51 protein-coding genes and 1 tRNA gene (1 of these 52 running past the window's edge) are annotated in these 56,173 nt (G+C 59.0%); 21 read left to right on the top strand and 31 right to left on the bottom strand.

Annotated elements, in window-relative coordinates; genetic code table 11:
• Together GEI7407_RS05710 and GEI7407_RS05705 are read left to right on the top strand one after the other, a co-directional pair.
• Nucleotides 1–1,937, top strand: the 3' portion of a protein-coding gene (locus GEI7407_RS05710; RefSeq protein WP_015171188.1) for a HEAT repeat domain-containing protein. It extends 1,093 nt beyond the left edge of the window; the window shows 1,937 of its 3,030 coding nt (coding positions 1,094–3,030); its start codon lies beyond the left edge, outside the window; it ends in the stop codon at nucleotides 1,935–1,937.
• Between the two features lie 169 nt (nucleotides 1,938–2,106).
• Nucleotides 2,107–2,604: a Crp/Fnr family transcriptional regulator gene (locus GEI7407_RS05705; protein WP_015171187.1), complete on the top strand. Its 498-nt coding sequence runs from the start codon at nucleotides 2,107–2,109 to the stop codon at nucleotides 2,602–2,604.
• A gap of 203 nt (nucleotides 2,605–2,807) precedes the next feature.
• Here GEI7407_RS05705 and metK read toward each other — a convergent pair whose 3' ends face one another.
• The 6 genes from metK to psbB all read right to left on the bottom strand — a co-directional run bounded on the left by metK (nucleotide 2,808) and on the right by psbB (nucleotide 8,993).
• Nucleotides 2,808–4,082, bottom strand: a complete 1,275-nt coding sequence (metK, locus tag GEI7407_RS05700; protein WP_015171186.1) for a methionine adenosyltransferase — start codon at nucleotides 4,080–4,082, stop codon at nucleotides 2,808–2,810.
• Nucleotides 4,083–4,352: 270 nt separating this feature from the next.
• Nucleotides 4,353–5,099 carry an HAD family hydrolase gene (locus GEI7407_RS05695; RefSeq protein WP_015171185.1) on the bottom strand — a complete coding sequence of 249 codons (747 nt, stop codon included), beginning with the start codon at nucleotides 5,097–5,099 and terminating at the stop codon, nucleotides 4,353–4,355.
• Nucleotides 5,100–5,207: 108 nt separating this feature from the next.
• Complete coding sequence (locus tag GEI7407_RS05690) at nucleotides 5,208–6,179, bottom strand: 30S ribosomal protein S1 (RefSeq protein ID WP_015171184.1); 972 nt, start codon at nucleotides 6,177–6,179, stop codon at nucleotides 5,208–5,210.
• Between the two features lie 271 nt (nucleotides 6,180–6,450).
• Nucleotides 6,451–6,981 (bottom strand): transcriptional regulator NrdR, encoded by a 531-nt coding sequence (gene nrdR / locus GEI7407_RS05685; protein ID WP_015171183.1) that lies wholly within the window; start codon nucleotides 6,979–6,981, stop codon nucleotides 6,451–6,453.
• Between the two features lie 233 nt (nucleotides 6,982–7,214).
• Complete coding sequence (locus tag GEI7407_RS19910) at nucleotides 7,215–7,313, bottom strand: photosystem II reaction center protein T (protein ID WP_015171182.1); 99 nt, start codon at nucleotides 7,311–7,313, stop codon at nucleotides 7,215–7,217.
• Between the two features lie 144 nt (nucleotides 7,314–7,457).
• Nucleotides 7,458–8,993 carry a photosystem II chlorophyll-binding protein CP47 gene (gene psbB / locus GEI7407_RS05680; RefSeq protein WP_015171181.1) on the bottom strand — a complete coding sequence of 512 codons (1,536 nt, stop codon included), beginning with the start codon at nucleotides 8,991–8,993 and terminating at the stop codon, nucleotides 7,458–7,460.
• 364 nt (nucleotides 8,994–9,357) lie between these two features.
• Here psbB and GEI7407_RS05675 point away from each other — a divergent pair, with 364 nt between their 5' ends.
• Both GEI7407_RS05675 and psbM read left to right on the top strand, forming a co-directional pair.
• Entirely contained in the window at nucleotides 9,358–9,663 is a 306-nt protein-coding gene (locus GEI7407_RS05675) for a 2Fe-2S iron-sulfur cluster-binding protein (protein ID WP_041268285.1), read from the top strand.
• A gap of 114 nt (nucleotides 9,664–9,777) precedes the next feature.
• The gene (psbM, locus tag GEI7407_RS19905) at nucleotides 9,778–9,891 is read left to right on the top strand and encodes a photosystem II reaction center protein PsbM (protein WP_015171179.1); all 114 of its coding nucleotides are present in this window, start codon (nucleotides 9,778–9,780) and stop codon (nucleotides 9,889–9,891) included.
• Between the two features lie 155 nt (nucleotides 9,892–10,046).
• Here psbM and GEI7407_RS05670 read toward each other — a convergent pair whose 3' ends face one another.
• Entirely contained in the window at nucleotides 10,047–10,880 is an 834-nt protein-coding gene (locus GEI7407_RS05670) for a universal stress protein (RefSeq protein WP_015171178.1), read from the bottom strand.
• Between the two features lie 576 nt (nucleotides 10,881–11,456).
• Between GEI7407_RS05670 and GEI7407_RS05665 the strand changes: the two genes are divergently transcribed.
• The 5 genes from GEI7407_RS05665 (at nucleotide 11,457) to GEI7407_RS05645 (ending at nucleotide 16,656) form a co-directional block, all read left to right on the top strand.
• Nucleotides 11,457–12,713: an RNA-guided endonuclease TnpB family protein gene (locus GEI7407_RS05665; RefSeq protein ID WP_015171177.1), complete on the top strand. Its 1,257-nt coding sequence runs from the start codon at nucleotides 11,457–11,459 to the stop codon at nucleotides 12,711–12,713.
• Between the two features lie 165 nt (nucleotides 12,714–12,878).
• On the top strand, nucleotides 12,879–13,769 hold the full coding sequence (locus GEI7407_RS05660) for an alpha/beta fold hydrolase (RefSeq protein WP_015171176.1): 891 nt from the start codon (nucleotides 12,879–12,881) through the stop codon (nucleotides 13,767–13,769).
• Nucleotides 13,770–13,811: 42 nt separating this feature from the next.
• Nucleotides 13,812–14,513 (top strand): two-component system response regulator RppA, encoded by a 702-nt coding sequence (gene rppA, locus GEI7407_RS05655; RefSeq protein ID WP_015171175.1) that lies wholly within the window; start codon nucleotides 13,812–13,814, stop codon nucleotides 14,511–14,513.
• Entirely contained in the window at nucleotides 14,503–15,837 is a 1,335-nt protein-coding gene (gene rppB, locus GEI7407_RS05650; protein WP_015171174.1) for a two-component system sensor histidine kinase RppB, read from the top strand. The genes rppA and rppB overlap by 11 nt, the downstream gene beginning before the upstream one ends.
• Before the next feature lie 87 nt (nucleotides 15,838–15,924).
• Nucleotides 15,925–16,656, top strand: coding sequence for a DUF305 domain-containing protein (locus tag GEI7407_RS05645; protein ID WP_015171173.1), 732 nt, complete (start codon nucleotides 15,925–15,927; stop codon nucleotides 16,654–16,656).
• 47 nt (nucleotides 16,657–16,703) lie between these two features.
• Here the strand turns inward: GEI7407_RS05645 and GEI7407_RS05640 are convergent, their stop codons facing one another.
• Together GEI7407_RS05640 and GEI7407_RS05635 are read right to left on the bottom strand one after the other, a co-directional pair.
• A complete protein-coding gene (locus GEI7407_RS05640; protein WP_041268732.1) occupies nucleotides 16,704–17,531 on the bottom strand; it encodes a transglutaminase family protein in 828 nt (275 codons plus the stop codon).
• A gap of 735 nt (nucleotides 17,532–18,266) precedes the next feature.
• The gene (locus GEI7407_RS05635) at nucleotides 18,267–19,034 is read right to left on the bottom strand and encodes a ChaB family protein (protein ID WP_015171171.1); all 768 of its coding nucleotides are present in this window, start codon (nucleotides 19,032–19,034) and stop codon (nucleotides 18,267–18,269) included.
• A gap of 409 nt (nucleotides 19,035–19,443) precedes the next feature.
• Here GEI7407_RS05635 and GEI7407_RS05630 point away from each other — a divergent pair, with 409 nt between their 5' ends.
• Both GEI7407_RS05630 and GEI7407_RS05625 read left to right on the top strand, forming a co-directional pair.
• Entirely contained in the window at nucleotides 19,444–20,589 is a 1,146-nt protein-coding gene (locus GEI7407_RS05630; RefSeq protein ID WP_015171170.1) for an NF038122 family metalloprotease, read from the top strand.
• Nucleotides 20,590–20,917: 328 nt separating this feature from the next.
• A complete protein-coding gene (locus GEI7407_RS05625) occupies nucleotides 20,918–22,168 on the top strand; it encodes an NF038122 family metalloprotease (protein ID WP_015171169.1) in 1,251 nt (416 codons plus the stop codon).
• A gap of 8 nt (nucleotides 22,169–22,176) precedes the next feature.
• Here GEI7407_RS05625 and GEI7407_RS05620 read toward each other — a convergent pair whose 3' ends face one another.
• The 4 genes from GEI7407_RS05620 to GEI7407_RS05605 all read right to left on the bottom strand — a co-directional run bounded on the left by GEI7407_RS05620 (nucleotide 22,177) and on the right by GEI7407_RS05605 (nucleotide 26,938).
• Nucleotides 22,177–23,079 carry an LD-carboxypeptidase gene (locus GEI7407_RS05620; RefSeq protein WP_015171168.1) on the bottom strand — a complete coding sequence of 301 codons (903 nt, stop codon included), beginning with the start codon at nucleotides 23,077–23,079 and terminating at the stop codon, nucleotides 22,177–22,179.
• Nucleotides 23,069–24,154, bottom strand: a complete 1,086-nt coding sequence (locus GEI7407_RS05615) for a glycosyltransferase family 4 protein (protein WP_015171167.1) — start codon at nucleotides 24,152–24,154, stop codon at nucleotides 23,069–23,071. The genes GEI7407_RS05620 and GEI7407_RS05615 overlap by 11 nt, the downstream gene beginning before the upstream one ends.
• A 102-nt stretch (nucleotides 24,155–24,256) precedes the next feature.
• Nucleotides 24,257–25,612 (bottom strand): peptidoglycan-binding protein, encoded by a 1,356-nt coding sequence (locus GEI7407_RS20665; RefSeq protein ID WP_015171166.1) that lies wholly within the window; start codon nucleotides 25,610–25,612, stop codon nucleotides 24,257–24,259.
• 249 nt (nucleotides 25,613–25,861) lie between these two features.
• Complete coding sequence (locus GEI7407_RS05605) at nucleotides 25,862–26,938, bottom strand: DMT family transporter (RefSeq protein WP_015171165.1); 1,077 nt, start codon at nucleotides 26,936–26,938, stop codon at nucleotides 25,862–25,864.
• A 226-nt stretch (nucleotides 26,939–27,164) separates the two neighbouring features.
• Here GEI7407_RS05605 and GEI7407_RS21780 point away from each other — a divergent pair, with 226 nt between their 5' ends.
• From GEI7407_RS21780 to aroH, 3 genes are all read left to right on the top strand, one after another.
• The gene (locus GEI7407_RS21780) at nucleotides 27,165–27,296 is read left to right on the top strand and encodes a hypothetical protein (protein WP_255347607.1); all 132 of its coding nucleotides are present in this window, start codon (nucleotides 27,165–27,167) and stop codon (nucleotides 27,294–27,296) included.
• A 30-nt stretch (nucleotides 27,297–27,326) separates the two neighbouring features.
• Nucleotides 27,327–28,163 (top strand): signal peptide peptidase SppA, encoded by an 837-nt coding sequence (sppA, locus tag GEI7407_RS05600; protein ID WP_015171164.1) that lies wholly within the window; start codon nucleotides 27,327–27,329, stop codon nucleotides 28,161–28,163.
• A gap of 178 nt (nucleotides 28,164–28,341) precedes the next feature.
• Nucleotides 28,342–28,734, top strand: a complete 393-nt coding sequence (gene aroH, locus GEI7407_RS05595) for a chorismate mutase (protein WP_015171163.1) — start codon at nucleotides 28,342–28,344, stop codon at nucleotides 28,732–28,734.
• A gap of 121 nt (nucleotides 28,735–28,855) precedes the next feature.
• On the opposite strand, the gene GEI7407_RS05590 is transcribed toward aroH, so the two are convergent.
• Nucleotides 28,856–29,536, bottom strand: a complete 681-nt coding sequence (locus GEI7407_RS05590) for a HEAT repeat domain-containing protein (RefSeq protein WP_015171162.1) — start codon at nucleotides 29,534–29,536, stop codon at nucleotides 28,856–28,858.
• A 253-nt stretch (nucleotides 29,537–29,789) separates the two neighbouring features.
• Here GEI7407_RS05590 and cobU point away from each other — a divergent pair, with 253 nt between their 5' ends.
• Both cobU and GEI7407_RS05580 read left to right on the top strand, forming a co-directional pair.
• The gene (gene cobU, locus GEI7407_RS05585) at nucleotides 29,790–30,374 is read left to right on the top strand and encodes a bifunctional adenosylcobinamide kinase/adenosylcobinamide-phosphate guanylyltransferase (RefSeq protein WP_015171161.1); all 585 of its coding nucleotides are present in this window, start codon (nucleotides 29,790–29,792) and stop codon (nucleotides 30,372–30,374) included.
• A gap of 310 nt (nucleotides 30,375–30,684) precedes the next feature.
• Nucleotides 30,685–31,185 carry a hypothetical protein gene (locus GEI7407_RS05580; protein ID WP_015171160.1) on the top strand — a complete coding sequence of 167 codons (501 nt, stop codon included), beginning with the start codon at nucleotides 30,685–30,687 and terminating at the stop codon, nucleotides 31,183–31,185.
• A gap of 9 nt (nucleotides 31,186–31,194) precedes the next feature.
• Here GEI7407_RS05580 and GEI7407_RS05575 read toward each other — a convergent pair whose 3' ends face one another.
• Nucleotides 31,195–32,010 carry a Dam family site-specific DNA-(adenine-N6)-methyltransferase gene (locus GEI7407_RS05575; RefSeq protein ID WP_015171159.1) on the bottom strand — a complete coding sequence of 272 codons (816 nt, stop codon included), beginning with the start codon at nucleotides 32,008–32,010 and terminating at the stop codon, nucleotides 31,195–31,197.
• A gap of 225 nt (nucleotides 32,011–32,235) precedes the next feature.
• On the opposite strand from GEI7407_RS05575, the gene GEI7407_RS05570 reads away from it, so the two are divergent.
• From GEI7407_RS05570 to GEI7407_RS05560, 3 genes are all read left to right on the top strand, one after another.
• Nucleotides 32,236–32,439 (top strand): DUF751 family protein, encoded by a 204-nt coding sequence (locus GEI7407_RS05570; protein ID WP_015171158.1) that lies wholly within the window; start codon nucleotides 32,236–32,238, stop codon nucleotides 32,437–32,439.
• 242 nt (nucleotides 32,440–32,681) lie between these two features.
• On the top strand, nucleotides 32,682–33,122 hold the full coding sequence (gene rbfA, locus GEI7407_RS05565; protein ID WP_015171157.1) for a 30S ribosome-binding factor RbfA: 441 nt from the start codon (nucleotides 32,682–32,684) through the stop codon (nucleotides 33,120–33,122).
• Nucleotides 33,119–34,792 carry a glycoside hydrolase family 3 N-terminal domain-containing protein gene (locus GEI7407_RS05560; RefSeq protein ID WP_015171156.1) on the top strand — a complete coding sequence of 558 codons (1,674 nt, stop codon included), beginning with the start codon at nucleotides 33,119–33,121 and terminating at the stop codon, nucleotides 34,790–34,792. Before rbfA ends, GEI7407_RS05560 begins: the two co-directional genes overlap by 4 nt.
• 9 nt (nucleotides 34,793–34,801) lie before the next feature.
• Here GEI7407_RS05560 and GEI7407_RS05555 read toward each other — a convergent pair whose 3' ends face one another.
• From GEI7407_RS05555 to GEI7407_RS05500, 12 genes are all read right to left on the bottom strand, one after another.
• Nucleotides 34,802–35,749 (bottom strand): FTR1 family protein, encoded by a 948-nt coding sequence (locus GEI7407_RS05555; protein ID WP_015171155.1) that lies wholly within the window; start codon nucleotides 35,747–35,749, stop codon nucleotides 34,802–34,804.
• Nucleotides 35,750–35,806: 57 nt separating this feature from the next.
• Nucleotides 35,807–36,247, bottom strand: coding sequence for a bacterioferritin (locus GEI7407_RS05550; RefSeq protein ID WP_015171154.1), 441 nt, complete (start codon nucleotides 36,245–36,247; stop codon nucleotides 35,807–35,809).
• A 153-nt stretch (nucleotides 36,248–36,400) separates the two neighbouring features.
• Nucleotides 36,401–37,216, bottom strand: a complete 816-nt coding sequence (locus GEI7407_RS05545) for an RMD1 family protein (protein WP_015171153.1) — start codon at nucleotides 37,214–37,216, stop codon at nucleotides 36,401–36,403.
• Nucleotides 37,217–37,474: 258 nt separating this feature from the next.
• The gene (moeB, locus tag GEI7407_RS05540) at nucleotides 37,475–38,647 is read right to left on the bottom strand and encodes a molybdopterin-synthase adenylyltransferase MoeB (protein WP_015171152.1); all 1,173 of its coding nucleotides are present in this window, start codon (nucleotides 38,645–38,647) and stop codon (nucleotides 37,475–37,477) included.
• A 99-nt stretch (nucleotides 38,648–38,746) separates the two neighbouring features.
• Nucleotides 38,747–39,241: a Mov34/MPN/PAD-1 family protein gene (locus tag GEI7407_RS05535; RefSeq protein ID WP_015171151.1), complete on the bottom strand. Its 495-nt coding sequence runs from the start codon at nucleotides 39,239–39,241 to the stop codon at nucleotides 38,747–38,749.
• Between the two features lie 72 nt (nucleotides 39,242–39,313).
• Complete coding sequence (locus tag GEI7407_RS05530) at nucleotides 39,314–40,045, bottom strand: ABC transporter ATP-binding protein (protein ID WP_015171150.1); 732 nt, start codon at nucleotides 40,043–40,045, stop codon at nucleotides 39,314–39,316.
• 102 nt (nucleotides 40,046–40,147) lie between these two features.
• A complete protein-coding gene (locus tag GEI7407_RS05525; protein ID WP_015171149.1) occupies nucleotides 40,148–40,372 on the bottom strand; it encodes a ferredoxin family protein in 225 nt (74 codons plus the stop codon).
• 135 nt (nucleotides 40,373–40,507) lie between these two features.
• Nucleotides 40,508–41,746 carry an ATP phosphoribosyltransferase regulatory subunit gene (locus tag GEI7407_RS05520; RefSeq protein ID WP_015171148.1) on the bottom strand — a complete coding sequence of 413 codons (1,239 nt, stop codon included), beginning with the start codon at nucleotides 41,744–41,746 and terminating at the stop codon, nucleotides 40,508–40,510.
• Nucleotides 41,746–42,687, bottom strand: a complete 942-nt coding sequence (locus GEI7407_RS05515) for a J domain-containing protein (protein WP_015171147.1) — start codon at nucleotides 42,685–42,687, stop codon at nucleotides 41,746–41,748. Before GEI7407_RS05515 ends, GEI7407_RS05520 begins: the two co-directional genes overlap by 1 nt.
• Nucleotides 42,688–42,820: 133 nt before the next feature.
• Nucleotides 42,821–43,642 carry an inositol monophosphatase family protein gene (locus GEI7407_RS05510; protein WP_015171146.1) on the bottom strand — a complete coding sequence of 274 codons (822 nt, stop codon included), beginning with the start codon at nucleotides 43,640–43,642 and terminating at the stop codon, nucleotides 42,821–42,823.
• A 98-nt stretch (nucleotides 43,643–43,740) separates the two neighbouring features.
• Nucleotides 43,741–44,313: a thermonuclease family protein gene (locus tag GEI7407_RS05505; protein WP_223294485.1), complete on the bottom strand. Its 573-nt coding sequence runs from the start codon at nucleotides 44,311–44,313 to the stop codon at nucleotides 43,741–43,743.
• Nucleotides 44,303–44,671, bottom strand: a complete 369-nt coding sequence (locus GEI7407_RS05500; protein ID WP_015171144.1) for a 2Fe-2S iron-sulfur cluster-binding protein — start codon at nucleotides 44,669–44,671, stop codon at nucleotides 44,303–44,305. The genes GEI7407_RS05505 and GEI7407_RS05500 overlap by 11 nt, the downstream gene beginning before the upstream one ends.
• 130 nt (nucleotides 44,672–44,801) lie before the next feature.
• On the opposite strand from GEI7407_RS05500, the gene GEI7407_RS05495 reads away from it, so the two are divergent.
• A tRNA-Ser gene (locus GEI7407_RS05495) sits at nucleotides 44,802–44,888 on the top strand.
• 233 nt (nucleotides 44,889–45,121) lie between these two features.
• Here GEI7407_RS05495 and GEI7407_RS05490 read toward each other — a convergent pair.
• From GEI7407_RS05490 to alaS, 3 genes are all read right to left on the bottom strand, one after another.
• On the bottom strand, nucleotides 45,122–46,930 hold the full coding sequence (locus GEI7407_RS05490) for an EamA family transporter (protein ID WP_015171143.1): 1,809 nt from the start codon (nucleotides 46,928–46,930) through the stop codon (nucleotides 45,122–45,124).
• A gap of 485 nt (nucleotides 46,931–47,415) precedes the next feature.
• Nucleotides 47,416–48,657, bottom strand: coding sequence for an inorganic phosphate transporter (locus tag GEI7407_RS05485; RefSeq protein WP_015171142.1), 1,242 nt, complete (start codon nucleotides 48,655–48,657; stop codon nucleotides 47,416–47,418).
• Between the two features lie 83 nt (nucleotides 48,658–48,740).
• Entirely contained in the window at nucleotides 48,741–51,362 is a 2,622-nt protein-coding gene (gene alaS, locus GEI7407_RS05480; protein WP_015171141.1) for an alanine--tRNA ligase, read from the bottom strand.
• A gap of 632 nt (nucleotides 51,363–51,994) precedes the next feature.
• Here alaS and GEI7407_RS05475 point away from each other — a divergent pair.
• Nucleotides 51,995–53,011: a diguanylate cyclase gene (locus GEI7407_RS05475; protein ID WP_015171140.1), complete on the top strand. Its 1,017-nt coding sequence runs from the start codon at nucleotides 51,995–51,997 to the stop codon at nucleotides 53,009–53,011.
• On the opposite strand, the gene gcvP is transcribed toward GEI7407_RS05475, so the two are convergent.
• Nucleotides 53,008–55,929 carry an aminomethyl-transferring glycine dehydrogenase gene (gene gcvP / locus GEI7407_RS05470; protein ID WP_015171139.1) on the bottom strand — a complete coding sequence of 974 codons (2,922 nt, stop codon included), beginning with the start codon at nucleotides 55,927–55,929 and terminating at the stop codon, nucleotides 53,008–53,010. The genes GEI7407_RS05475 and gcvP overlap by 4 nt on opposite strands.
• Between the last annotated feature and the right edge of the window lie 244 nt (nucleotides 55,930–56,173).

The following is a 56,173-nucleotide window of genomic DNA, read 5'->3' as shown; positions in this document are numbered from 1 at the left end:
AGCCGCTGCCAGATTCGATCAGCAGCCGGGTGCAGTCGGTGGTGCGCGGCATCGCCGAGCCGATTTCCACGGGCTTCACGGGCTTAGGCATTTTGTGTGTGATTTGGGTGTGCCGCCACGTTTTCCCCAATCTGTCTGCGCGCGATTTGCAGGCGTTCCAGGGCTGGATTTTCATTGGGGTGACGCTGATTGCGGCCATGATGTGGTTTGGCATTGTTTACTGGCTGCGATCGGGCTATGTGGATCTGCTGGTGCTGAGCGCTGAGCGTGGCGAACTGGGCACGTCGGACATCAACCCGCGATCGCTCAAGCGCGCGGTTTCAGAAACCCTCGAGAAGCCGGGCACCGACGAGCACAAACGCTCTTGCCTGGAAATGCTCAGCCAGCTCTATCCCCAGGATGTGGGCGAAGTCGTCGCCCACATCCTGCCCAAGCTCTCGCCAACGCTTCAGCGCCAGGGTCTTGAGGCAATGCTGGTTCATCCAAGCCCGCTCTACATCGAGCCGGTGCGATCGCTGCTGACCATGGGCCCGCCGCCGGACGTCTTGGCCCTGGTGCTGCGCTACATCTGGCTGACCGAGGCTGAACCGGATATTCAGCAACTGCGATCCTATCTGCACCCCGAGATGGACCCCATCGTGCGGGGAACGGCGGCGGCCATGATGCTGCGGCGGGGCAACCCGATCCAGAAGGCAGAAGCAACCAATGTGCTGCGGCGGATGCTGACCCACAGGCGCGAGCGGGAACGGATGACTGGCTGTCTGGCCCTGGGAGAAGCGCTGTATCTGCAAGCCCTGCGGATTCACATTCCCAAGCTGCTCCAGGATGAATCGCTGCGGGTGCGCTGCGCTTTGCTGGAGGCGATCGCCGCCACTCAGCTGCGAGAATATTACCCATCCCTCATCCAGGGTCTGCACTATCCGTCCACGCGCGACGCAGCCATGCGGGCCTTGGTCCGCTTGGGCAATGAGGTGCTGCCGCTGCTGATCGAGCAGGCCCAGGACATGCACAAGCCCGAGCTGATTCGGATGCAGGCCTGGAGCGCCATCGGTCAGATCGGCACCCTCGAGGCCATCGAGGCGCTGGTGCAGTACGTGATTTTGTCCTGGGGCAACGAGCGACGCAATGTGCTGCGGGTGCTGCTCAAGCTGCCCAAGCACCAAACGGCGATCGCCGAAGATCTCCTCGGTCGCAAGCAGGTCGAAGATCTCATTGACCAAGAACTGCGGTTCTTGGGCGAAATCTACGCGGTGCTGCTCGATTTGGCGCCGGAGCATATTCAGGGGCGCGAGGCTGAGCTATTGCAGCGATCGCTCCAAGACATGCAGAGCGACACCCTCGAGCGCCTGTTTTTGCTCTTGCGCTTTCTCTATCCGTCCGGGGCCGTGCAGGCAGGAGCGTTTAACCTGCAGTCCCACTCTCGGGCCAACGTCGCGCGGGGTCTGGAAATTTTGGACAACACCCTCGACCTCGGCCGCAAGCGATCGCTGCTCATCGTGCTCGACCGACGCTCCACCCTCGAAAAACTCCAGAGCCTTAGTGATCTCGTGACCTACGAGCCCATGACTCCCAGCGATCGCCTGCGCTATCTGATGGATCGCCAGCATTTCCTCTCGGACTGGGGGCTCGCCTGCTGCTTTCATCTGGCCTATCGCGCCCGCTGGAGCATTCCCGCCGAGCAGACCCTTGCCTGCCTGAGCCATCCCATCGGCTTTGTCCGTGAAGCCGTTCTCAGCTATCTCTCCATGGCTTCTCCCCGTACCCTGCGGGAGATCTTACCCATGATGGCCAACGATCCCAATCGACTGGTCGCTCACCAAGTCGCCCGACTCATGCAAGAGATGGGGATTTCGGCTCCGGGCGCAAATGCCGCTTCCTCGCCGCGAAGCCCTGCTCCTGAGCGGTCTACCAGCACCATGCAATTTCGGCCCACCTAGGTCCCAGGCCCACGCGCGGGCCTGCGAGCTGCGACCATGGAGAAAATTGATTTGATTTATGATGGTGCTGAATTGCTAAAACCTCCGCTCCAGTGGGCATTCTAGGGTTGGAAGTATCGCCTAAGCGAGAAATTGGGTTGTTGGGGTTTCTGTCCCGTCTTATTTCCTTATGCTGACTAGTGTCGATCGCTTGCTTTTCGTTCGCAAAGTACCGCTGTTTCAGGAGCTACGGGACGATTTTTTGATTCGCCTGGCATCGGTCATGGACGAAATTTCCTTTGACACTGGCCACACCATTTTCACCGAAGGCGAAGAAGGGCGATCGCTCTACATCGTCGTTTCCGGGCGCGTCCGGGTCCACATCGCCGATCGCGAACTGGCTCAGCTCAGCGAAGGCACCCCTTTTGGGGAAATGGCGCTTTTCGATGCCGAACCCCGCTCCGCTTCCATCACCACTCTTGAACCCTGCGAATGCCTCGTCCTGACCCAACAGCAGCTCTACGACGCCATCTACGAAACCCCAGGCATCGCCATCAACATCATCAAGATCCTGTCGCGGCGGGTCCGAGAGCTCAACCGCCGCCTCGACGGCCAGAAGAACAACAGCTTGCCCACTATGCACACCCAGCCCCTGGTGCTTAATCACGGTCGTGGGCCTGTGTACTAAGTTCGTTTGGCCCCATCGCCAATCTTTACGCAGCAATCAAACCAGAAAAAAAGCGATCGCTTTGTTAGTTCAAGGGCGATCGCATGGCAGTTTTTTGAGGCTCGCGCAAGTCTTTAGGAGCAGGCTATTCGCAAAAGGCGATCGCCTGCTCCTAGAGACTTGCGAAACTTAGCGCCGAAGCGTGAACCGGGGAATCAGTAACCCTAGCTCACCGACACAGACATCACTCCTTCTAGGGCATTGCGCAGAGTTTCAGCCTTGTCCAGGCGTTCCCAGGGCAGGTCGAGATCCGTCCGGCCAAAGTGACCATAAGCTGCCACGTCTTGATAGAAGCGGCCTCCGCGATCGCTCGGCAGATGACGCAGGTTAAACTCCTGGATGATGCCCGCTGGGCGCAGCTCGAAGTGAGCCTTCACGGCTTCCAGCAGTTGCTCATCGGGGACCTTGCCCGTCCCAAAGGTGTCGATCATCACGCTCACCGGGCGCGCCACGCCGATCGCATAGCTCAGCTGCACTTCGCACTTCTCAGCCAGACCAGCCGCAACGATGTTCTTCGCGACATAGCGGCAAGCGTAGGCAGCGCTGCGGTCCACCTTCGTGGGATCCTTACCAGAGAAGGCACCACCGCCATGGCGGGAATATCCACCGTAGGTATCCACGATGATCTTGCGGCCCGTCAGACCAGAGTCGCCCTGGGGTCCACCAATCACAAATTTACCGGTGGGGTTCACCAAGAAGCGGGTGTTGGTGTCCGGCTTGACGCTGATGTCAGAGAAAATCGGCTCTACCACCAGCGCCCACAGATCTTCTTTGATCTTGGCCTGCACCGCTGCTTCGTCGATCACGTCGCCGATCGCCGCCGTGTGCTGAGTCGAAATCAAAATGGTGTCGATGCCGATGGGTCGGCCATCTTCATAGAGGACCGTCACCTGGGTCTTGCCGTCGGGACGCAGATAGGACAGCTGTCCCGTCTTGCGCACAGCGGCTAGGCGTCGAGCCATCCGGTGGGCCAGGCTGATCGGGAGCGGCATGAACTCGGGGGTTTCGTCGCAAGCAAACCCAAACATGATGCCTTGGTCGCCTGCACCAATGGTGTCCAGCTCCTCGTCGCTCATCTGCTCGCGCTGCTCGTGAGCAGAGTCCACGCCCTGGGCAATGTCAGCAGACTGTCTATCCAGAGCAATTAGCACAGAGCAGCTATTGGCAGCAAAGCCGCTCACTTCAGCGCTATCAGTTCCGGTGTAGCCGATCTCAGCGATTTTTTTGCGGGCCAGATCAATATAGTTGATCTGAGCTTGAGACGTAATCTCGCCCGTGATCAAAACCAGTCCTGTATTGACGACCACTTCTGCCGCTACACGGCTATGGGGATCTGCGGACAGGTGAGCATCTAAAATAGCGTCTGAAATCTGGTCACAAATCTTGTCGGGGTGACCTTCCGTTACAGATTCCGAGGTAAATAGGTAGCGACGAGACAAGGATAGACCCTCTCTTTGGCTAAACAAACCGTTTGAGTTCTGATGGCTTATAGGTCAAAGAGGCCTCAAAGCGCACAGGTTACAAGTCCAGAGATTATATCATTCTAAAGTTCTACAAATATTGCAGCGAAAATCAGGAACGTTACCTATGCACGACAGAGAAAAGGGCGAGCGTTTTTGGCTCAGTTGTTAACTTGGAGAGCCGGAAAAAGCAACACAGCCCTTTGCCTCTCAGGCGCAGGGAGACTCTTCAAGCCCTAGGGTCAAGGGTTAAGCAAGCTGCAACACTTTGAATTCTTTGGGGCCGACCAAGATTTCCTGGGCATGGTTCAGGGTCACGGGCTGCTCCCAGCCCCACTGGACACCCAGAGCCCCCAAAGAACCGGCGGATTGGGCCATCGTCATGTCGGCATCGGAGTCTCCGACCATGAGTGTTTGCTGTGGCAATACTCCCAAAACTGCGCAGGCGTGCAGGAAGCCGGCGGGGTGGGGCTTGTTGGGCCTGATCTCGGCGCCAACGATGACGCTAATGTGCGATCGCAGTCCATAGGCGTCGACAAAAGCCTCAATATTGGCCTGGGAATCGGAGGAAACGATGCCGAGCTTGAGCCCAGTTTGAGCCAGCTGACTCAACAAAGCATCCAGGCCTGGTATCAGTGGTGTCTGATCTGCTTTATTGCCTGCCCTGGAGTCTGCTTGCACAAAGGCTGTCTGGGCAATGGTTACCGCTTCGATCCAGGGGATACCGGTTTCAGCAATGTAAGCTGCCGCCGCGATCGCATTTTCCTGTCGCGTCCCCACCGCCAGCAAGCCAGCCGGATGAACGCGATCGCCCGTCATTCCCCAGGCTCGCCTCAGGGCAGCGCCCACTCCCGGCACTTCTTGCTCAATCAGGTGCGATCGCAGCTGACCCACTCGGCTCAAATATCCCTCTACTCGAGCCAGCGTACCGTCTTTATCAAACAGCACCGCCTGCACACTCTCAAATCGCCGCCCACCACACTGAAGCGAAACCAAACCAGCCCCCAAAATTTTGAATAGTCACAACGAAAAAAGAGGGTCAAGCCCTCTTTTTTCAAACTTAGAATTTAAGCTCGATGCTAAATCGAGCAATCTTAACCCTGTCTAGCTGTCAGCAGACAAAGCTTCTTCGCCCACTTCCTCTTCAGAAGCAGCCGCGCCTGCATCACCACCAGACTGGCTGGCCAGCATTTGCTCACGGTACTTCGCCGCCATTTCCTCAGCTTTTTCGTACACCAGCTGGGGATTCTTCACCATGTCGCCCGGCTCGGGCTCAAGCTGCTTGGTCGACAGCGAAATCCGTCCACGCTCAGCATCCAGGTCAATGATCATGACCTTCACCTCGTCATTCACATTGAAGACGCTGTGAGGCGTGTCGATGTGATCATGAGAGATTTCAGAAATGTGCAGCAGACCGCTCACGCCGCCGATGTCGATGAACGCACCGTAAGGCTTGATGCCACGGACCGTACCGATCACCACTTCGCCCACTTCCAGGCGGTTCATCTTGCGCTCAACCAGCGCACGACGATGGCTCAGCACAAGACGGTTGCGATCTTCGTCCACTTCCAGGAACTTGAGGGGAAGCTCTTCGCCCACCAACTCTTCCTTGGGCTTGCGGGTGCTGATGTGAGAGCCAGGAATAAATCCTCGCAGGCCTTCAATTCGCACCAGTGCACCACCACGGTTGGTTGCGAACACGCTGGAGCGCACGGTTGCGTCTTCTTGCTGCAGCTGACGAACCCGCTCCCAAGCACGCATGTACTCGATGCGACGAATGGAGAGGGTCAGCTGACCATCTTCGTTCTCATCGGTGAGGATGAAAAACTCACGCGTTTCGTTGGACTGAAGCACTTCGTCTGGTGCATCAACGCGGTTGATTGACATCTCCTGAATGGGGATGTAAGCCGCCGTCTTTGCACCGATGTCAATCAGAGCACCTCTCGGCTCCAGACTAAAGACGGTACCAGCCACAATATCGCCGGGGCTGAAGTGATAGTCGTATTTGTCGAGTAGGGCTGCAAAATCTTCGTGGGTAAAGCCAATATCTGTAGCCGTTGTATCCTGATTGACCATGCTAATCGAGTCCTGGTTGCTATCTCCGTGAACGTTGTGTCTCCCTGTCGATGCGCACACCAAGAAATGCGTGTCACATCCACATTTCTTCGGAATCTATTGTAGGAGATTCTGGTGAGAATCTATTAAAGTTCATCAGAAGATCCATAGTACCTTGAAACGAAACTCAGCGCTACTTATCAGAGAGCAGCGCGATCGCGCCTCAGGTCCTTGATCTTCTCAAACTCTATGGGCTGTGCGAACCCTGCTGCCACCACGCCAGGGGAGACGCTTAGTGAGGCAGCGAGCTAGAAATGGGACGATCGCTTTCCTCCGAGACAGCATCCTCTCGGGAATGATCAACGTGCCCCTTATGCTCCTGGAGATGATCCAGCGTGTCAATGAAGTCCCGAATTCCTCGAAACTGTCGATATACCGAAGCAAATCGGACGTAGGCCACCTCACTCAAAGACTGCAGCGATCGCAGCACAAGCTCACCAATCTCGTTACTGCTAACCTCACGCACAACCTGCTGCTGAAGCTCCGCCTCAATTTCATCGACCAAAGTCTCAATTTGCTCCGCCAAGACCCCCGTTTTCTCACAAGCTCGCGTAATGCCATGGACAAGCTTTGAGCGATCGAAGGACTCTCGCTGACCATCTCGTTTTAATACCGTGATCGGGACGAACTCTATACGCTCATACGTCGTAAAGCGGCGATTGCACTGCAAACACTCCCGGCGGCGCCGGACACTTTGACCAGCTTCCGCAGAGCGAGACTCTAGGACTCGACTATCCGTGTGTTGACAGAAAGGGCACCGCATACAGAGAGTCCTCAATCTAAAAAATGAGGTGACAACGCGCTCAAGCCTTCAAAATCAGCACTTTTTATCCGTGCTTAACGCAAAAATCTGAGCCAGATCCAAGCAGTTTAGAAAACTGTTGCCTAACGGCAGACTCAGATGGCTCAGACTTGCAGAAAATCGATTGACCCACAGTCTCACGTTCAACCTTTCCAAGAATTCATGAGGTCTGAGAGGTCCTGCGAAATCAAGGTTTAGCTCTTTCCGATACGAGGAGGCTCACGGAAAGCGATCGCGAAAAAGAGAACGCCGATCGCCAAAGTCAAAATCAAAATGTATGCAACAGCTTCCATGGCAAAAGTCCTGGTGTGTCAGCCTAATACTCAGTGTATCAACGAACAGATGAGAATGATCTAACCGCGCTCCATTAACTAGGAGGCACAATCAGATCATTCTCATAACATCAAGCGAAGATCATCGCCGATCCAGAAACAGTCCTAAGCTGCTTCCTTTGCTTTACGAGTGGACTTATCACCCACCTTCGCATAGAAGCCCCACTCGACCTGCTCTTCAGACAGCTCCGGATCCACACCCGCAAACACGTCGCGGAACAGCGTCCGAGAACCGTGCCAAATATGGCCAAAGAAGAACAGCAGAGCGAACACAGCATGGCCGTACGTAAACCAGCCACGGGGGCTAGTACGGAACACACCATCAGACTCAGCAACTTCGCGATCGAACTCGAAGATTTCACCCAATTGAGCCTTACGGGCATACTTCTTCACCGTCGCGGGATCGCTGAAGGATTGACCATCCAGCTCACCGCCGTAGAAGGCAACCGTAACGCCAGTCTGCTCAAAGCTGTACTTCGACTCAGCCCGACGGAAAGGAATGTCAGCGCGAACAATCCCTTCAGAATCCGTCAGCAGCACCGGGAACGTTTCAAAGAAGTTGGGCAGACGACGAACCGTCAGCTCGCGACCCTCACCATCCTTGAAGACCGGGTGGCCTTGCCAAGCCACAGCAACACCATCACCCTTGATCATCGGGCCGGTGCGGAACAAACCACCCTTAGCAGGGTTGTTGCCCACATAGTCGTAGAAAGCAAGCTTCTCAGGAATCGCAGCCCAAGCATCATCAAGGCTCTTGCCATCCGCAATTTCAGCCTGAACGCGGCGATCGATTTCCTGTTGGAAGTAATTGTTATCCCACTGATAGCGCGTCGGACCAAACAGCTCAATGGGCGTAGCTGCGCTGCCGTACCACATGGTGCCAGCAACCACAAACGCCGCAAAGAAAACCGCAGCAATACTGCTAGAAAGCACCGTCTCAATGTTACCCATCCGCAGCGCCCGGTAGAGACGCTCAGGCGGACGAACACTGAGGTGGAACAGACCCGCAATAATGCCAACAACCCCCGCAGCAATGTGGTGAGCCACAATACCGCCCGGATTGAACGGGTTGAAACCTGCCGGTCCCCATTCAGGCGCCACAGGCTGGATACTTCCCGTCAAGCCATAGGGATCAGAGACCCACATCCCCGGACCAAACAGGCCCGAGAGGTGGAACGCACCAAAGCCAAAGCACAGTAGACCAGACAAGAACAGGTGAATGCCGAACATCTTCGGCAAGTCGAGCGCCGGCTCACCCGTACGGGGATCGCGGAACAGCTCTAGGTCCCAATAGACCCAGTGCCAGCAAGCTGCCAAGAACAGCAGACCAGAAAGAATGATGTGCGCTGCGGCAACACCCTCAAAGGACCAGAAACCAGGGTTAACAGCAGTTTCACCCGTAATGCTCCATCCACCCCAGGATTGGGTCACACCCAAGCGGGCCATGAATGGCATCACGAACATGCCCTGCCGCCACATAGGGCTGAGGACGGGATCGCTAGGATCAAAAATTGCCAGCTCATAAAGCGCCATTGAGCCAGCCCAGCCCGCAACCAGAGCGGTGTGCATGAGGTGCACAGCAATCAGTCGGCCTGGATCATTCAGGACGACTGTGTGTACTCGGTACCAAGGTAGTCCCATTGACTACGCTCCTCCTCTGTGTATTCCTACTTCAACGGCTGTTTCAGCGTTTTTTAACGAATCAGATACTGGTAAAGCTACCAGATCTAACCTGGCTAAAGATACAAAACTGCCTGCCTTACCCAGAATCTAGCCACTGAAACCAAGCAACGCAGACAGTTTGACAGTACGCTTGTAAAAATGAAAGTGTATAAAGAAGTGTAACTACTGTTAGGGTTCGTGGCAAGACGTGAGGATTTCAGTAGCAAATCGAGAGTTACATAAGTAAACATATAGAAATAAAAGTTAAAAACAATAAGGTCTAGGAAAGGAGGATAAACTCATGACGCAGTCCGCAAAACCAGCACCGACAGGAAAAACCAGCATGGCCAGCATTCAGTTTGCAAAAGAAGAGAAAGAAATTGTTGTTGCTGAAGGGGCCAACCTGAGAATCAAAGCTCTGGAAAACGGCATAGACATCTATACCCTGATGGGCAAAATGATGAACTGTGGCGGCTATGGCCAATGCGGGACCTGCATTGTTGAGGTTCTAGAAGGCATGGAAAACCTCTCTCCTCGGACCGATGTAGAGGACCGAAAGCTTCGCAAAAAAGCTGACAGCTATCGCCTCGCTTGTCAGGCTCTAGTCAACGGCCCCGTCTGCATCAAAACCAAGCCTCAGAGCCGCTAGCGACAGCAATTCTTGTCGGAATCAAGCCCTAGAAAGGGGACTTCACTGCCAGAGTGCTTAGCTCTGGTGATATTCTGAAAGGGTCAATTGCAGTTGAGATAGGGGCTGGATTGAATGCAAGTTAACGAGCTAGGGTTTGTAGCCAGCATTTTGTTTGTCTTGGTTCCATCAGTTTTCTTACTGATTCTCTACATCCAGACCGCTAGCCGCGAAAGCAGCGGTCAATAGAGCGGGTGCTGCTATCAGCCGTCTTGGAGCTTGCTCTCCAAGATTTAGTCGCAGTCATGCGCTGTCTTAGCATCCTCTGAATGTGTCAAAGCTCCCATTCCTTTTCTGTAAGGGATGGGAGCTTTGATTTGTGAAGCGAGAAAACTGAGAGAACGCTAGGCTAGAGTCCGCGTTAGGAGTACGGGACAGTTAGCATAGACCCGGATGTAGTCAGACAGCGAGGTCCCTAGAAGGCGATCGAGGTCCGGGAGCCCTTTGGCAATGGAGGGACGGCGATCGGGGGATCCCAGCATCAAGAGATCAACGCCCATCTCATCCACCAGGGAGCAGATTTCTTCTCCTGCCTTACCCACCTTGGAAACGCATTTGTAGGAAACCCCTTGTTTTCGGGCTTCTTCGGCTGCGGCTACCAAGACCGGATCTTGATCGGGGCTGTCGGGGCCTTTTTGGCCTTTGGTGACGTGGGTCAGGATGATTTGACCGCCTTTGACATCTCGAATGAGATACAGGGCGAGCTTCAAGCAGTCCTTCGCCGATTCGGAGTTGTCAAGAGCAACCATGATGCGCTGGAGCTTCTTGACGTAGATGTCGTCGCGCACGAGGAGCATGGAGCGGGACGACAGCTGGAAGACGTACTGGCTGACGGAGTTTTCGAGGATGGACTGAAGGCGCTTGAGGCCGCGAGAGCCCATGATGATGAGGTCAGCGCCGATGTCTTCTGCGACCTGGCAGACGACGTCTTTGGGCTCTCCCTGCTTGAGCATGGTGGAGACGTGGCTGGGGTCGAGGTTGAGAGATTGGACGGCGGTCGCAAGGATTTTGCCCCCCTCCTCCCACTTTTCGGTCATTTCATCGGTGGTGACCTGGGAAGGAACAACGTGCAGGACAGTCACGGAAGCCCTTTGGATACAGGGCAGATCCATGAGGGTTTTGATCATGGCTTCGGCCTGACCTGCACCAGAATCAGCAAGTAGAATTTTTTCAATCATAGTGAGTTGACCTACAACTCGTTTTGGAATTCGTCATGAGTTAACAATGTTGAGGATGATTCACGACAGTCTGATGGGTCAGGGTTGAAATGAGGACAAAATATTTCTCGGTAAAATTTTGTCCGCAGCTGCCTTGAACTCCCCATTAGCAGCTAATGATACTGGCAAAGGTGGCTCAGCTGGCGAGTTTTCAGATTTTCTGATGTTTAGATGTAACAGATGATTACTATCATTTAAAAGTCTGAAGAGAGAGCGTCGAAAAGTTTTGATTAATTAACAAACAAGGCTGGATTTAGGAGAGGCGACGGATGGGACAAAAAATTTCTCCTTAATCAAGCGCAAGATGTTTTGTGTTGAAATGTGACAATTAGCTAGTTCAGCCAGAAGCCTCACGTCCATAATCTCTGATTTGGCGTGAGAGGAAGGCGCGTTTATGGCGGGGCGGTCGGTGAACCCTGTTTGACGCGAGAGGCGACCAGCCCCGTCATGAACCCCCTCTTCTGCCCCAAGTCAGAAATTCCTACTCTCCAGCTCAGGGAACGGATGCTGAAAAATCGCACCCAGTAAAATACTCAAATGAGAACCGCCTACCAGTACCGATTGCGTCCAACTTCCAGTCAAGTCGCCTTGATGAGCGAATGGCTGGAACTCTTGCGCAGACAGTACAACTACCGTCTCGGTGAGCGGTTCTCTTGGTATGAACAAAACCGCTGTGACATCAATGTCTGTCCCTTAATTTGTCATCTGCCAGAGCTTCGAGAGAATCCTGACTTCTACTCTCAGAAACGAGACCTGGTGAACTCCAAAGCTCTGTTTCCGGAGTACCAGCAGATTCACTCTCAAGTTCTGCAAGACTGCATTGGCCGGGTGAAGAAGACCTTTGACCGCTGGCTCAAGGGAGACTGCAACGGCAAGCGAAGCGGCAAGCCTCGCTTCAAAGGAGCAGGCCGCTATCGCTCCTTCACCTTCCCGCAAGCAAAGCAAGACTGCATCCAGGGCAAACAAATCAATCTCCCCAAGATTGGCTGGGTGAAACTGATTCAGCATCGACCCTTACCGGAAGGCTTCAAGGTCAAGACCGCCACCGTCAGCTACAAAGTTGATGGCTGGTATGTGACTCTGAGCTTGGAAGACTCCTCTGTCCCAGCTCTCACTCTCGATGCCACCGGCATTGAGAACACGATGGGGATTGATTTGGGCTTGAAGTCGTTTTTGGTAGACGATGCAGGGCAAGAAGAACCCATTCCCCAGCACTACCGAAAAGCTGAAAAGCGTCTGAAGCGGTTGCAGCGTTCACTGTCACGCAAGAAAAAAGGGTCCAATCGCCGGAAGAAGGCGGTTAAACGAGTTGCCAAGGCGCACCTAAAAGTCTCAAATCAGCGCAAGGACTTTCACCACAAAGTCGCAAACAAGCTTTTATTTCAAAGGAAGCATGTCGCTCATGAAAAGCTGAACATTCGAGGTATTGCCAGAAGCAAACTGGCAAAGTCGACCCATGATGCTGGTTGGGGTCAGTTCCTGCAAATTCTGGCAATCAAGGCTGAAAGAGCCGGGTTGTTGACGGTTGCAGTGAATCCCAGCGGTACGTCTCAGAACTGCTCTGGTTGCGGGGTCAAAGTTCCCAAGACACTTCAGGACAGGATTCATACCTGTCCTGAGTGTGGATTGACGCTGGACCGCGACCACAATGCAGCGATCAATATCAAGTCTTTGGCGGTAGGGCATTCCGTCAATAAAGCTCAGGAAACGCCCGATGGGTTACCAGGGGTCACTGAGAAGCCGACACCGGATACGTCAGTATCGGTGAGGAGTATGTCACGCAAGGGTTGCTGAGGAAGGTCGCCTCGGGGGTGCCCGGTTGCTGAGGGTGAGGGGTGGCCTGGGGAAGGGCAGCTACGCTGGGGGATGGTCGCTGGTCGCGCCAGCTCTCGCGACAAAACCACGACCGGATCACGACAGGAAGAGTTGGGTTGTTTTAGGGAATTGGTGTTGGCGGGTATGTTTGCTGATTTTCTGCCTTTGACGGTCCGAGAACTGACGGAGGAGACTTCGATCGCGCTGGCGCAGGGGATGCAGCGCCGGGCGATCGCCACGTCTCTGGCGACGGAGCCGATCTTGACGAACTATGTTCAGCAGGGCAGCGGCGGGCCGGCGATCGTTCTGCTGCATGGGTTTGACAGTTCGGTGCTGGAGTTTCGGCGCTTGATTCCTTTGCTGGCGCCCTATGGGGAGGTCTGGGCGATCGACCTATTGGGGTTTGGATTTACGGATCGGGCAGCGGGGGTCGTCCCTAGCCCTGAGAGCATCAAGGCGCATTTGCATGGGTGCTGGCAGACGCTGATTCGGCGACCAATGATTTTGGTGGGCGCGTCCATGGGCGGCGCGGCGGCGATCGACTTTACGCTGACCTATCCGGAGGCGGTGGAGCAGCTGGTGCTGCTCGACAGTGCGGGGTACACGGCGGGGCCTTCGGCTAGCAAGATGATGTTTCCGCCGATGGGATTTTTGGCGACGGAGTTTTTGCGCAATCTGAAGGTGCGCGATCGCATTAGTCGGTCGGCCTACCACGATGCCCAGTGGGCGTCGGCGGACGCGCTGCGCTGCGGGGCGCTGCACCTAGAGGCGCCGGGCTGGCGGCAGGCCCTGATCGCGTTTACCAAGAGCGGCGGCTATGGATCTTTTGCGGAGCGGCTGGGCCGGCTGGAGCAGCCAACGCTGATTTTGTGGGGAGAGAACGATCGCATTTTGGGGACGGCGGATGCTGAGAAGTTCCAAGGGGCGATCGCCGACAGCAAGCTGATCTGGATTCCCAACTGCGGCCACGTCCCCCACCTGGAGCAGCCCGAGCTAACGGCCCAACACATGCGGGCGTTTCTGTCGCTAGGCTAGGACTCACAGATCACGACGTCGGCAGGAGCACTCAAGTCATCTATGCGGTTGCTGCTGGTAGAAGATGAGCCAGATTTGGGGGCGGCCATCAAGCGGACCCTGACCCAAGAAGGATATTTAGTCGATTGGGTCACCGATGGCAGCCAGGCCTGGGACTATCTAGACAATCAGTGGACCCAGTACACCATTGCCGTGATCGACTGGCTGCTGCCTCAGGTGTCAGGGCTGGAGCTGTGTCAGCGCCTGCGGCAACAGGCCTCGTCGCTGCCGGTCCTCATGCTGACTGCCAAAGATCGGCTCGAAGATAAGGTTGCAGGCCTAGACGCCGGAGCCGATGACTACTTGGTCAAGCCTTTTAGCATGGAAGAGCTCTTGGCGCGGCTGCGGGCTTTGCAGCGTCGCCCGCCCCAATTTCAGCCGCGCCGCCTCCAGGTGGGACCGATCACGCTGGACTACGATCGCCTGCTCGCAGAGGTCGATCAGGGCAGTGGCAGTATTCAAGCGCTCACCCTGACGGTAAAGGAGTTCCATTTGCTGGAGTATCTGATGCAGCATCCCAATCAGATCATGGCGCGCGACCAAATGCTCAGTCAGCTCTGGGAGCTCGATGCGGAGCCGGTCAGCAATGTCGTGGCGGCGCAGATGCGGCGGCTGCGGCGAAAACTGGCTCAGTGCGGCCAGGCATCCCTGATTGAGACGGTCTACGGGCTGGGCTATCGCCTGCGAGTGGAGCATGAACACTAGCCAACTCTTTTTGCGGACTCGCTGGCGGCTGGCCAGCTGGTATGCCGGGGTGATGGGGCTGATTTTGGGGCTGGCGGGGCTGGCGGTGTATGAAGCTAGCGCCCACGCCCACCGCATCACGCTGGATCGAGAACTGGTGTCGGTGGCGAGCATTTTGCGGGAGGGATTGCAGATGCGCCTCGATCGCCGCCACCAGCTGACGCCGGGGGTGTGGAAGGTGGTGCCGGATTTTTGCAAACTGGGCGATCGCTGTGCTGAGTCTCCCCAAGAACGGGCCAATTCACCCTATCGATCTTTGTCGCGGGATGAATACTATCTTTATCTGCTGGATGCGAGCGGCAAGCCAGTGGGCTTTGCAGGAACGCCGCCGCCAAACATGGACTTCGAGCGGGAGCCCAAGCTGCAAACCTTTGAGACCCAAGATCAAGGCCGGTATCGGCAGGTAATGCTGACCCTGCGCACCCATCCTGAGACGGTCTGGGGATATCTGGTGGTGGGGCGATCGCTCCAGGAATTCGACGAGTATCTCAATGAGCTGCGCTGGGTGCTTCTGATCGGCCTTCCTGTGTCTCTGGGCCTGATTGGCAGCGCGGCGTGGTGGCTGGCTGGGCGGGCAATGCAGCCGGTGTATCAGTCCTATCGCCAGATTCAGCAGTTCACGACGGACGCGGCCCACGAACTGCGCACGCCCCTGGCGGCGGCCCGGGCCACGGTGGAGTCCTTTCTGCGATCGCCCCATCTGTCAGAAACTGACGCCCGCGAGGCCCTCAGAACCCTGGAGCGGCAGAATCTCCGGCTCTCTCAGCTCGTGCAGGATTTGCTGTTGCTGGCCCAAATCGAGCAGCAGGGCCATCCCCAACGCCAAGAGTGGTGCGACCTGAGCGAGATTCTCAATGATGTGACTATGGAGCTGATGGATCTGGCCAAAGCGGCCGGAGTCGCGCTCAAGCTGGAGTTAGAGAAGGCCGCTGCGATCAAGATTGTGGGAGACGATGAGCAAATTTATCGATTGGTGTTCAATCTGACGGTGAACGCCATCCAGCACACGCCGCCAGACGGGAGCGTCACGATCCACCTCACAAACAGCAACAATCAGGCGGTGCTGCGGGTGATTGACACCGGCGTGGGCATTGCGCCCGAGCATCAGCAGCATATTTTCGATCGCTTTTATCGCGTGGACAGCGATCGCTCTCGTCACACGGGCGGCTCAGGCTTGGGGCTGGCGATCGCCGCTCGCATCGTCCAAAGCCACCACGGCAGCCTCCAGGTGCACAGCAGTCCCGGCAAAGGCAGCACCTTCACCGTGCGGTTTGCCCTAGGCTAGGGAGCCTCCAAGTCATATCCATTTCATCTTCCCGTGGCATCGTAGAACCACAGCCCTTTTTGTTCGATGTTGAGATACCCAAACGTTATGACTCTCTCTCGTTTCTCCGGGTTGGGCCGTCGGTCAGCCCTCACCGCGATCGCCCTCTTGAGCAGCAGCTTGGTCGCCTGTCAGAGCGCTCCTCCCACCAGCCAAGCCCAAGAAGAACCCAGCGGCACCGCTAGCCCTGCCGCCATGAGTCACGCGGGCCACGGCAGTCAGAGCAAGGGCGCCATGGAGCACAGCATGTCCATGGATCTAGGCCCAGCCGATGCCGAGTACGACCTGCGCTACATCGACGCCATGGTGCTGCACCATCAAGGCGCCATCGACATGGCCCAAGAGGCCAAGGCCAAATCCAAGCGCGCCGAAATTCAGCAGCTGGCTGATGCCATCATCGCGGCCCAAAATCAGGAAATCCAGCAGCTCCAGGAATGGCGCAAGGCCTGGTATCCCGACGCAGCAGCAACCCCCGTCGCCTACAGCGCCGAGATGGGCCACACCATGGCCATGACGCCAGAGCAAGCAGCCGCCATGACCATGAGCAGCGACTTGGGGGGCGCTGGGGAAGAAGTCGACCTGGCCTTCATTGACGGCATGATCCCTCACCACGAAGGCGCGCTCGTCATGGCCGAGGATGCACTCCAAAAGTCTTCGCGCCCCGAGATCAAGGCGCTGTCTGAAGAAATCGTCGCGGCCCAGCGTCAAGAGATCGAGCAAATGCAGGCGTGGCGACAGGACTGGTACCCCAGCGAGCGCTCAGCCGCACAAGCTCAGTAGCCCTAGCAGTTACGCTCGAGCGATCGCCTTTGGAGGCCGTTTGCGCTTCAGAGGGCGATCGCCCGCTTTGGATCATCGTGGAGAGCGGGGTTTGACTCCAAGCAATCCGCCCATATCTGTAAATTGGTCATTTGGCCGGGACCAAAAAGCGTGCAGAAAGCCACGTCGGCTGCGTCGCGGCCCGTGGCAATTCTGATAAAACCCTGGCGAGGCGCCAGACGGGTCGCGTCAAAAACGTACCAGCGATCGCCCAGGTACACCTCAAAGCACGCATGGAAATCCGGCGGATTGAGGTCATGGGCATACACCGACACAAAACGCGCCGGAATCTCCAGTGCCCGACACAGGGCGATCGCCAAATGGGCAAAATCTCGACAAACCCCCCGGCGCTCTAGCAGCGTATCGCAGGCAGAGGTGTGCACATCCGTGCTGCCCCCCTGGTAGGCCACATGGTGATAAATCCATTCGCACAGGGCTTGGACCTGCTCATAGCCCTGGGCGATCGCCCCAAACTCTCGCCGAGCCAAAGTCATCAGCCGATCGGACTGGCAGTAGCGGCTGGGGTAGAGGTAGGGCAGCACATCCATGGGCAAGCTGGCCACCGGCAGAGTCGTCAAGCTCGCTGGGTCGCCCTCAAGCGGCGCAGAAACCGCCGTCGCTTCGTAGGTCACAGTCAGGTGCTCCGCCGCCGAGCTGACGCGCCAATAGCGATTGCCCCTGGCATCGCAATGCTCTTCTAGGGGCTCAGCAGGCGTGAGGCGGATCTGTTCTTCTAGGCAGCGCTGGTGGCGATCGCCCGCGATCGCGATGTTAAACACAAACGTCGTCAGCCCTGCTAGGTTATAGTCCAGCTGACAGCCTACTTTCCACTTCATCAGCAACTCCCTGAGCATCGCATCCAGCATAGAGCCTGGACCTTCGATGTCGCCCTCCTCAGCTTTTAGCGTTACTGCAGCGCTCGATGGGCAACGGGAAGCGCGTCAAATCTATCTCAGGGTAATTACATAAGTGGATTTACGGACAAAAACAAGGCTCTAGGAAGACCGGCAATCGTCTTTTAGGTCAGTTTCTATCCAACAAAAACCTAGTAGGACAACGAGCAATTAGGAAATCTTCCAGCTCGATTGGCGTTCACGATCGCGTTTCGGCACTCCAGCAAGCTGACGCCTGTTTTTCGCGAAATTTCTTGCAAACTAATGATGGGAGACGCTGATTCTGGCGCAGCAAGATAAAGCTCCATCGCAGTCTCCAAAACTGTTTGATTTTCGGAGAGAGGCTGAATTGCTTTTGCCAAAGAACTAAAGCTCAACATAATGCCCTGCCCAAATCTACGCTGGCTACATGCCACAGCTTACGCAACGGCTTCTGGATTTCACGTCTATCCTCAGAATTATTTGTTTCTATTAGACAGATCCACCCATCGACAATTCGAAATTCTTAGATAAAAAATTAGAAACTGAAGTCACTGAATTCACGCATTCAGGCATCTAGCTTAATTCGCTTTTAAGATGATCAAGGCAAACGACAGACAACCTCTTCTTGGTGCCTGTCGCTCACCTCAGAGCGAATTTTTGGGTCCTTGTCACTCAGCAAGGACCCAGAGCCAGAAACTACACCCGGGCTTTTTGTTTCGACCAGATCCCCGATTCATCTTCTTCGTAGCGCTGATGAATAGCGTCCCAAGCCGTTTGCTCAGCGCGAGTTTCATCCTCACCGGCTTCCAGAGCGCCATTGTAGGCGCGGATGAAGTCGTGCTGCGCCTCTTCGGAGAGGTGCGATCGCACCTCTGGCGAGAGATCCGCCGGGCTGTTGCAAGGCCCGGAACAGGGGCGGGGCAAGATGCCGTCGCTCACGTGGATTTCTTCGGCACCGGCGCTTTCCAGCAACAGCTGAAACTCACCAGTTCGGTCCGCCGGAACCTCGACCATCACCAAAAATTCGCCCGCCTGGAGGCGAGTCTCGTAGATAGCGGCCTTTTCTTCGGGCATCCCCAGTGTCATGAGGACCGACGCGAGACCCGCACCGGCGCTACCGGCGATCGCTCCGCTCGCGGCCCCCAGCAGCACCGCACCAATGGGTCCAGCGGCCACCACGGTCCCCACAAAGGGCACCAGCAGGACGCCAACCCCTGTCAGCAGTCCCAACAGAGAGCCAAACAGCGAACCGAAGATGGCGCCAGTTCGCAAGCCGCCTAAAATAACGTCTTTTTTAGTAATAAACCCTGAAATTCGAGTTTGGGATTTGAAATCTTTTCCCATCACCGAAAGATGCTCTCTCGGTACGCCTCGATCCAGCAGTCGGCGAATGACAGTATCAATTTGCTCTTCTTGCTTTAGCACACCACTAACGGTTCGTTCAGCTTGATATGCTGCACTCATTGATAGGCTCCTTAGATCATTGGACAGAGTCAAGCAGTAGGGCTTGTTCAGCGTCTAGTTGCAAAGCGCACTTTTGACTCTATAGAAATCATTTCTCAAGCAAAAAACTATCTAGACAATCTTTCTAGGATTTTGCCTAGCGCTTGTTGAAAATCTTCTTTCTTTTAGTGCAGCCATTTTGCTCGATGTAAACATCTGTCAAGGGATGGATCATCGATTCGGACATTGATTTTGGCTCCCCATGGCATTGCATTTTGATGCCAAAATCAGCAGACTTCATCAAAGCCAGACTCTAGGAGGAAAAATATAAATTTTTCATGAAGTCAACTTACTTTCTGCGAGTTTTTACGGGGCTTGTCGATACCTTAGGAAGGAAATGTCTACCCACGCTTGAGCAGATTGATCGCGCATGGAGACTTTTAGCGCCCTCCTGGTCCGTTATCGCTTCTCTCTCGTGCAGCTTGTCGGCGGCGTGGCATCCCTGTTGAGTGCAGCAAGTCCTGCCGAAGCAGCTACTTTCAATTTCCGGTTTGATGCTCCCGTCCCTCAGCCGGTTGTGGAGGGAGTCGAGGCTGCGGGAGCCGTCTGGTCGTCGTGGCTCGCTGATGATGTGGTGGTCAACCTGGACGTTCAGTTCGGCCCTCTGAGTCGGCCCGTTCCCAGCCTTACGGTGTCCGGCAGTGCTTTGTACAGCTATGAGCAGGTGCGGACGGCGCTTTTTGCCAAAGCAACCACGACAGCGGATTTGACGGCGATCGCCCACCTCCAGGGTGGCCCCTCTGTAGATTTACTGATTAACCGGACAATCAATAATCCCCACGGCATGGGCAGTTCGACCGCGTATCTGGACAGCGACGGCGATGCCAACAATCAGAGCATTCGGCTGACTCACGCCAACGCAAAAGCCCTGGGACTGCGAAATCCTCAGGGGGGCGATCGCGATGGGACTTTGCAGTTGAGCAGCCTTTTTCCGTGGGATTTTGACGCTTCGGATGGGATTAACAGCGGGACTCTCGACTTTGTGGGCATCGTCAGCCATGCGATCGGCAGCACCCTGGGCTTCATGAGCGGTGTTGATGTTCTAGATTTCAACAGCCCCTTGGCCGTGGGCACCCAGAATTACTACTTTCCGGACAGCGCTTTTACCTATGTGACGGCGCTTGATTTATTTCGCTTCTCCGAGGAAAGCGTCCAGCATGGCGTCGGGGTCATCGACTGGACGGCTAGTTCTTCGAGCAAGTATTTCTCCATTGATGGGGGCGAAACGGCGATCGCGGAGTTTTCGACCGGAGTGCGCTACGGCGACGGGCGGCAGGCCAGCCACTGGAAGGAGCGATCGCCCTCGGGCCTGATGCAGCCGTCGGTGCTGCCCGGCCAAGCCCTGCGGGTTGATCGGGCCACGGATGTCATGGCCCTAGACGTGATCGGGTGGACCCCCAAACAACCGCCTGCGCGAGTGCCCGAACCGACGGCGTGGGCTGGACTCCTGGCGATCGCCGTCTGGAGCTTGGGGGCGCGAAGCTGGCTCAGGGGGCGCAGCGATCGCAGCCTGTAGCTTTTTTACCCTTGACCAACATTGGCTTGATGCCGCATGGGCGGGTGGCTTGGCTGTGGGCGATCGCCGTGATGGCAACTTCACAACGACCTGACAAGATTCGACAAGGCTTTATAAAGGTCATTGATTTTTCATAAAGACTCCGTGAATTCTGCTAAAAACCCACGACTTCGCGGAACAAAAGATCAAAACTGAGGCAATTCCCTCTAAGCAAACAGGGAAATTGCTTAAATTTGACTTCTTATAGAAAAAATTTTCTTACAAGCAGGCAGGGTGTTCTAGTTGGTTTTGCGTAGTTTTTGTTGACGCACAGCGCGTTAAAGGCAGTATGAAATTGCACACGCTGTTTCCCAAGCAGTCGAGACGCTCGTTGATCCCGCTGGCTCTAGCAGCGGCAGCCAACCTGGCAGGCCCGATCCCCAGAGCCCAGGCGCTGACTTTCAACTTCAGCGCGGCGGCGGGAACACCCGAAAGCGCGATCGCGGGTTTTCGGGCCGCTGGGGATCTGTGGTCTTCCGTGGTGACCGATGACGTAGTGGTCAACCTAGAAGTGAGCTTTTTGTCCCTGGAATCAGATATTTTGGGGCGGGCCCAGTCCACTGAGCAGCTCTACCGCTACAGCGCCGTTCGCAGCGCCCTGCTCCAAGACGTCAGCTCCCAGGACGACGCGATCGCCACTAGTTTTTTGCCAGGGGGAGACAGCGTTGATCTGTGGATCAACTACACCGAGAACAGCCCCAGCGGCGTCGGCAGCCCAACTCCCTACCGCGACAGCGACGGCGACGCCAATAACGCGAATCTTCGGCTCACCAGCGCCAACGCCAAGGCCCTGGGTCTGCCCACCAGCAGCTTGAGCGACGGCTTGATCCGGTTCAACCGCGACTTTCAGTGGGATTTCGATCGCAGCGATGGCATTGCTGCAGGGACATTTGACTTTATCGGGGCGGCGGCTCACGAGATTGGCCACATTCTCGGCTTCAACAGCGGCGTGGACGTCCTCGACACCAACAGCCCCCTTGAGATGCAGGGCGATCGCTACTTTTTCCGCGACGACCAAATGGCCTTTGTCTCTCCCCTGGACCTGTTTCGCTACTCCGACGCGAGCCGCTCCGTCGGGATACCGGACTGGACCGCTGGCGAGAGCCGCAAGTATTTTTCCATCGACGGGGGAACAACGGCGATCGTCGACTTTGCGACGGGGGCGATCCACGGCGACGGCCAGTCCGCAAGCCACTGGAAGCAGGGACAGACCCTGGGCATGATGGACCCCGACCTCCGCCAAGGCGAGATTTTGCCCATTAGTGAAGAAGACCTGCGGGCATTTGACGTTATCGGCTGGAATTTGCCGAAAATTTCCCCAGGGCCTGGTTTCTTTCCGGAAGACGTCGATCTAGCAATCCCCCTCAGCGGCTGGGATTCCGAGCTGATGGTGGCTGCCGCTTGGGGCGATGGGGCGCCGCTGCGTCGGGCCAAGGCGGTTCCCGAGCCGGGCGCCTTGCTGGCCCTGGTGACGGTCAGCGGCGCTAGCCTGGGCTGGCTCCGCAAAAAGCGCAGCGGCAAGTTCTCTCAGCGACGCTAGAAAAGCCTCTAGGAGGCAATGGCCAAGGTTCCTTGGTCGGCATCCAGCTCCGCCCAAGCGCCCAGGGGCAAAGCGGCATTGGGGCCGTCATGGCCAAAGGGCAGATGCGCCACGACCGGCACGCCCAAATCCAGCAGGCGATCGCGCAGGACCTCTTCGACGGTGAAGCTGGGCACATTGGGCGGCGGATCGCACTGGCTAAAGCGTCCTAGGGCGATGCCGGCCACTGAGGCGAGGGCACCGCTCATCCGCCACTGGGTTAGCAGGCGATCGATGCGATAGGGCGCCTCGGTCACGTCCTCCAGGGCCAAGATAGCGCCCCGGAAATCCGGCTGGTGAGCCGTGTTTAGCAGGTGGGTTGCCACGGTCAAGTTGGCGGGAATCAGGGGGCCAGCGGCTCGGCCCGCCGCCCAGGATTCGCCCTGCAAGGGCGGCAGCGGCTGCCCCTGGACCCAGCCAAAGAGGCGCGATCTCGACCAGTCGGGCTCGGCGGCCAGGGTCGTCAGCACGGGTCCATGAACCCCCGAAATTCCTTGGCAGCCCAGGCTCCAGAGCAGAGCCGTAATGTCGGAAAAACCAATCAGCCACTTGGGCGGTCCCTCGGGCCAGGTCCAGTCTTCTAGAAGGCGCGTTCCGCCGTAGCCGCCCCGGACGCACAAAATGCCTCGGCACGCCGGATCGGCCCAGGCCTGGGCGAGCTGCTGGCGGCGGTGGTCGTCGGTCCCGGCCAGGTATCCCCAGCGCTGGTCAAAGCCCGGGCTGCACTGCACGTCGTAGCCCCGGGCGCGCCACTGCTCCACGCCCTGCCAGAAGGCAGTCTGCTCCCGCAAGGCGCCGCTCGGGGCGATCGCCACCAGGCGATCGCCGGGCTGGAGCGGCGCGGGCCGCTGCCAAACGCGATCAGCGCCCATAGCGAGTCACCAAGTCCTGGAACCAAGCCTCAAAGCGATCGCCCAGAGCCGTCAAGGAGTACTCGGCCTCTGCCTGCTGGCGACAGGCCCGCCGATCCAGCTGGTCTAGACGGGCGATCGCCTCAACCAGTCCCGCCACGCTGTCCGGCTCCACCAGCCAGCCCGTTTGGCCGTCCCGCACGATTTCTGACGGTCCGCCCCGCCGATAGGCAATCACCGGCACGCCGCAGGCCAGGGCCTCGATGGCCACATTCCCAAAGGCCTCCACCCAGCGCGGCGTCATCACCAGGGCGCGACTGCGGCGCACCACGCTCTGGAGCTGCTCCGTCGTGGTCAGGAAGCCGCCGTACTCCACCGGCGCTTCGGGATAGTCTCGCTGAATTTGCTCCCAGTAGGCCGCATCCTCGAGCCGACCAAAAATTTTCAGCGGCACGCCGCTGATGTGGGCCGCCGCTACGGCGTCTTCGAGGCCCTTTTCGGGAGACAGACGCCCCAGCCACACCAGCCAGTCTTCGGGGCGATCGCCCACGGTGTAGCGCGTCAGATCCACCCCGCTGCCCAGGCATCGGCAGCGATCGCCCAGGCCAAAGGTCTCGGCCTGAGTAGCGGTATACATTCCCACCGTGCCGGGATAGCGCTCTAGGGTCTGGACCACCGCGTCATCCACCACATCCAGCAGCGAGCCCATGCTGACAAAGTGGGCCACCGGCGTCTGCAAAAACGGCGTGAGATAGAAGGGCAGCCAGTCGTAGGCAATATTAAACAGGACGTCGTACTGATCTTGGACCTGGCGCGCATAGTCCCACATGGCGGCCAGCACGCTGCGATGGGGCATCACCACCGGCAGATCTCGCGCTTGGGTTTGGGCCGTGGTTTGCAGCGCTCCCGGCACCTCGACCACCGGCACCCCATCAATGTGCGATCCGACCGGCCCCACCACGCAGATCTTGTGGCCGCGACGGGCCAGCTCCTGGGTCACTGTCTGGAGGGTCAGCTCGACTCCGCCGCCCATCCCCGAACCCAGGGGGCCGACCGGCGTCGAAAGAAATAGCAGCTTGAGTGGCGAAACAGTCACAAATCTTGGGGGTCAGGGTCACATCGGCAACATCATACCCCCTGAACTGCGGGCGATCGCAGGTTTTTCTGGCCTGTTCACCTGCTTTTGCCAGCCCCTGCCCTAGAGGTGCGGCTCCTCCCGAGCAGGCGGCGCCTTGGTCTCGCCAGCAGGAGGCAGCGCGTCAGTTGTCGGCAGCCCCCGGATGCGGCTCAGCTGGCCCAAGGCCCACTGGGCCGTGTCCCGCACCTCGGTATCCGAGTCGTCCAGGGCGTGGCGCAGCAGCTGGCTGATTTGACCAACCACGTCATAGATGCGGGTGAGATCGCGAATCGCGTTCTTGCGCACCTCGGCATTGTCGTCCTGGAGGGAAATCGCCAGTGCGCGGCTCATGGGCTTGAGGGTGCGGCCGCCAATCTCAGAGAGCGCCCCCAAAATCAGGCTGCGCTGGCGGGAGTCCGAGTCCAGCATCAGATCCACCAAGGGCTGAATCGCCTTGGAGTCACCCCGCTGCCCCAGCTCCCAGATTGCCTTGCGGCGCTTGGTAGGGTTGGGGCTCCGCAGATCGTTGATCAGCTCATCAACGATGTTGATGCTGGGCAGCCGCGTGGTTTGCTCCGTGAGGGCGCCCGGCCCATCCGGCACTTTGGCAGACTCGGCGATCGCCTCTCGAGCGTGAGGCTTGTGTCCCGCCAAGACATCCGGCTCCACCGGGAAATCACTCGGTGGACTCACCCACACATTTTTGGCCGCGCCATTGGCAGGAGCCTGAGCCTCCTGAGCCCCGTGGCTCTCTGAAAAAGCAGGTTCTTCCACCGGTTCGGGGCTGATCGCCTCCGGAGCAGAGCGGGGGTCAGCCGCTTCGGGCAGGGCATGGCGGGCGATCGGCGCCGTTGGAGAATCTTCTGGCTCCGGCTGCAGCGTCGTTGCTGCCTGTCGCCGGCCCAGCCAAAAGGCCACTAGGCCAATTCCGGCCCCCAGGATCGGCACCAAGACCACCATCAGCCAAAAGCCAACTCCCAGACCGCCCGCAGTTTTGGCCGTTTCGGGGGGCGAGTCGCCAGTCGTTTCTGGATCGGCGTCCCCTGGGGTCGAGGTGCTCTGGGTGAGCTGGGTGCCTTGGGCTGCGGCTAGGGCTTGGCGTAGGCGATCGCGCGTTTCGCCGGTTGCTAGGCCATCTACCGGCAACCCCTCCGCCGCCTGAAAAGCCGCGATCGCCTCAGCCGTCCCCTCGCCGTACTGCCCATCGATCAGGCCGTCGTAGTAGCCCAGGGTTTGCAGCCCTCGCTGCACCTCCTCTACCTCGACGCCCCGGGAGTCAAAGGTCAAATCTTCTAGCGCCGTCGCCTGGGCGAGCATCCTGGCAGGGGCGGCCAGCGCCAGATTACGCGACGCACCGATCGCCATCGCCGGACCCGACAGCAGGCCTAGCCAAGCCGTCCCGGTTATCAATAACGCAGCCGTTCGAGAAGCAACCATAGAAACCTGTGGGGAGCCAGCAAGGGCTGTCTTGTGAAAGGCAGGCCCCCTGCTCACTGGCTTTGGGCCAAACTCAGTAGTCTTAGACGCACCCATTTGCGCGAAGGTTCTATCCAGCATTCATTCAGCCAATCAAACCCGTTCCTGTCCCGAAGGAAGGCTAGAAATTGACTCCATCCTACTCGCTTTGGCGCTCTTCACAGACACCTGTGCCAATCTTGCCAGACCTCCACTCGCGGGCGATCGCCCCTAGGAAGCAATTTCAGAGGAAGCAATTTCAGGCTCTGTTTCGGCCATGGCGACGGGCACCGGCTGCGCTGCGCTCTCTTCGAGAAAGCTCACGGCACTCTTGGCCTGCGATCGCCGCAGCATTCCTTCCAGCACGTCGCGCTGGTTGATCAAATAGATGCTGACCAGGGTCAGGCCCACCCCGCCCCACTGAATGGGGCTCAGGACTTCCGCCAAGAAAAGATTGCCAAACAGCAGCGCAAACACCGGCGTCAAGAAGGTCAGCGCGCTCAGGCTCGTCAGATTTCCCTGGGAGGCGAAGTAGAAAAACAGGCCGTAGGCGATCGCGCTGCCAAACACCGTCGCGTAGGTCAGCGCCAGCCAGTCAAACCCGGTCAGAGCCTGCCACTGCTGCTCTTCGGCGATCGCCGACAGACCAAACAGCGGCAAACCGCCAATCACCATGTGCCAGCCCGTAGCCACCACCGGATCGACGTGGCGGGACACCATGGGAATCATCACTGTCCCCGCCGCCATCGAAAGAGCCGCCAGCAGCATCAGCCACTCGCCGCTCTCAAACAGCTGCTGCACCAGGTTCTCCCCCGCGGGCAAAACCCCTGCCAGCTTCCCGTGAAACAGGGCCACGATCCAGGGGTCCGGCAGCCCCAGCAGGCTGATGCCCGCCACGCCCAAGGCCAGCCCCAGCCAGCCCCACAAACCGATACGCTCTCCAAACAGCACCAGAGCCAGCAGCGCCACCGCCAGAGGCTGGGAGTCAATCATCACAGAGCCCAGACCGGCACCGGTGCGGGCCAGTCCCTGGGCCAAAAATCCTTGAAACAGCGTGCCGTCGACCACCGCAAAAGCGCCAATCCAGGCCCAGGCCCGCCAGCTGCTCGGCTGCGATCGCCCCATCCACTTCGCGGCCAGCAGCACCAGTAGACCAGCGGGCACCAGCCGCACCCCCGCCAAAAACCACGGCGTCGTGTGGAGCATCACTCCCTTCATCGCCACCATCGCTGTCCCCCACAGAAAAAAGGGCGCAATCAGCAGCAGCGGCGCAAAGGGAAGCGTTGGCAAATTTGACCTAAGAGTCATGCAGCGAGTCCGGCGGAACAACCTTACCCTTGATTGTACTCAATCCTATAGTTGTGTTAAGGATTCTGTATTAGTGTGAGGTTTTGGCTGAGTTTGCCCTGCCGCGCTCACTTCCAGCTCTCGCGACGCCACCAGACGTGTCCAGAGAGCGCCTGAATCAGGCACACTGAAGATCGCTCCTGAGGGTTTTGGGGGTTGTATTGCAGGGGCTTGACGCTCAAGCTTGATGCTCAAGATCAGCTGGGAAGACGGGCGCAGCGTGCAGCTTCCTCTGCGATCGCCCTCTCGCTGGCCCCTTTCCCCCGTACTGCCAAGCCTCGCGGTTTGGCAGGCCCGCACCGTCCCTGACGCTCCTTAAATTCGCACTGTTTTCTCCGTCACAACCATCATGATTTGGCCGTTTAAGCCCCGCTACCGCAGACAAATTGCCCGCATCGAAATCACCGGCGCGATCGCCGGCGACACCCGCAAGCGCGTCCTCGAAGCGCTCAAAACCGTTGAGGAGCGCAAGTTTCCCGCCCTCATGCTGCGCATCGACAGCCCCGGTGGCACCGTCGGCGACTCCCAGGAAATCTACAGCGCCCTGACCCGCCTCGGCCAAAAAATCAAAATCGTTGCCAGCTTTGGCAATATTTCCGCCTCAGGCGGCGTTTACATTGGCATGGGTGCTCACCACATCGTGGCCAATCCTGGCACCATCACCGGCAGCATCGGCGTGATCCTGCGCGGCAACAACCTCGAGCGGCTGCTCGACAAAGTTGGGGTGTCCTTCAAGGTCATCAAGTCCGGCCCCTACAAAGACATCTTGGCCTTCGATCGCGAGCTGACCGATCCAGAGAAAGACATCCTGCAAAGCCTGATCGACACTAGCTATCAGCAGTTTGTCCACACCGTCGCCACCGCTCGCCAGCTGAGCGTCGAAACGGTCAAGAGCTTTGCGGATGGGCGCATCTTTACCGGTGAGCAGGCGCTGGAGCTGGGAGTCGTCGATCGCCTCGGCACCGAAGAGGACGCCCGCCGATGGACCGCTGAGCTGGTCGGCCTCGACCCTGAGAAAGCGGTTTGCTGCACCCTCGGCGACTCCAAGAAGTCCCTGGTTCAGCGGGTGGTGGGCAGCCAAAGTCAGCTCGATCGCCTAGGCCTTGGCAATCTCTCAGGATCTATGGATTGGCTGAACTTCGAGCTGGAAACCAGCGGCCTGCCCCTGTGGCTCTATCGCCCGTAGAGCGCAGGAAACCCGGTTTCGGAAAGCATCTGCCACCCTTGTCTAGAGGGTGGCAATCGAGTTTGTTAAGATGGCAGGTGCCCCTATTGCGGGGCCTTCTGGCGAATGGGGCTGGCAACCTGCTATCAGGAGCGATACAGGGCTTTTTATTGCGAGTGAGAATAAGGAGGATTTTGGCGTGGAGTGGCGAGTTCGGGCGATTCGAGGTGCAACGACTGTCTCAGAAAATTCGGTTGAAGCGATTCGTGAAGCAGTCCACGAACTGCTAGAAGCGCTGGAAACCTACAACCAGCTCGATCCCGAACAAATCATCAGCGCGACCTTCACGGTTACTCGCGATCTCGATGCGGTTTTTCCGGCGGCGATCGCCCGGGAGCGCCCCCGCTGGGACAGCGTCCCCCTGCTAGATGTTCAGCAGATGTATGTGAAGGAAAGCCTCGAGCGCTGCATTCGCTTCCTAATTCATTTCAATACCCAAAATCCTGACGCGCCAATCTACCATCCCTACCTGCGGGATGCCCAAACCCTTAGACCTGACCTGAGCATTCCGCAGGTTTCTCTGTCGTCTTAGGGTTTTTTGGTATTTTTGGCCCTAAATCAGGGTTCTAGAAGGAATGCGTGCTGGCGGTTTGACCAGCGCGCAGTTTTCTTGGGGGTGGGACGCCGAGACGGGGAATGTCTTGGGAAGCGGGCTAGATGGCGTGGCCGCTATCTGCCAAGCGCTGGAGGCAAATTCTGGCTGACTCAGAGACGTTGGGGTGGCTGTCTTTTTCGAGGTATTTGAGGGCGGAAATGCTCTTGGGCGTGGGCAGCTTGGCCAGGGCTTCGGCCAGCATCTGGCGCACCAGCCAGTCTTCTGACTGCGCAAAGGCCAGGATGGCATCAATCGCTTCGTAGGCGCCGATTTCCCCGAGAGCAGCGATCGCCGCTTGCTGGATCACGACCTCTTCGCTGGCGAGGGCTTCCATCAGCACGTCCCGCGCTCTGACGTCTCCCAGGTTTCCTAGGGCGACCGCCGCGCTAAAGCGCACAAGCCAGTCGGTGTCTTCATAGAAGGCCCGCACCAGGGGTTCATAGGCCCGCAGATCGCCCAGATACCCGAGGGCACCCGCCGCGTCTGCCCGCAGACCATAGTCACTCTCAGTTTCCAAAATTTCGAGCAGGAGGGGATAGCTCTCATCTGTGGCCTTGATGCCGAGGGCAAACACGGCCATGGAGCGGATTTGGAGACTTTCGTCGTTTAGAACTTTTTTGATTAAGGGGACGGCGTCCACCGAGGGCACGTTGCGCAGGGAGGCCAGGGCAACCATGCGATCGCGGGTGCTGTCGCTTTCGAGCTGCTGAGAAATCAGGCTTAGATCAGGAAGACTCATAGACATTCCAACGAGATTTAACGTTACATTTTTTTACATTTTCTTTAATTCCATTATACGGTGGGCCTCCAAGGACTCGAGGGGCGATCGCAAGAATCTCCCCACGGGGGCGGGAAATCGCGCCTTTCGACCTATGTCCACTGGCAGGGCCGCCAAAGCCCCCAGATTAGAAAGCTCACCGGCGAAAGGGTGGGGCGCAGACTAGGGTTTCAGGTTTTGGGAAACGTTTTTGAGGAAAGCAAGGGCGATCGCAATGACACAGACAACTCTCGGACCGCAGGCGCTGGTGATCGTGACGGGGCCAGCCCGCTCGGGCAAAAGTGAATGGGCCGAGGGGCTGGCAGCCACTTGGCAAAGCGTGATCTATGTGGCGACGTCCCAAGCGGATCCTGACGATCAAGAGTGGCAGGCGCGCCTTGACCTGCATCGCCAGCGCCGCCCAGCCCAGTGGCAGCTGCAAGAGGTGCCGGTCGACCTGGCCGGAGCGATCGCCCAGGCGCCCGCAGGCGCCTGCCTGCTGATCGACTCTCTGGGGACCTGGCTGGCCAATCTGCTCGAACAAGACGAAACCCAGTGGCAGAGCACGCTGGCGGATCTGTGCGCGGCGATCGCCGCACGCCAGAGCGCGGTGATTATCGTGGCGGAGGAAACCGGCTGGGGCGTGGTGCCGGCGTACCCCGTGGGGCGGCTGTTTCGCGATCGCTTGGGGACGGCGGTGCGCTCTCTGAGCGCGATCGCCGATGCCGTGCACCTAGTCACCGGCGGGTACGCGCTGAACCTGACTCAGCTGGGCACACCGCTCACCGCCCTTGCGATCGCCCCACAGGCTCCCAAGTAGCCACGCCCATCAGCCCAGTTTCGCCCTTTCAGCGCTTCTTCACCGGGCTCTGTGTACTTTCGACGTCAGATAGAGATAGATCAAAATTGAAACCGCTAGCATGGAGCCAGAAGACGCTCCTAATCCAAGCAAGCGCCAGCATTGAATCCAACTCTAGACTTTAGCAACAGCTAGATTGCAAAAGTATTCACCATCAATCAAGCGTTAGACAACTTAAGCCTTCGCAACAATGTTGTGGAGAAAAGGTGAATTTCTCTAAATCAGCGTAACGTTGCTTCCGTTTGTGCTCGCTTCAGACTTTATTTAGATCATGGCTGCAAGATATCAAGTTAAAAGGTACCTCGCCTACTGGTTTCAGCTAGGCAAGCCGGTCGTCGTTCAGGCAGGTCGCACCACCATCTTGCCCAAAACGGTGATCGCGGGCGATCGCTACAGTGACGAGTTTGAAACATGCTGGCAGTTTTTGCTGTCGCCAGAGTCGGGCGAGTGTCATCTCGAAGGAAGCCACCACACCATCGAGGACCTGCTGACGTCGAAGTGGGACATTGCAGACTGCGCGCGCTGCTCGATGCCCGTTCCCATGCTCAACCAAGGCGTCTCGGACCTCAGCTGCCCCTGCAATGACATGCCGAACTGGCCCGACATGAGCCTGCCGCCGCCGCGATCGCCCGTCAACAGCCAGATTCACCTCTCTGGCATGCGCGATCGTCTTCACCACCGCAGCAAGGCCTGGGCCACCGAAGCTACCAGTGCTGACAGCCCCCGCCCAGATGAAAACAGCAGCGAAGGCGATCGCTACCAAGCCAGCTAGGACTGGGGTTTAGGTTGCAGGTAGCGCCAAGCCTCGATACGCCAGCATTTCTTGGGCAGGGGTGCGATCGCCGTTACAGGCAATGCGCCGCGGTGCCTCCAAAATCTCCACCCCAAAGCCCAGATCTTGGTACAGCGCCAAAATGCGCGGCGTCGCCTGATTCGACACCAGCACCGGCCCCGAATGGCGAGCGAGCCAGTGAGCCACTCGCACCTGATCCTCCCAGGTAAAGTCAGTTTGGCTGTATTTCGTAAACTCCACGTCATAGGGCGGATCGGCATAGATAAAATCCGCACCCTCCAGAGACAGCGCCTCAAAGTCTCCACTCACAAACACCCAGTCCTTCAGGACCGGCGGATATTCCGAGAAGTCCTGGGCATAGTTAATGGTTTTGTAGCGGCCAAAGGGAACGTTGAAGCGTCCCTGATTATTGAAGCGGCACAGACCATTAAAGCCTGTGCGGTTGAGGTAATAAAACAGCTGGGCGGCTTCCTGAGTCTCTTGGCCGCCACTAGCAATCAGCTCATTAAACCGCTGCCGACAAGCATAGTAAGCTTGCTGGTCATTGAGCATTGCTAAATCAACCGTAAGGCCCCGCTGCAGCCAGCGGCAGAAGTTAATCAAGTGCACATTGCGATCGTTGAGCAGTGCCCGCTCAGGCTGCAAGCCCAAACATACAGACATGCTGCCCACAAAGGGCTCTACCAAACGGCGATGCTTTTGGCCCTGCCAGATGGTCTGGAGACGCGGCAGTAGCCAGCGCTTGCCGCCTGCCCACTTGAGAGCTGGCTTGATCGGCGGGGGCAGGGGATGGGCAGAAACCATGGCGGTGGGGAAAAGAGCGAAGAAAACCGAGTTCTGAAATTGAGCAAAATAGCCTATGGGTGGCGCATCGAGCCCATCAATGGCGCTGCGCAGGGCGAAGGGCGATCGCCTCTACAGCGCCCCGCTAACAGGGGAGCAAACGCAGCCAGATTCTGGTGATCGGTGGGCTAGGTGCCAGCTTAGAATGGTTGAGGACGTGCTGAAACGCTGCTTGAAGAGTCTGCAATGCAAGAATTTTGGAATAATATCAGTCGCTACCCACGCTACTTCATCACCATTGTGCTGGGGGTTTTGCTGACCTTTGTGCAGCCCATGATACCGCTGTTTAAGCGTCCCACAACGGCGATCGCCCTCGTGGGAGCCCTGGTCGGCGCCTTTGCCTTCATCACCTTTACACTGCGGGCGATGCTAGGCTTCAGCCTTGTGTAACTAGGAAGTAGGGGCAGTCTCCAGCGCCTCAGCGTCGCGGCTAGACCACCAGCCTGGCTCCCCTGCCTCCGCAACGGACAGCCTACACCTTTGAGCATCCTCTGACCGCCAAGCGCTCGAGGCCTAGCACCGCTATGGTCTTTGGTAGACTGGGAAAAGCGGAATCAGCGCTGTTTCTGTCAGCGGGTGCCGCATTTTTTGTTTGGACATTGTCTCCAGATTGTTTCCAGGAGGGAACCGCTATGGCCACCAGTCGCCGAGTATCTCGCGTTTCTTCCCTCATCAAACGCGAGGTCAGTTTGATGCTCATGTCGGGTATCAAGGATGACAGAGTTGGAGCTGGAATGGTGAGCGTCACAGATGTCGATGTGTCCGGTGACCTCCAGCACGCCAAGATTTTTGTCAGTATCTATGGCACCGAGGAAGCTCGGGCCGAAACCATGGAGGGCTTGCAGTCTGCGACGCCCTACGTGCGCAGTGAGCTGGGCCACCGCATTCGTCTGCGGCGGACGCCAGAGGTTGTGTTTCTCGAGGATCGCTCCATCGAGCGCGGTACTCAGGTCCTGTCGCTGATCAATCGCTTGACCGAGGAGCGCCAGAGCAAGGAGCAAACCGGAGCGGATCTAGAAGAAGAGATCGACGAATTGGCCGATATTCCTGATGCTGAGGATCTAGACGATTGATAGACCTGTGGGGCGCGCGCCTGCCCAATCCAGAGTCTCTGCCCTTGGAGGCTCAAGTGGCTCAGATGATTGTGGTGCGGGCGTCGGGCCATTTATTTGATCACCAAATCCGCTATCCAGCTTGGGAACCGCCGACCGCCACGCTACAGCACTATGTGCAGACGCTGGGGGTCGGCGGTGTCATCTTGCTGGGAGGCAGCGCGGCAGAGCTAGCGGCGCGATCGCACCAGCTCCAGGAGTGGGCCAAAATTCCGCTGCTGCTGGCAGCCGACATCGAGGAAGGGGTCGGCCAGCGCTTTGGCGGGGCGACCTGGTTTCCGCCGCCCATGGCTCTGGGCGCTTTGGCCCAGGCCAATGAGGCCCAGGCCCTCGCGGCGGCTGAGCAGATGGGCGGGGCGATCGCCCAAGAAGCCCTGGCTGTGGGTCTCAACTGGGTGCTGGCTCCGGTGGTGGACGTCAACAACAATCCCCAAAACCCCGTGATCAATGTGCGGGCCTTTGGCGAGACGTCCGAGCAGGTCGAGAAGCTAGCCCAAGCCTTTATTCGGGGAGCCCAGAGCCACGCGGTGCTGACCACGGCCAAGCACTTCCCGGGGCACGGGGACACGGCGGTGGACTCTCACCTGGAGCTGCCGGTACTGCCCCACGATCGCGATCGCCTGGAAACGGTGGAGCTGAAACCCTTTGCAGGGGCGATCGCCGCGGGCGTTGACGCAGTGATGACGGCCCACCTCCAGATTCCGGCCCTAGACCCGGATTGGCCCGCCACGTTGTCTCACCGAATTCTGACGAAAGAGCTGCGCGATCGCCTCGGCTTTGACGGGCTGATCGTGACCGATGCCCTGATCATGGGCGCCATGGAGCGCTACGGCCCCGAGGAAGGCCCCGTCCAGGCGATCGAAGCGGGGGCAGATATTTTGCTGATGCCGGTGGACCCGGAGCGCACGATCGCTGCTGTCTGCGAGGCGGTGCGGTGTGGTCGCATTGCCCCAGAGCGCATTGCGGCGTCGGTCGAGCGGATTTGGCGCGCCAAGCTCAAGGTCAGTCCGCCGCTGCTGGAGGTGGCAGACACGAGCCACGCCTGGGAAAACCTGCCGCCCCCCCAGCAGGACTGGGCAGGCCCGCTCTTGCAGCTTGCTCAGCCAGCGACCCAGGACTTGGCCGCAGAAATTTTGCGATCGTCGATGGTTGTCAGCGGGCCGGTGCCCCTGGAGTTGGCCGCGGGCGATCGCCGAAACGTCATCGTGGTAGACGATCTGTTAGAGGCCCACTACCTCGGCCACCAGACCCCGGCGATCGCCCGTCCCAAGGCCCTCGGCTACAGCTTGCAGCTGTGCGATCGCCACTCCTTTGCTGAGGGACTGGCCTGCCGGACCGACACCCCGGCTCCGACCCTGCTTCAGCTGTTTATTCGCGGCAATCCGTTCCGGGGCAGCGCGGGCACGAGCCACATGGCTCAGGCCTGGTTCCAGCATCTGCTGCGGACCCAGCAGCTAGAGGCGCTAGTGATTTACGGTAGCCCCTACGTGCTCGCCCAGTTTCGACCGGCGCTTCAGGGCATTCCGACGATCTTTACCTATGGTCAAATGCCTCTGGCCCAGGCGATCGCCCTTGATCAGCTGTTTGGCGTCGCGGCCAAGGCAAGCACTGACAAAAAATTCACCACCTGAGGCCAACCCTCAGGACTTGGAAACCAGAGTCGGCTGGGCCGGGGCTGGGCTAGGCGGCGCCGCCGGAGCATCCAGGCTTCGCAGATAGCGCCGCCCCACTGTCCCCAAAAACACTAGATATCCCACAGCCTGCAAGGCGTAAAGCTGCTGGCGATAGCCAAACAGCGTCTTGAGCAGAATGCCAGGGAAAGTCGTGTCGGGCAAAACGCCCCGGGCATCCCACACCTGGGGACCCAGCAAACAGGAGGCCGGCCAGGACCAGCACAGTCCCCCGAAGGTGTCAGGCTGGAGCGCGCTGAGGGCGGCGATCGCCCCATCCACGTTTTTGAGGGCCGAGACCACCAGCCCCGCCACGATCAGCAGCAGCAAAATGCCCATGAATTTGAAAAACTGCCGCAGGTTGATCTTGATGCCCAGCCAAAAGAGCAGCATCCCGATCACGACGGCGCCCGTCAGACCGGCGATCGCCCCCAGCAGGGGCACCGGGCCTTGCTGAAACTGGGCCGCCAGAAACAGCACCGTCTCAAAGCCCTCTCGCAAAACCGCGATCGCCACCAAGCCGAACACGCCCCAGCCCGCTTGCTGAGAGCCTTCCAGGGCCGCCGACAGGGCAGTCTCGATCTCGGCCTTGAGGGACTTGGCCTGCTGGGTCATCCAGATCAGCATCCAGCTCAGCATGGCGATCGCCACCCCGCAGAACAGCGCTGCCAGCGCCGGTTTCACCACCGGTGCGTAGGCCCAGGTGGAGCCATCGAGCCCCGCCAGCAAGCCGCTAAGCAGCACCCCCACCAAGACACTTCCCCCTAGGCCCACCCCAATGCCGCCGTAAACCCAGGCATTCAGGTGGGTTCGCTGGGCCTTGCGGAGGGCAGCCAGGACGATCCCGACCACCAAGGCCGCCTCAACCCCTTCCCGCAGGGTCACAACAAACGTGGGGATAGCGGCGCTGAAGTTCATAGGGCTAGAGGGATGAAAACAGGGTTAGGGTTTCGGGCAGGGGCGATCGCCCAAAGTCTAGGCCACGCTGAAATCGCGCAGCATCTTCTTGAGTTCTAGCGTATGCAGCTCTTCCTGGCCAATCATGCCGCGGGCAAACTCTTCCAGGTAAATGCTGGCGCCCTCCACCGTCTCCAAAAGCTGCTTATACAGCTGGAGCGCCTTCTGCTCATGCTCAAAGCTTTCAGCCAGAATGTCCTGGATCGCGTGGCGGTGGCTCTCGGTGATCGGCGCGATCTTCAGGCTGGGGTGCCCCTCGAGCCCGGTCAGAATTTCGCCCACCTGCTGAGCGTGGGTCAGCGACTCCGTCGCCTGCCCCCGCAAAAACTGCACGATGGGGATCCGGTTCGGCCCCGTCACCATCAGTGAATAGTGGGTGTAGCGCACAACGCCCGCCAGCTCGTACTCCATGATGGCGTTGAGGAGGTCGACGGTCGCCTTGGTATTGAGATCTTTCATGTCACTCCGTGAAAAATTGCCCTCTAGGCTGCTCCCGGCAAAACAGGGCCGAGATCGGCGCGATCGCCCCTCATAGCCAGGGCGATCGCAGCAGTTTTTCCATTATCCGAGAAAAGCCGATTTTCGCAGCCCGCAGAGCCACGGGCTAGGGGGCTAGCGCATGAAGCAAATGTCGTAGAGAGACAGAAAGATTTCGACCACAATCAAAAAGACCACATACCACTCCACCCGCAGGCTGGTCTGGTGCTGCATGAACTCCAGCACCGTTTCTGCCGTGCGCGAGATCAGGGCCAGCTTACGCTCTAGGGCCTGGTGGCGCTCCCGGATTTCATACTCCCCTTCCAGGCGCAGATAAATCTGCTCCAGCTCCGGCGCTTCCCACAGCAGCTCCGGCTTGTCGATGATTTCCACGCGGCCCACGATCTTGTGCTGGACCAAGAGGCTATTGCCGAGCTGGCGCAGTAGCTCCTTGCCCTGCTGGCGGCGGTGGTCCTCAGCCTGGAGACTAGCGGCAAAGGGCTCGACCTGCTCAAAGGTCGTGGCAATGCGGCTTTCGTAGTGGGACAAGACGACGCTCTTGGCGAAAATATCCGCCACAATTTGCAGGCGCTCGATGGTGAAATCCAGGATCACCAGTCGCTCATCCTGGATCGGGTCCTCGCTGACGCTGCGCAAAACGAGCTCGGCTTCTTCGGTTTCCGGCTCGCTGAAGGGATCGCGAATCTTGGGAGCGAGGCGATCGAGGAAGGCGATTTCTTCGAGGGTGCTCAGGCCAAAAACCACAACGGCGCCGTAGGGAAACAGCACGGCGCAGCCGCCTTCATCTCCAACGCGAATCGCCAAGGGCCGCAGCGCCAGGCGATCGCTGGCTTTTTTGAAATCCTGAATATCAATGGCCTCACCCAAAAATAGGGCTTTTGCCGTGAGGGTCGTGCGCTTACTAGACAGGCTTGTATGGGTGGTTTGCATAAAGTAAACGGTCGGCCTTTCCTGCGCGCAAAGCCCAGAAAGGCGCGGGGCAACTCAGTGTAAAGGTTGCCCTGATTGTCAGTCGTTCATCTTCAACTTGCAACCTCCTGGAGATGACTTTCGCTGAGAAACCCTCTAGACACTCGAAAAGGGGGCGATCGCGCGATCGCCCCCTTTTCGAATTCTCACATTGTCAGATCAATCGATCATTCAACAACTCAAGCATCATCGATTGACCCAAAATTAACCCAAAGCGGCCTAGTATTGCGGCACCGACGGATCGACTTCTTGGCTCCAGGCGTTAATGCCGCCCTTCACGTTGATTCCTTCGATTCCCGCTTCCTTCAGGATGCCGAGAGCCTTTGCCGAGCGGCCACCCATCTTGCAGTGGGCGATCAGGCGATGACCGTTGAGCAAGGACTTCACCTTCTCCACGCCTTCACCGCTCTCGATATCCGGCAGCGGGATCAGCACCGATCCCGGAATCCGGCCAATCTCAAACTCATTGGGGTTCCGCACATCGATCAGCAGATAGTCATCCTTTCCGCTGTCGATCAGAGTCTTGAGCTCCGTCACCGTCATTTCGGCTAGATCCATTTGCTGTTGGGCCTCCGCTGCCTTCGCTTGGGGAATACCGCAGAACTGCTCATAGTCAATCAGCTTTTCAATGACCGGCCGCTCGGGGTTGGGCCGCAGCTTCAGCTCCCGGAAGCTCATCTCCAGGGCGTTGTACAGCAGCAGGCGACCGCTCAGCGTCCGTCCCTGACCCAGGATGATCTTAACGGTTTCCGTTGCCTGGATGACGCCGATGATGCCGGGCAAAATCCCCAGGACGCCGCCCTCGGCGCAGGAGGGCACCATGCCGGGTGGCGGGGGCTCGGGATAGAGGTCACGGTAGTTGGGTCCGCCCTCATAGTTGAAGACCGTCGCCTGACCCTCGAAGCGGAAAATCGAGCCGTAGACGTTGGGTTTGCCCAACAAAACGCAGGCGTCGTTGACCAGGTAGCGGGTGGGGAAGTTGTCGGTGCCGTCCACGATGACATCGTAGGGCTCCATCAGCTCTAGGGCGTTTTCGGAGCTGATGCGGGTTTCGTAAAGATCGACCTGGCAGTCGGGGTTGATTTCATGAATCCGGTTTTTCGCGGATTCAATCTTCGGCTTGCCAACCCAGGAGGTACCGTGAATGACCTGACGCTGGAGGTTCGAGTGGTCCACGACGTCGAAGTCGACGATGCCGATCCGCCCCACGCCAGCCGCCGCCAAATACAGCAGCAAAGGAGCGCCCAGACCGCCGGTGCCGATGCACAGAACGCTGGCGGCTTTTAGACGTTTTTGGCCTTCTAGGCCGACCTCCGGCAGGATCAGGTGACGGGAGTACCGTTCATATTCTCCTTTGGAGAGCTGGATTTCATCCAGATTGGGATTCAACATGACAGTGTTAAGGCGAAGGAGGGGAGTACAAGATGAGAACGCAGCAGCCCATAGGCTGCGGGTTTACTCTCAAGAGCCAAGAATGCCAAGGGGAAATGATTAGGCCAGGACGGAGGCTGTGGCCATCACATTTTCTGCTTCGAACTGGCGATAGTCATTGAGGCACCAGTTACGCATTTCTGTAGCGCGGCCGTTCTGGACGGCAACGATCAGATAGGCGTACTGAGACCAGGCGTAGGCGCGATCGCACTCCGAGGGAATCGCTGGATTATCGGTGTGGGAGTGATAGATTCCAATAATATCAAGGTTGCGATCGCGGGCGTACTTTTGGGCCTGGAGGATGTCGCGGGGATCGATCCAGTAGCGATGGGTTTTGCTGAGGGGCATCTCGTCCAAGGCATCGCCGAACAGGCCGATCACGGCTTCGATTTCGGGGCTCCAGACGTTTTCGGTGGCCCAGACTTCTGTCACGATCTTGCGATCGCCTTGCAGGCCCAGCGTCCCCAAAAGCAGGCCGCAGCACTCTTCTGGATAGGTTCGCTCGGCATGCGCCTGGATCTCCTGGCGCTGTGTATGGGTGAGGTATAAAACCACAGTTGGTGAAAGACTGAATGCAGGTCCGAATCCCCTATTTTAAGCCAGAAGTTGGGATTCGTGGGAGCGGCCCTAGTGGAGGCGACCAGCTCCCAGGTACAGTTCGCCGACCTTGGGGTCGTTGAGCAGCTCAGGGCCGGGTCCTTCGAAGCGATCGCGGCCGGCCTCCAGCACATAGCCCCGGTCCGCCATCTCCAGAGCCTTACGGGCATTCTGCTCCACCAGCACAATGGCTTTCCCCGTCTGGTTGATTTGCTTAATTTGCTCAAAGACGCTGGCCACCAAGAGGGGAGACAGGGCCGCCGAGGGCTCATCGAGCAGCAGCAGGTCCGGGTCCAGCATGAGCGCCCGGCCCATGGCCAGCATCTGGCGCTCGCCCCCAGAGAGCGTTCCCGCCAGCTGCTGCCGCCGACTCGCCAGCACCGGAAACATGTCGTAGATGCGAGCCTTGAGGGGCTTGAGGGGGGCGTTGCGCAAGAAAGCGCCCATTTCCAGGTTTTCTTCTACCGTCAGGGAGCCGAAAACGTTGGTGATTTGGGGCACGTAGCACATGCCGCGCTGAACGATTTCGTTGGATTTGAGGTGGGTGATGTCTTCCCCTTTGAAGGTGATGCTGCCGCGATTGGGCGTAAGCAAACCAAAGATGGTTTTGGCCAGGGTCGACTTGCCAGCACCATTGGGGCCAATCACGGTCACGAGTTCGCCAGGATAAATGCTGAAGTTGATCCCCTGGAGAATGTCGAGATCTTTGACATAGCCAGCGTAGACGGAGTCGACTTGCAGAAGGGGAGTACCGGGGTTCACTCGGCCGAGACCTCCAAGGAAACAGGAAAAGCGTGGGTGGGGACAAAAGCTGTGACCTGCGGATCCGCCGCTGGGGCAGAGCCGCAGGTCTTCCCCAGAATACTACGGGGTTTGCTGGAGATCGGGGCGCTCCTCGGGCAGGATGGCGCCTTCGACGGGGCACACTTGCAGGCAGATGCCGCAGTCGATGCAGGTCGAAAAGTCGATCCAGTACCAGTCTGTGCCTTTGGTGTTTTTGCCCGGACCTTCGTGAATGCAGGCAACGGGGCACGCATCCACGCAGTCGGCGACGCCTTCACAGACGTTGGTCACAATTGTATGAGCCACGGTTCCCTCTCAAACACTCAATGATCGGCCAATGGCAATCGCCCTCTTATCGAGTCGCGATCGCCCCTTGCCATTGTCTCAAGAAATGGTCTTTACAAAAATATACAGAACCGGCGCAAGGCCGAGTCGGCGAAACTAGGCGATCGCCTCTGTTGAGGCCTCGCCGGTCGCGCTCACCCAGGCCACCTGGCCAATGCGGCGCGATCGCGCATAGTCTCGCACCGCGTCCGGAGCCTCGCTCGAGTGCAGATACACCTCTACCCGGGTCTCGGGCTCGGAAGCCCGCAGGGCCTGGGCATGGCGAAAGGCGATCGCAAAGGCATCCTGGCCCGCCGGTACCACCAGCCAGTCAGTGGCCACCGTCTCCTGGGGCAGCTGGCCCGTCGGCAGCAAGCTCTGCTGCAAATCTTCTAAATTGAGCGAGAAGCCAATCCCCGGCTTCGTCTCGCCCTGGGGATGGTACACCCCCAGCAGCTGGTCGTAGCGGCCTCCCTGGGCCAGCACTAGCGTCCCGGTTTCCGTGCGCTGGACCACCTCAAAGACAATGCCCGTGTAGTAATCAAAGGTCTGAACCAGGCTCAGGTCCAGAATGATTTCGGGTCCGGCGGCCGAGTCCTGGAGACTCGCAAAGCTACTGCTCAGCAGGTCCATCAAGGACTTGAGATTGGCAACGATGGCGCGCTGAGCGTCGCTGAGATCCAGCTGGCTCACCCGCTGCAGCACGTCCGCCGGTCGACCCCGCAGATCCAGCAGCACCAGCGCTCGCTCCTTCAGCGCTGCCTCCATCGGCAGCTCCTCGAGGGCCACGCGATCGAGCCTCGCCAGGTGAGTGCGCACCTGAGCCCGCAGCCGCTCCGGAAAGACCGACAGCAGCGATCGCGTCAGCTCCGCCTCGCCCAGCACCAGATGCCAGTCCGCCAGCCCCAAGGACTGCAAGCAGTCCCGCAGCAGCAGCAGCACCTCGCCGTCGGCCAGGAGTCCCTCGCCCCCCAGCAGCTCGACCCCGCTTTGATGAAACTCGACTTGGCGGTTGTGGTTGCTCGACTCTGCTCGCCGAAACACATTGCCGTTGTAGTAGAGCCGCTGGGGGTAAATCGCTCCCGCCATGCGCGTCACCGCTGTCCGCGCGATCGAAGCCGTCAGCTCCGGACGCAAGCCCAGCACCTCATCGTCCACGGTTTGCACATTCAAAACCGTCGATCGCTGGATTGCTCCGCCCGCCATCAGCGTGTCGAGGCGCTCCAGCGTCGAGGTGATAATCCGGTGATAGCCCCACGCATGAAACACTTGCTGCAGCCGCTTTTCAATCCAGCGCTTCTGCGCTACATCCAGCGGCAATAAATCCCGCGCCCCTGTCGGCGGTTGATAAACCATTACTTCTTCTTCCCACCAAATAGACCAAACAGTCCACCGCCGGACTTCTTCTCTTTTTCTTTTTTGCCGCCGCCCGTCTTTTGATCGATGGCGCGCTTCCCTTTCAAGGCGGTTTCGTCTTGGGGATTGTACTTGAGCGCCTGATCAAAATGAATCCGAGCCATGGTCACCTGATTTTGCTGGAAATAGACCATCCCCAGCAAGCTGTGGATGCGGCTGCTGTTGGGCTCCACTTGCAGCGCGTCTCGCAGCTCCAAGATCGCCTTGGCATAGTTCTTCTTCGCCATGAAGCCCTCGGCCCGGCGGCAGTACTGCTCCGCCACCGATTCGTGGGCGGGTTCCGGCGCTGCCTTGGCGGCGGCCGGAGCGGCCTTGGGCGGGGCCGACCCTGGCTTGGCAGTTGCTGCGGGGGCGGGGGGTGCGCTGCTCGTTGCGATAGGGCGCCCGGCAGCACTGCCGCTCGTGCCTTCCTTGCGCATCAGGTAGGCCAGGTTGAGCTCGCTGAGCTGGCCGATGATGGCCATGATCTTGTCTGGCGTCTCGTACTGCTTCTCAGCCAGTTCTTTGAGGGCCGTTGTGTAGGCATGGTCGAGGTTGCCAGCCGTCATGAGGCTTTTGGCAGCTTCGCTTTGCAGATTGTTTTGGGCCTGCTGCTGAGCGGCATATTGCCCTTTGAGCTTGAGCAGCAGCATGTATTCTGCCAGGTCCTGGTCTTTGGAGAGCTTCTCGTAGGCTGGGTTGACCAGCTTCGAGAGGAGCTGGGTTGCCTGGTGTTTGACGGCGTCGCTGTTGGTGGTCAGGCTGTCTGGATGAAGACGACGCGCAATTTTGAGATAGCGTTTGCGCACCTCCTTGGAGTCAGCGCTGATGGGCACCCCGAGGATCGCGTGATTATCAATAAAGTCGAATTTGAACAGTCCTTGATCAATTTGGAAAGACATCCTGCGTCGTCCTGCTTCCCGACAATTGAGTTATTTCTAGTGTACTTTGCAGATCCAGGCCACGCGAGGGATTCATAGATGCCCCCTGTAAGCAGTATCTGCCTGAGATGGGCGGGGAGACGGGCGATCGCCCCTAGGGGACTGACAACGGCTGAACCTGTCCTAGTTCCCGCTGCATGGCCTCATGCAGATGACCATTGCTGGCCAGGATTCGCCCAGACCAGAGATCGATGGGGCGACCATCGTAGGCTGTGACGCGCCCGCCTGCTTCTTGTACCACGACAATGCCTGCACTAATGTCCCAGGGAGACAATCCGCGCTCCCAGTAGCCATCGAGGCGTCCGCAAGAGACATAGGCAAGGTCGATGGAGGCGGAGCCACCGCGCCGAACGCCTTGGGTGAGATGGGTAAAGTGGCAAAACTCTGCGTAGTTGTTGTCTGGGGTCTCGCGGCGATCGTAGGCGAAGCCGGTCACCAGCAGACTGCTGCTCAGATCGCGCGTCTGGGAGACCTGGATCGGCTGCTGGTTGCGCGTCGCGCCCAGACCCTGAGCCGCCCGAAACAGCTCGTCGTGAAAGGGGTCATAAATCACGCCCACGACCGGCACTCCTCGCACCAAGAGCCCCAGGGAAACCGCATAAAACGGATACTGGTGAGCGTAGTTGGTGGTGCCGTCGAGGGGGTCGATCGCCCACAAAAACTCGCCGTTGCGATCGCCCAGCTGCCCCGACTCCTCAGCCAAAATGGCGTGATCGGGCAGATGGCGACCGAAGATTTCTAGAATTTTTGCCTCAGAGGCTTTGTCCGCAGCGGTCACTAGGTCGCCCGGACGCCCTTTTTCCTCGATCTTGTCGAGTTTGCCCCAGTAGGACCGAAGAACTGTACCGGCTTGGAGAGCTGCCTCGGTGGCAATGTCCAAAAAATTTTGCAGTTGGTCAGGCGTAGGAGGACTCATGGGGCACGACAGATCAGGTAAGGACAAGGGGCAGCAACCCGCCCAAAGTGTACAGCAATTTTTGGGCGGCACGACGCTCGCTTGAGGCAGGACAAAGGCTAACGCCCCTCCGCGCGAAACTCGTCTGGGGTGGTCCGCAGAGGCGAGTCGGGGTTCCAGATCCCCAGTCCCAGCAGGCGCGCCTTTTCTTGGGCGCGGGTCAGGCGCGGGTCGTGTTTGAGGTTGGGCGATCGCGCCACGGCCAGCGCATACCCATCTGCGATCAGCGATTCATTGATCAGCTCCTGGCCCAGCCAAACGTAGGCCAGCCGCCGCTCGAAGCGGTCTTGGGCTTCTACGTCCGTTTCCAGCAGCACCGACTGACGCAGCAGTCGCTCTTCTAGGTACTGCTTGGCGTCTGAGCCCCAGGGCACCTGCTCTAGGTCCGGCGCATCCAGGCCGATCAGCCGCACTCGCTCAATCAGCGCTGGCCGCCGATTGGGATCGAGGACCTCAATGGTTTGGCCATTGACAATGTACTGAACCACCGCCATCCGGCCCTGGGGCAGGTCGGGCTGCTGGCAGGCGCCTAGGCCACCGCCAAGAACAGTCAGCAGCGCACCTAGGATGAGCGATTGCCGCGAAAATCCTGTCAGCAAACGCCGCCAGCCAGACGCCACCTTAATCATCATCCAGCGGCAGACCAAAGCGAACCCGTCCCTTGCCAAAGTAGCGACCGAACTGGAGCTCATACACTTCGTCCTCGTCCTGGGTTTCCACCCGCAGGTCGGAGCACGGATAGCTCACGCACAGCAGCGCATACCCCTGATCGCGCAGCTTCGGCGACAGGCCCATCGCCTCCGGCTGATCGAGCTCTCCAGAGACCACGCGCACAGCGCAGGCCGTGCAGGCACCGTTGCGGCACAAAAACGGCAAATCCGCCCCCTGATTCTCCGCCGACTGCAAGATGTAGCGGTCTTCAGGCACGCGGACGGTATAGACTTTGCCAGTTTGGCGGTGGTGAATCTCGACGGTGTGCACGCGGGTCATGATTTCTTTTTTATGGGCGATCGCGGTTTTGATTCTATCGCCCCTTGGCAAGCTTCGCTAGATTCTGCTAGGATAGCTAAGCCTGTGACGGCAAACGCCAAACAGACAAAAATTGCATAGCAATCCCCCTGGAGAGGTGGCCGAGTGGTTGAAGGCGCAGCACTGGAAATGCTGTTTAGGGGTAACTTTAACGAGGGTTCGAATCCCTCCCTCTCCGTTTCAAAAGCCCCAGTCGCTTGACTGGGGCTTTTGCTATGGGCGCTACGATCGCTCAATCGGCCAACCGCTCGACACAATCAACCATCTCAAACTCCAGTTCACAAGAAAAAGGGCAAGAACCATGGTTCTCGCCCTCAGACTTATTGACTGTGATCAAATCCCATTCTTTTGGCGGTCCAGGCCCGAGGCTGATTGCCTGATCTCCAAGCGATCGAGACAGTAGCCACCGAGTCAGGCAGTCTTCTTCGCCCCGGCCAGCATCTTCTCCACGCTCAAGGCAAGCACAGCCGCCGTCACCAAAATCACCCCAAACCATTGCAGAGCGCCCAGCTGCTCCTGGATCATAATCAGCGCCAGCAGAGCAGTCAGCGCTGGTCCTGTCGCGCTGACAATCGCAGCAGGGGCTGGGCCGATGGCGCGAATGCCAAAATTGTTGAGCAGGTAGCCCAGCAGCGTCGCCGCCCCCAGCACCAGACAGCCGATGAGGAAGCCAGGCCAGTTGTCTGGGTTGAGCGTAACCTTGAGAATCGTCTCGGGGAAGGGCAACAGCAGCGTCACGCTGGTAAGGACAAAGATCGTCACAAACTGCATCAGGGTGACCGGCACCGGGTTCAGGTTGCGGGCGCAGATCCCCGTCGCAATCACGTAGCCAGCAAAGGTCACCCCAGCAAACACCGCTGAAACGATGCCTAGGACCGGGTTGCCCGTGGCAGCAGCATTACCAGCGGGCAGGGTGAGGATGCCGCCCACGCAGATGGGGACCATGACGCCTAGCTGTAGCAGAGTCGGCCTTTGGCCCAGGACTTTCCAGGACAGCAGCGTCGTCACGACCGGGTAGATAAAGAAAATGGCGATCGCCGTCCCGGCCGGAATCTGGCCCAGGGCGGTATAAATCAGTACCTGGGAGAGAAATAGCAGCAGGCCGCTGACGATGACCGAAAGCAGCGTGGAGCGATCGCGCGCAAAGGCAAGCTTGCGCAGATCAGACCACATCGGCGGATACAGCAGCTGGGCCAAAATCGTCATCAAAGGCAGCACGATCACCATCCGCATCCACAGGATCAGCATCGAGTTGCCCATGCCCGGACTGATCACCCCGCCCAGATCAAAGGTGTTGAACACCATTTGAGCCCGGAAGAGGATTTTGACCACCACGTTGTGGAAGGACAGCATCAAGGACGACAGCAGCACGCAGAGCAAACCAATCTGGAGCTTGCCGCTGCTGCTGGGCGCACTGACCTTGGCAGGGGGCGGCACGATGGGCTCAGGGGCGGGCACAATGGGGACGGTCTTGCTGGAGGATGAGGAAGCCGCAGAGGTACGAGCCTCCTCGGGGACCGTGACGTTCCAGGGCATCGGCTCGTCCAAGGGCGTAGACGACAGCGTGCTGCTGCTGGTCCAGACCGAGCGGCCATCCGATGCATTGGCCTCGGAGGTGAGAGCGCGGCGATCGCCCCCTCCCTCCATCAGGGGCACGGCCTGCAGCTGCTCACTCAGGCGCTCCACCAGCGCCGCCAGCAGCGCCTCGCCCTGCTGCTCTAGGCTATTCATGCGGCTGAGCTGCTGAGACAGAGAGCTTTGGTAGCTGGTGAGGTCTCGCTGGAGCGCCTTGAAGGTCGTGCTTAGCGTCGCGTCCAGGGAAGTAATCGAGCGATAGACGGCCTCACTGGAGTCATTCAGGGCGGTACTGGGCAGCCCTTCGAAGTTTCCAGCGCCCTGCTGCTCAGTCACTTGGCGCGCGAGAGACGTCTGCAAGTGCGAGGCGATCGTCTGCGCTAGCTGTTTCGCCCAGCGCTGCTGCTGCTGAGACAAAATTTGCTGCTGCTGGGCGTTCAGTTGGGAGTGCTCGGCTCGCAGGGTTTGAATCTCCTGCATCAGGCGTTCTTTCTCGGACTGAAGCCACTCCACATCTCCCGTCAACTGAACCATGAGGTTTTCCTGCAAATTCCGCAGTTCCTGAGTCACTTTGCTCAGGGCTGCCTCTGTCTCTTGGGAATGCGTCCCTCCGGAAGACTCCGGTCGGTTGTCCAGCTGACCCATGCGTTGTTAACCTCTGACCGATGTAGCGTGAACCAATGTGTCTGGCATCGAGTTGGTTCCTGGGCAGTATGCCCACAAGCAAGACCAAAATGACACAGCCAGCGGCCGCAAAGTGGATAGGAATCCGGATGCAAGACCCATCGGCGGAATAATGCAGACGACGATGTTCAGGGGAGATGCGTGAGCAAGGCCCAGGGTGTGCGAAATAGCTTGGCGTCGTTGCCCAGCGAGATCCATCGCAACCTGGAGAAATGCCCATGGATTTGGGCGTTGGCGAGACCCAAGACTCTGACTAGGCGCTTTTTTCACCCAGGTTTCAGAAGATACCGCCAATGCTGTGGCTAGGATAACAGCTTGGGATTCTTGGCAAACACGCTGAGTTGAAGATTTCCCAAATTTTTTCATACTGGGGCGATCGCCCGCGGCCAGCACCAAGCCCCGGATTTGCCCAAATTCTCGGTCCCAACAGAATTTTTGGGCGCTGGTCATCCCGCCCACAGCCAGCGGGCGATCGCAAATAATCCCGCCGACAGACCCACCGCCGCAGGCACCGTGACCACCCAGGCCAGCAAGATGCCTCGCACCGTCTGGAACCGAATCGAGCCAGCGCCCTGGAGCAGCCCAATCCCCACCACAGCGCCAATTAGAGTATGGGAGGTCGAGACCGGCAAGCCCAGGTGGGAAGCCAGCAGGACCGTGGTGGCAGCAGACAGCTCCGCGCAAAAGCCGCTGCTGGGCTGGAGGGCGATAATGCCTTCGCCGACGGTGGTGATGACGTTTTTGCCAAAAATTGCCAAACCAAAGACAATGCCAACGCCGCCGATGAGCAAAATCCAGAAAGGGATGCTGAAATTGGCCAGGGGAACGCTGCCGGTGCGCTGGGTGTAGGCGATCGCCGCTAGGGGCGCGATGGCATTGCCCACATCGTTGGAGCCGTGGGCAAAGGCGACAAAGCAGGCGCTGATCACCTGAAACCGGCCCAGCACCGTTTCCAGGGCCGCGCGATCGCCTGCGCTGCGGCTGAGGCGCCGCCAGCTGCTCCAGGTGATGCCCACAGCCGCCAGTCCGCCCAGCAGCAGCGGGGGATCGTGGGCCGGCAGGGGCAGCGCCTCCAGCCAGGCCGCTTCGCTGAGGGTCGGGACGATCAGCACCCCAAACACCCCGAGCAGCCCCACGCTGAGCCAGGGAATCCATTCATCGAGCTGGGCCTGGGGCTCAGGATGCTCCAAAATCCAGTGGCGCAGAGCGCCGTAGAGGCCCGCGGCGATCGCCCCGCTCATCAGCGGCGTGAGCACCCAGGCTAGCGCCACGCTGCCCAGGGTCTGCCAGTTCACTGCCGCCGCTCCAGCCGCCATCCAGCCGAAGCCGGCGATCGCCCCCAGGGTCGCGTGGGAAGAAGACACCGGCCAGCCGCGCGACGTGGCGATTTGCAGCCACAGACCGCAGGTCACCAGCACCATGATCATGCCCACCACAAACAGCTGCGGCGACGCAGCCAGACTTTCGGGCTGGACCACCTGGGTCGCCAGGGTCCCCGAGACCCGCTGCCCCAGGAGCAGCGCTCCGCCCAGCTCCAAAATTCCCGCGATGACAATGGCCTGCTTGAGGGTGATGGCCTTGGAGCCGACCGAGGTCCCCATGGAGTTAGCGACGTCATTTGCGCCCAGGTTCCAGGCGAGATAAAACGCCAGCACGCTGGTCAGACCAATCAACAGTTCAGGCGTCATGTCTCAGATTTCTTGAAGAACAAAGGCCCTGGAATCACTGCTATTACGCGATCCCAGGGCCGATTAAGCACTAACGCAATTTACTACTGCAAAGCAGACTGGATCTGCTGGCGGGCCGCTTCGAGGGCCTCCGGCAGCTTGCTAGCGTCCCGGCCCCCGGCCTGAGCCAGGTTCGGGCGTCCGCCGCCGCCGCCGCCGCACAGTTTGGCGATCGCCCCAATGAATTTGCCCGCTTGCAGCCCCGCCTTCACCACACCCGGGCTAAAGGCTGCCACCAGGCTCACCTTGCCTTCTTCGGGCACAGAGCCCAGGACAACGGCCCCTTCCCCAAGTTTCTGGGCCAGACGCTCTGCGGCGGTCTTCAGGGACTCGGGGTCCACCCCTTCCAGGTGAGCCACCAGGACCTTGAAGGAGCCCAGGGCTTCGGCTTGGCCCAGGAGCTGATCGGACTTGGCTAGAGCCAGTTCAGCCTTGGCGGCCTCTAGCTGTTTCTGGGTGTTTTTCAGGTCGGCTTGCAGGCCCGAGATGCGCTCTAGGAGCTCTTCTGGCTTGGCCTTGAAGCGATCGCCCAGGTCTCTGACCACGCGATCGCGCACGTTCAGGTAGTCCAGCACCGACGGCCCTGCTACCGCTTCGATGCGGCGGACGCCCGCGGCCACGCCGGACTCCGAAATGATCTTGAACACCCCAATTTCGGCAGTGTTGCTGACGTGGGTGCCGCCGCATAGCTCCATGGACACGCCCGGGAAGTCCAGTACCCGCACCTCGTCGCCGTACTTCTCACCAAACATGGCCACCGCGCCCTTGGCCTTGGCTTCGGCCAGGGGCAGCACGGCCGTGTGGGCGCTGTGGGCTTCGGCAATCCAGGTATTAACTTGCTCTTCGACCTGCTGCACCTCTTCGGACGTCAGGGGCCGGGGGCAGTTGAAGTCAAAGCGCAGGCGATCGAAGTCCACCAGGGAACCCGCCTGGGAAATCGAGTCATCGATGATTTTTTTGAGGGCGGCCTGGAGCAGGTGGGTCGCGGAGTGATTGGCCTGGGCGCGGCGGCGGCAGGCGCGATCGATCTGGGCCGTGACGCTGTCGCCCACTTGCAGGGTGCCGCGCTCGATTCGGCCAAAGTGGACAAAGAAGTCCGACTCTTTTTTGACATCCTCCACGCGCACCAGCACCTGATCGCCCGAGAGGTAGCCGCGATCGCCGATTTGGCCGCCTGACTCCGCGTAGAAAGGCGTTTGGTTCAAGACGATCTGCACCTCGGTCCCGGCCTCAGCCGCCTCCACCGATTTGCCCTGGACCAGCAGCACGGCCACCTGAGCCGTAGCTGCAAACTCGGTGTAGCCCAGAAACTCCGTGGCGTGAATGTGCTCTGCGAGGGTGTCGAGGGAGCCCTGGACCGTCAGGTCGATGGTTTCGTGGGCGTCTCGCGAGCGATCGCGCTGTTTCTCCATCTCGACCTCGAAGCCGGCCAGGTCCACCGTCAGGTTTTTCTCGGCGGCGATTTCTTGGGTCAGCTCCACCGGAAAGCCGTAGGTGTCGTAGAGCTTGAAGGCGTCCTCGCCCGAGATTTGCTGGGTTTCGCGCTCCAAGATTTCCGCCAGCAGCTTCTCGCCCCGATCTAGGGTCTTGAGGAACTGGGCTTCTTCGCGCTGCAGCTCTGCCTTGATGGCGTTTTCCTTCTGGCGCACGTTGGGATACACGTCCTCGCCCAGGGCGATCGCCGTTTCCGCCACCTTGGTCGTAAACTCGCCCTCAATGCCGATCAGGCGGCCGTGGCGCACTACCCGCCGGATCAGCCGCCGCAGGATGTAGCCCCGGCCCATATTCGAGGCGGCAATGCCGTCCGCAATCATGTGCACCACCGAGCGCACGTGGTCGCCGATCACCTTCAGCGAGACCTTCGTCCCTTCGTCGGCTTGGGCATAGTCGATGCCCGCCACTTCTGCCGCCGTTTTGATAATCGGGAAGATCAGGTCGGTTTCGTAGTTATTCGGCACCTGCTGGAGGATCTGGGCCATCCGCTCCAGGCCCATGCCAGTGTCAATATTTTTGTTTTGCAGCGGCGTCAGGTTGCCCTCGGCATCCCGGTTATACTGCATGAACACGAGGTTGTAGAACTCGATGAAGCGGGAGTCATCCTCGAGGTCGATGTGCGCATCCCCGCGCTCAGGATGGAAGTCGTAGTACAGCTCCGAGCAGGGGCCGCAGGGGCCTGTGGGGCCAGACACCCAGAAGTTGTCATCAGCGCCCATGCGCTGGATCCGGTGAGCCGGGATGCCCACTTGGTCGCGCCAGATCGCGAAGGCTTCGTCGTCTTCCTCAAAAACGCTCACCACCAGGCGCTCCGGCGGCAGCCCCAAGACCTCGGTGGACAGCTCCCACGCCCAGGCGATCGCCTGCTCCTTGAAATAGTCGCCAAAGCTGAAGTTGCCCAGCATCTCAAAGAAGGTGTGGTGCCGAGCCGTCCGGCCCACGTTCTCGATGTCGTTGGTGCGAATACACTTTTGGGACGTGGTGGCGCGGGGAAAATCGGGCGATCGCTGTCCCAGGAAAATCGGCTTGAAGGGCAACATGCCTGCGATCGTCAGCAGCACGGTCGGATCCTCTGGCACCAAGGAGGCGCTGGGCAGCGGTTGATGGCCTCTGGCAGCGAAGAAGTCAAGGAATTTTTGTCGGATCTGAGCGCCGCTGAGAGAGGTAGACATGGGATTTCTAAAACGGGGTGACCTGAGTAAAACGGCAGAACAAACTGCGGGATAGCGTAGGCAAACGGGACCCGTCCAAACCAATGGCCGGAAACGCGATCGGGCGATCGCCCCTGGATAGACCTGCCGCCGTATCTCCATCATGCCGCAAGGCTGGGCCAAGACCATGGCTACCAGCCCCGCAAAACAGGGGAGACTCAGTCAGCAGGCGATCGCCCCAAAACAACCCTAGCAGCATCATCCCAAATCCTTGGGAAACATTGTTTTGGCCCAAATTCAGTGCAGCGCCTAAAAAATTTTATATTTTCTACACGCTTTCTTGGAAAGTGTTCTAGGCTGAGTACTGTCTTGCAGGGAAACAACGCCGTGATCGGCCACGGCAGAGGCTTCAAGTCCGCACAATGAACCTCTGCCCCCAAATACGAGGCCGATCCTCCCCTCTTTGTCTTTTTCCTAGCCCATCTTGCCCAACCTGCAACCGTGGATGTCTTCGTCCGTTTTGTCAGCACACATCCCGGCTGGTCCTTGTCCGCGATCGCTCTGCATTGTTCTGCTAGTCCGCTGCAATGAGCGTGCTTTGGCTCCCCAAGCCAAAGGCCGCCAACTTTTGTTTTCCAGCCTCTAGAACCTAAATGGATGCCTCAATTTTGATTGTTGGCAGCGAGAAATTTTCAGTAGAACTGCTCAAGCATGCCCAGACAACGGTTAACTGCAATGTCCAGCTTGCCCTTGACGCTGTTGAAGTCCTCTCTCTGATCAAGTCTCAACCGCCCGACTTGCTGATTCTTCAGGCCAGTCATAGCAACGAGGCAGAGCTGTGTCAGCAGATCAAGCAGATGAAGGGCTTTCGCTACTTATACTGTCTCCTGATCGAAGATCAGCCCGCGCTGAACAGTCCAACAGAATATGTCGCCCGGGCCCAAGCCCTCGAGCGGGGGGCTGACGCCTACCTGTGGCTGCCCCATCTTCCCCAGGCGGGCACGGAGGCTTCTTCCGAAAATCACCTAGAACGGCGACTGCTGACGGCCCAGATCCGCGCGGGACTTCGAGTTATTGAGAGTCACCGAGAGCTCATGCGCACCAACGACGTGCTCTCGACCATGGCGCTGATCGATCCCCTAACGTCTCTGAACAATCGGCGGGCTCTCGAGTGGGAGCTGCCGCGCCAAGTCCAAAACGCCCGCAACCGGGGACTGCCCCTGAGCGTCATCATTTTGGACGTCGATTTTTTTAAGAGCATCAACGATACCTACGGCCACCTGGTCGGAGACTGTGCTCTCAAGCTTTTGTCGGAGCGGCTTCAGGGCAATTTGCGCTTCCAGGACACTTTGTTTCGCTACGGCGGCGAGGAGTTTGTGGTGATCCTCAGCAATACCAACTGCGAGGAAGGGTTGCTGGTGGCTCACCGGCTGCGCCGCTTGGTGAGTGATCAGGGTTTTGTGGTGAACAACACGCTGACTCTCAATCTCACGATCAGCGCCGGCACGACGTCTTTGGACAGCCAGGATGACGATCGCGGCCTGAGCCTTTTGCAGCGGGCAGACCAAAACCTGCTCCAGGCAAAATCCAGCGGGCGCAATCGCGTGGTGAGCTGTGAGCTCCCCGACCCATGTTCCAGGGCCGGGGATGCTTCGTTTGGAGCGACCTAGGCCTGGGTGTAGGCGTCGAGGGGGCCGCAGGTGCAGATGAGGTTGCGATCGCCGTAGGCATTGTCAATGCGGCTAACCGCAGGCCAGAACTTGTGCTCTCGCAGCCAGGGGGCCGGATAGGCAGCCTGCTCTCGGGAGTAGGGACGGTCCCAGTCAGCACTGATCAGGACTTCGGCGGTGTGGGGGGCGTGCTTGAGGGGGTTGTTCTGCGGGTCGCTGGTGCCCTGGGCGATCGCCTCGACTTCTTGACGAATGGCGATCATGGCATCGCAGAAGCGATCGAGCTCTTCCTTGGATTCGCTCTCCGTCGGCTCCACCATCAGCGTGCCGGCCACGGGCCACGACACCGTCGGCGCATGGAAGCCATAGTCCATCAGGCGCTTGGCCACATCCTCCACCTCGATACCAGCGGATTTTTTGAGGCCCCGCAGATCCAGAATGCACTCGTGGGCGATCCGGTCCGTTTCGCCGCGATACAGGATCGGGTAGTGGGGCGCGAGGCGCTGGGCGATGTAGTTGGCGTTGAGGATGGCGATCGCCGTGGCTTGGGTCAGGCCGGGGCCGCCCATCATGGCAATGTACATCCAGGAGATCGGCAAAATGCTGGCGCTGCCCCAGGGCGCCGCAGACACCGCCCCGATGCGCTGTGAACCCTCCAGGGCCACCACGCTGTGGCCGGGCAGGAAGGGCACAAGGTGCGCCTGCACGCCGATCGGCCCCATGCCCGGACCACCGCCCCCGTGGGGAATGCAGAAGGTCTTGTGCAGGTTCAAGTGGCAGACGTCGGCCCCAAAGTCGGCCGGACGGCACAGGCCCACCAAGGCATTCATGTTGGCCCCATCCATGTAGACTTGGCCGCCGTTGGCGTGGACGATCTCGCAGATGTCGCGAATGCCCGCCTCAAAGACGCCGTGGGTCGAGGGATAGGTGACCATCAGGGCCGCTAGGCGATCGCGGTGGGCTTCAGCTTTTTGTTGCAGGTCCCCTAGGTCAATGTTGCCTTGGTCATCGCAGGCGATCGCCACCACCTTGAGACCACACATCACCGCGCTAGCGGGATTGGTGCCGTGGGCCGACTGAGGGATCAAGCACACATCGCGATCGCCTTCTCCGCGAGCCTCGTGGTACTGGCGGATCACCAGCAGCCCAGCGTATTCGCCCTGGGAACCCGCGTTGGGCTGAAGGGAAATTCCCGCAAAGCCCGTGATTTCGGCCAGCCAGGCCTCCAGCTGCTCAAAGAGCACTCGATACCCTTGGGCCTGCTCCAGGGGCGCAAAGGGATGGAGTTGGCTAAACTCTGGCCACGTGATCGGCATCATCTCCGCCGTCGCGTTGAGCTTCATGGTGCAGGAGCCCAGGGGAATCATGGAGGTCGTCAAGGAGAGGTCCCGAGCTTGGAGGCGGTGGAGATAGCGCAAAAGCTCTGTTTCTGAGTGATAGCGATGGAACGCCGCCTCGTTCAGGTAGGGGCTCGTGCGCACCAGAGTCTCCGGAAACGCAAAGTCTCCCGGGCTGGCCAGGTCCTGCACATTGGGCGCTCCCTGATCCAGGGCGAAGATTTCCAGCAGCGTCTGCACGTCCTCGAGGGTCGTGGTCTCATCGAGGGAAAGGGCGATCGCCCCCTCGCCCAGCGGGCACAGATTGATCTGACGGGCCTGGGCTGCCGCCAAAATAGCCGCCTGCTGACGCGCCGCCACGCCATTGAGAGCAGCCAGATCGACGCACAGCGTGTCAAAGAAATGGCGCGATCGCAGGCTATAGCCCAGCTGCACTAGGCCCGCCGCCAACACCTGAGTCAGGCGGTGGACCCGAGTGGCGATCGCCTTCAGACCTGTCGGCCCGTGATAGATCGCGTAGGACACCGCCAGCACCGCTGGCAGCACCTGGGCCGTACAGATATTGCTGGTCGCCTTATCCCGGCGAATGTGCTGCTCCCGAGTTTGGAGCGCCAGACGCAGCGCTGGCTTGCCTTGCACATCCTTGGACAGACCCACCAGGCGGCCCGGAATCTGCCGCTTGAAGGCGTCGCGCGTCGCGAAATAGGCCGCGTGGGGACCACCATAGCCCATAGGCAACCCAAAGCGCTGGGTGCTGCCAATGGCAATATCGGCCCCGAGTTCTCCCGGCGGCGTCAGCAGCGTCAGGCCCAGCAGGTCCGCCGCCAGGGTCACCAGCGCGCCGACCGCCTGCACCTGCTCAATGAAAGCGCGATAGTCATGGAGCGCGCCATCCGTCGCCGGGTACTGGAGCAGCGCTCCGAAAACCGGCGTCTCGGTGTCAAAGGTGCGGTGATCGCCCACCCGGATCTCAATGCCTAGGGGCCGCGCCCGCGTTTGCAGCACCTCGATCGTCTGGGGATGACAGTCCTGGGACACAAAGAAGATCTGGGACTTATTTTTGCAGAGGCCATAGCTCATCGCCATCGCTTCCGCCGCCGCCGTCGCCTCATCCAGCAGCGAGGCATTGGCGATCGCCAGCCCCGTCAGGTCACTCACCAGGGTCTGGAAGTTCAGCAGCATCTCCAGACGGCCCTGGGCAATCTCCGCCTGATAAGGCGTGTAGGCGGTATACCAGCCCGGATTTTCCAAAATATTGCGCTGGATCACCGGCGGCAAGATCGTCCCGTAGTAGCCCTGGCCAATGAAGGAGCGAAAGACCTGATTTTGAGCAGCGATCGCCCGCAGCTTCGCCAAAGCCGCCTCTTCACTCAGCGGCGCCGGCAGCTGCAGCGCCTCAGAGGCCCGAATGCTCACAGGCACGGTCTGGGCGAGCAGTTCCTCCAGGCTGGTCACCCCCAGAGCTTCCAGCATGGCGTCTTGAGCCGCTGCGTCAGGGCCCAAGTGCCGCTGCGCAAAAGCATTGCGGAGACCCTCATCTCCTCCAGCCTGGAGAAGCGAAGACGTAGCCTGAACGGTCATAGAAGCAAGATGTGACATAGAGCGTTGACTGTACACCATAGGGAAAGCTGGCGGTTCTAAAGCTCTGAAATGCTCATCTCAAGCCCGCCCTTGCGCAGCCAGGCTTTGGCCCCAGAGCCCATGAGCGATCGCCATCCAGTTCAGAGCGTGAACCCAAAATCTGATCGAGAAAGTATTAAAAATGTCAAAAAACTTGCTAAACGGCTTGATTCGGTCAGTTCAGCGAGCCGTTTCAGGAGTCTAG

The organism is Geitlerinema sp. PCC 7407 (assembly GCF_000317045.1).
Taxonomy (GTDB): domain Bacteria; phylum Cyanobacteriota; class Cyanobacteriia; order PCC-7407; family PCC-7407; genus PCC-7407.
This window is presented reverse-complemented; position numbering and strand designations above follow the sequence as displayed.

What these genes read in the sequence shown, in the direction of transcription:
- GEI7407_RS05705 (WP_015171187.1), top strand. Translation starts at nt 2,107, where the DNA reads ATGCTGACTAGTGTCGATCGCTTGCTTTTCGTTCGCAAAGTACCGCTG.
- GEI7407_RS05690 (WP_015171184.1), bottom strand. Translation starts at nt 6,179, where the DNA reads ATGGTCAATCAGGATACAACGGCTACAGATATTGGCTTTACCCACGAA.
- nrdR (WP_015171183.1), bottom strand. Translation starts at nt 6,981, where the DNA reads ATGCGGTGCCCTTTCTGTCAACACACGGATAGTCGAGTCCTAGAGTCT.
- GEI7407_RS19910 (WP_015171182.1), bottom strand. Translation starts at nt 7,313, where the DNA reads ATGGAAGCTGTTGCATACATTTTGATTTTGACTTTGGCGATCGGCGTT.
- psbB (WP_015171181.1), bottom strand. Translation starts at nt 8,993, where the DNA reads ATGGGACTACCTTGGTACCGAGTACACACAGTCGTCCTGAATGATCCA.
- GEI7407_RS05675 (WP_041268285.1), top strand. Translation starts at nt 9,358, where the DNA reads ATGGCCAGCATTCAGTTTGCAAAAGAAGAGAAAGAAATTGTTGTTGCT.
- psbM (WP_015171179.1), top strand. Translation starts at nt 9,778, where the DNA reads ATGCAAGTTAACGAGCTAGGGTTTGTAGCCAGCATTTTGTTTGTCTTG.
- GEI7407_RS05670 (WP_015171178.1), bottom strand. Translation starts at nt 10,880, where the DNA reads ATGATTGAAAAAATTCTACTTGCTGATTCTGGTGCAGGTCAGGCCGAA.
- GEI7407_RS05665 (WP_015171177.1), top strand. Translation starts at nt 11,457, where the DNA reads ATGAGAACCGCCTACCAGTACCGATTGCGTCCAACTTCCAGTCAAGTC.
- GEI7407_RS05660 (WP_015171176.1), top strand. Translation starts at nt 12,879, where the DNA reads ATGTTTGCTGATTTTCTGCCTTTGACGGTCCGAGAACTGACGGAGGAG.
- rppA (WP_015171175.1), top strand. Translation starts at nt 13,812, where the DNA reads ATGCGGTTGCTGCTGGTAGAAGATGAGCCAGATTTGGGGGCGGCCATC.
- rppB (WP_015171174.1), top strand. Translation starts at nt 14,503, where the DNA reads ATGAACACTAGCCAACTCTTTTTGCGGACTCGCTGGCGGCTGGCCAGC.
- GEI7407_RS05645 (WP_015171173.1), top strand. Translation starts at nt 15,925, where the DNA reads ATGACTCTCTCTCGTTTCTCCGGGTTGGGCCGTCGGTCAGCCCTCACC.
- GEI7407_RS05640 (WP_041268732.1), bottom strand. Translation starts at nt 17,531, where the DNA reads ATGAAGTGGAAAGTAGGCTGTCAGCTGGACTATAACCTAGCAGGGCTG.
- GEI7407_RS05635 (WP_015171171.1), bottom strand. Translation starts at nt 19,034, where the DNA reads ATGAGTGCAGCATATCAAGCTGAACGAACCGTTAGTGGTGTGCTAAAG.
- GEI7407_RS05630 (WP_015171170.1), top strand. Translation starts at nt 19,444, where the DNA reads ATGGAGACTTTTAGCGCCCTCCTGGTCCGTTATCGCTTCTCTCTCGTG.
- GEI7407_RS05625 (WP_015171169.1), top strand. Translation starts at nt 20,918, where the DNA reads ATGAAATTGCACACGCTGTTTCCCAAGCAGTCGAGACGCTCGTTGATC.
- GEI7407_RS05620 (WP_015171168.1), bottom strand. Translation starts at nt 23,079, where the DNA reads ATGGGCGCTGATCGCGTTTGGCAGCGGCCCGCGCCGCTCCAGCCCGGC.
- GEI7407_RS20665 (WP_015171166.1), bottom strand. Translation starts at nt 25,612, where the DNA reads ATGGTTGCTTCTCGAACGGCTGCGTTATTGATAACCGGGACGGCTTGG.
- GEI7407_RS05605 (WP_015171165.1), bottom strand. Translation starts at nt 26,938, where the DNA reads ATGACTCTTAGGTCAAATTTGCCAACGCTTCCCTTTGCGCCGCTGCTG.
- GEI7407_RS21780 (WP_255347607.1), top strand. Translation starts at nt 27,165, where the DNA reads ATGCTCAAGATCAGCTGGGAAGACGGGCGCAGCGTGCAGCTTCCTCTG.
- sppA (WP_015171164.1), top strand. Translation starts at nt 27,327, where the DNA reads ATGATTTGGCCGTTTAAGCCCCGCTACCGCAGACAAATTGCCCGCATC.
- GEI7407_RS05590 (WP_015171162.1), bottom strand. Translation starts at nt 29,536, where the DNA reads ATGAGTCTTCCTGATCTAAGCCTGATTTCTCAGCAGCTCGAAAGCGAC.
- cobU (WP_015171161.1), top strand. Translation starts at nt 29,790, where the DNA reads ATGACACAGACAACTCTCGGACCGCAGGCGCTGGTGATCGTGACGGGG.
- GEI7407_RS05580 (WP_015171160.1), top strand. Translation starts at nt 30,685, where the DNA reads ATGGCTGCAAGATATCAAGTTAAAAGGTACCTCGCCTACTGGTTTCAG.
- GEI7407_RS05575 (WP_015171159.1), bottom strand. Translation starts at nt 32,010, where the DNA reads ATGGTTTCTGCCCATCCCCTGCCCCCGCCGATCAAGCCAGCTCTCAAG.
- GEI7407_RS05570 (WP_015171158.1), top strand. Translation starts at nt 32,236, where the DNA reads ATGCAAGAATTTTGGAATAATATCAGTCGCTACCCACGCTACTTCATC.
- rbfA (WP_015171157.1), top strand. Translation starts at nt 32,682, where the DNA reads ATGGCCACCAGTCGCCGAGTATCTCGCGTTTCTTCCCTCATCAAACGC.
- GEI7407_RS05555 (WP_015171155.1), bottom strand. Translation starts at nt 35,749, where the DNA reads ATGAACTTCAGCGCCGCTATCCCCACGTTTGTTGTGACCCTGCGGGAA.
- GEI7407_RS05550 (WP_015171154.1), bottom strand. Translation starts at nt 36,247, where the DNA reads ATGAAAGATCTCAATACCAAGGCGACCGTCGACCTCCTCAACGCCATC.
- GEI7407_RS05545 (WP_015171153.1), bottom strand. Translation starts at nt 37,216, where the DNA reads ATGCAAACCACCCATACAAGCCTGTCTAGTAAGCGCACGACCCTCACG.
- moeB (WP_015171152.1), bottom strand. Translation starts at nt 38,647, where the DNA reads ATGTTGAATCCCAATCTGGATGAAATCCAGCTCTCCAAAGGAGAATAT.
- GEI7407_RS05520 (WP_015171148.1), bottom strand. Translation starts at nt 41,746, where the DNA reads ATGGTTTATCAACCGCCGACAGGGGCGCGGGATTTATTGCCGCTGGAT.
- GEI7407_RS05515 (WP_015171147.1), bottom strand. Translation starts at nt 42,687, where the DNA reads ATGTCTTTCCAAATTGATCAAGGACTGTTCAAATTCGACTTTATTGAT.
- GEI7407_RS05510 (WP_015171146.1), bottom strand. Translation starts at nt 43,642, where the DNA reads ATGAGTCCTCCTACGCCTGACCAACTGCAAAATTTTTTGGACATTGCC.
- GEI7407_RS05505 (WP_223294485.1), bottom strand. Translation starts at nt 44,313, where the DNA reads ATGATGATTAAGGTGGCGTCTGGCTGGCGGCGTTTGCTGACAGGATTT.
- GEI7407_RS05500 (WP_015171144.1), bottom strand. Translation starts at nt 44,671, where the DNA reads ATGACCCGCGTGCACACCGTCGAGATTCACCACCGCCAAACTGGCAAA.
- GEI7407_RS05490 (WP_015171143.1), bottom strand. Translation starts at nt 46,930, where the DNA reads ATGGGTCAGCTGGACAACCGACCGGAGTCTTCCGGAGGGACGCATTCC.
- GEI7407_RS05485 (WP_015171142.1), bottom strand. Translation starts at nt 48,657, where the DNA reads ATGACGCCTGAACTGTTGATTGGTCTGACCAGCGTGCTGGCGTTTTAT.
- alaS (WP_015171141.1), bottom strand. Translation starts at nt 51,362, where the DNA reads ATGTCTACCTCTCTCAGCGGCGCTCAGATCCGACAAAAATTCCTTGAC.
- GEI7407_RS05475 (WP_015171140.1), top strand. Translation starts at nt 51,995, where the DNA reads ATGGATGCCTCAATTTTGATTGTTGGCAGCGAGAAATTTTCAGTAGAA.
- gcvP (WP_015171139.1), bottom strand. Translation starts at nt 55,929, where the DNA reads ATGACCGTTCAGGCTACGTCTTCGCTTCTCCAGGCTGGAGGAGATGAG.